Here is a 57,671-nt window from a genome sequence, read left to right on the forward strand (position 1 = left end):
GACGACGTGCCGAGTGTTGGCAGCAATGTCACGGTGCAACTCGACGATGACGCCCTAGCAAATGGCATTCCGAATGGCCCGAACGACGATGACAATGCGGTAAACACGAACGGCATTCTTGCTCATAACTTCGGTGCAGATGGCGCGGGGAATGTGCAATGGCTGACCACGGGCGCTCCAGCAGGTTTTACCTATGAAACGAATCCAGCAGGTGCCCTGCTAGTCAAACAGGGAGCGGTTACCGTGCTGACAGTAACCCTGAACTCGGCTACAGGAGAATATAGTGTTACGCAGAACGCCCCCATCCTGCATGCGAACGCAGATCTGGAGAACAACCAGACATTTACCTTGAACTATCAAGTGGTTGACGGAGATGGTGATACTGCAACGGGCACACTGGCAATCAATGTTGATGATGATACGCCGCTGGCGAAAAACGACACGGCCATTGTGGCCGAATCCAGCGGCAAAGATTTCAATGTCGCCTTTGTGCTCGACTCTAGCGGCAGTATCAGCAACAGTGAGTTCAACACCATGATGAACGCAGTGAAGGCTGCGGGGCAGGCATTGTTCAATGGTACCGACGGCGATGTGAAAATCACCATAGTGGCGTTTTCTTCGGACTCCCTGGCATATGTCCCGGTGACATCGCTTGCCGAGTTCAATGCTCTGGTCGATAGCATCATTGCAAATCGGCCGTTTAACGGCGATACCGATTTCACTGATGCCATCCAGCAAACCATGGTGTCTTATTCTCCGATTGAGGGATGGAGCAACCAGGTATTCTTCATCAGTGATGGCAACCCTAATGAACAAACGGGGACAGGTGGCAACTCGCTGAGCAACGCGACGGCAACGGCTTGGAACACCTTTGTCGATAGCAATGGGATCAACGTCACTGCTATTGGTGTGGGGGATGGTATTAACACCACCCGCTTGCAGGATGTCGATCTTGATGGTAGCGGAGCTCCTATCTTGGTCACCGACTTTAACGGCCTGATTACTACGCTGCTTGGTCAGATCTCGGGGAACTTTGTCAGTGGCAATGTTCTGCTCGGGAACAACAACGCAGTGGGAGGGGGAGATGACGACTCATACGGTGCTGACGGCCCAGGGCGGATCATGTCCATCAAGATCAATGGGACGACTTACTCATGGGATGGCGTCCTGGATGGCGATCAGCAACTGACCAACATCACGACGGCTTTGGGTGGCAAGCTTACCTTTAATTTTGCTACGGGTGAGTGGGGTTATACCTCTCCGCAAAGTGTTTCCGCGGATACCAGCGAAAGCTTCGACTATGTCATCATCGACAAGGATGGCGATCAGGCGAATGCATCTCTGACGATCAACATTGAGGATGCTGCACCGGTCATCGGAAAGGTGGACGAGGATGAGTTACCTGGTGGATTGACTGACAATGATGCCCAGACGACAGTCATTTCAGGAAGCCTGGTCGAGCTTTTAGTCGGCACGAACAGTGGACAATTCGGTCTGGATTCCACCCCCAATGTCATGCCGTCCCTGACCTCGGATGGGGTAGCTGTCACTTACGGCTTCTCTGGCAATACCCTGACAGCGATGGCCGGCGCAGTAACTGTTTTCACTCTCGTGGTGCAGAGCAATGGTTCCTACACCTTTACCCTGCTTGGGCCACTGGATCATCCTGATGTCAATGGTGACGACAACGAGATATTGACGCTGAACCTGACTGGCGCAATTCGAGCCTCTGATGGAGTCAATCCGCTGCCTTTGGCAGGTGACCTGCTGATCCAGGTTGAAGACGACATACCTTCCATCCTGGCCAGCTCCAATCTGGTGTACTCCAACAGCAACAATCCGGGAGGGGCTGCTGGTGTGTTCGACTACAGCACCGGTGCGGACACTCGCGGTACTGGCCCGTTCAGTGCAATCGATTCGGACTTCAAGACGATCAGCTTGAGCGGCACTGTCGGTGGCACGACCATCACGTCGCAATCGGTTACCTGGGTGTCGGAGAGCGCCAGTACGGCAACCTTCAATTTTGAGTTTAATTACGCGCCGAACCCGGCCAACCCCGGGACCACCCAGGAGGCAACTGGCACACTGATTTTTGACAAGGTCAACGGTACCTATACCGTATCACTTGATGATCCGGTCGAAGGCTTCAGTGTCCTCAAAACCAGTGCCTCGTTAAATATCACGGGCTACGCGTCAGGTGGCAGTGTACCGGATAGTACTCAACCGGACGTGTCAGTGGCCAAGCTCGACAACGATTTCTATGTCCAGTTCAGGGGGGCATCAGAACCGGGGGGGGGGACCGGGACCAACAATCTGCAGACTGGGGGAGCCAACACCAACATCTTCACCAATGGTGAGCTGTTTACCCAGGCATCGTCTTGGGTCAGTGTATCCAACTCGGCGAACGGCGTGGCTGGCGATACTATCGGCAAGGGGGAAGTGCTGGATCTGACGTTCCACACCACCAATCCGACCGGCACCGTAGTCGCCAATCCTGATGGTCGTGCGGAGGGAATATTCCTCAAATTCGACGGTATCAATAGTGAAGATCTGGTTGTGGTATTGAAACTGGTAGGTGCGGGTGGCATAACCACCACCCGGGCCTTGGTGATCAGTAACAGTGACATTGCCAAATCAAGCAGTAGTCCAGCGACCCTGGCTGCCCTGCTGGCTTACGGTATCACCTTGGACAACAACGATGGGGCCATTGTGATCGAGCACAATGACTACAACGGAGCGGGGGAAAACTGGCAGATCTACGGCGCCCAGATCCTGACCAGTGTAGAGGACATCACTACCTCTGCTGCCTTGAACTTCAATGCGGCCTTCGGTGATACGGGAGGATCCAGTCAGGCCACTACATTCAGTGGTCAGACCGACAGCGATGTGGTGAAAGTCTCCGATATTGGCTTGATCACTTCGGAGAACACGACTCTGGATGCCGAACTGGATTTCCAGGTTGGAGTAAAAGATGCCGATAACGATGCTACGGCCAATACCAATCTACACGTAACCATCGAAGCGGGCACCACCTTCACCGGATCCGCATCGGCAGATGTGATTCAGGGGAGTGCCGGCAACGATGTGCTATCCGGTCTGGCCGGTGATGATTCGCTGATTGGCGGATTGGGTAATGATGTACTGATAGGTGGGCTGGGCAGTGACATCCTGATGGGAGGAGATGGCAAGGACACCTTCAAGTGGCAGTCGGGTGAGGCTGGCGGTACCGACATCATCAAGGACTTCACCACTGGGGCCAACGGGGATGTACTGGATCTGAGCGAGTTGCTCAGTGGCGAGCATGCCAACGCAACCTCTCTGGATCAGTATCTGACTTTTGCCCCTGGTCCGGGAGTGAATAAATCGACCCTGACGATCGATCTGGATGGTTCGGCTGGGGGCACAACGACCCATACCATCTTCTTTGACAATGTGGATCTGACGGCCAATTCGACACGGACCGACCAGCAGATCATTCAGGACTTGTTGGATCAAGGCAATCTCAAGGTCGATCCTTAATCAAACCATGGGGGCCGGGTCTGCCCGGCCCCTGTTATTTGATGAAGTGGACGGCTAAGATAGCGGCAGTATCAGGAGAGGGTCACCATGCAGTCATTCAACTGGGTCGACATCGATGGCATTCGCTATAGCTGGGACGGGCAGGACAGCATCGTCTGCTCCGGCCGCTTTGGCTATCAGGCCGCGATGACGGGTGACAAGCTCAATGGCCTGGAGCTGGAGAGTGAAGATGGCGATGTGGCGGGGTTGCTCAATGTGGACTTTGCCGCCTCCAGCATCAGCTTCACGCCGGCAGAGGATGCGCCCTTGCCTCACATGATGGTGCTGGTTGGCCATGAGTGGGGGCAGCAGGAGTATTCGTTGCAGAGCCTGAGCGACAGCTCCTTGCAGGGGCTGCTCAGCCATGGTGAAGAGCTTGACTGGAGTAGTCTGGTGGTGGTGACGGCTTCCGAGCCGAGCATGCCATCCCAGGGTCACGTTCTGTCGTGGGATTCATTCCATTTCGAGGATGAGTCTCTGCTCGGAGCCGAGGTTCCGTCGTCCGTGATCGCGAGCCATGGCAATCCGCTTGGAGGAGAGATCAGCATCAACATCGACATGACCAATCAGGTGCTGGAGCAGATCCCCCCATTGCACGATATATGAATCCCAATCGACGACGTGCATAATGGCCTCCATCTAATCGATGGAGGTTTTTTCTATGTGGCGTCCCCTTCTTACCCTGTCTGCGCTCGTTGTCAGTGCTCCGCTGCTTGCCATCGAGGTGCCCCAGGCTCCCCATCTGGTGGTCAGCGGCTACGCGGAGCAGAAGGCCGAGCCCGACATGCTGACGCTCAACATCGCCGTGACCGCCCTGGAGAAACAGGGTCTCAAGGCCAAGCAGCAGGTGGATACCAAGGTTGCCGCCTTCTTTGGTCAACTGGAGAGCCTCGGCATCAAGCGCAGCGATGTGGAGGCCGGCAATCTGGTGATCTCCCCCGAGTACCAGTATCCGCAGAACAAGCAGCCCGAGATGGTGGGTTACCGTGCCCAGCGCCAGCTGGCGGTCAAACTCTACCAGCTCGACAAGCTGAGCCAGCTGATGGATACCGCCCTCAAGGCGGGTCTGGAGTCCGTCTCCCAGATTGAGTACGGCCTCAAGTCACCACAGATCATCAAGGATCAGGCCCGTCTTGGCGCTGTGGCAGATGCCACCAGCAAGGCGGAATCCCTGGCCAAGGCCTTTGGCATGAAGCTTGGCAAGGTGTACAGCGTCGAGTATCGCAACAGCTCCCCCATTCCTGTGTATAGCCGTGCCATGAAGGCGGCCGCCGCGCCTGCCGCCGACATGGTGGAGAACAGCTACCAACAGCAGCAGATCAGCATCACGGACAACGTGGAAGCCGTCTTCCTGCTGGAATGATGGACCGTTCAACCAGCCTTGATCTCTCCAAACCCGAGGCTTTTGCCTCGGGTTTGTCGTTACAGGGTCTGTGCATGGGCGCTGAGTGAAGGTGCACAAGGGGCGCCTCTTATCCGGGCAGGCCAGGGGAGTGATGGATGGCTTCGCCCATGCCAGGGGAGCTGGCGCATAAAAAAAATGCCGGTCACTGACCGGCATTTTCGTAAGAGGAGCGGGGAGGCTTAGCCCAGATTGGTGGCCACTCGACCCTGGCGCTTCTGCTTGAACAGATAGCCCAGACCCAGCACCAGTACCCAGGCCGGGATCAGCTCGACCGAGATGCGGGTGCCGTCGTTCATGTACATGATCACCAGGATGGCGGCCATGAAGGCGAGGCAGAGGTAGTTGCCAAAGGGGCTCCAGAGCGCCTTGAACTTGGTTTCAACCCCCTCGGCTGCCTTGACCTTGCGGAACTTCAGGTGCGCCAGGCTGATCATGGCCCAGTTGATGACCAGGGCGGAGACCACCAAGGACATCAAGAGGCCGAAGGCCTTGCCCGGGATCAGGTAGTTGATCAGCACGCACAGCAGGGTGGCGGCCGCCGAGATGGAGATGGCCATCAGGGGCACACCGCTCTTGTTGGTCTTGAGCAGGGCCTTGGGGCCGTTGCCCTGTTTGGCCAGGCCGAACAGCATGCGGCTGTTGCAGTAGACGCAGCTGTTATAGACAGAGAGGGCCGCAGTCAGCACCACCAGGTTGAGCACGTTGGCCACCAGGTTGCTGTCGAGAGCATGGAAGATCATCACGAACGGACTGCCGCCTTCCACCACCTTGCCCCAGGGATAGAGGGAGAGCAGCACGGCCAGGGCGCCGATATAGAAGATGAGGATGCGGTAGATCACCTGGTTGGTGGCCTTGGGAATGCTCTTCTCGGGGTTGTCGGCTTCCGCCGCCGTGATGCCGACCAGCTCCAGACCGCCGAAGGAGAACATGATGAAGGCCATGGCCATCACCAGGCCGCCCACCCCGTTGGGGAAGAAGCCGCCCTGGGCCCAGAGGTTGCTGACGGAGGCATCGGGGCCGCCGGTGCCGGAGAACAGCAGGTAACCGCCGAAGCCAATCATGCCGAGGATGGCCACGACCTTGATGATGGCGAACCAGAACTCCATCTCGCCGAACGCCTTGACGTTGGAGAGGTTGATGGCGTTGATCAGCACGAAGAAGAAGGCTGCTGACATCCAGGTCGGGATCTCGGGCCACCAGTACTGCACGTAGATGCCGACAGCCGTCAGCTCCGCCATGCTCACCAGCACATAGAGTACCCAGTAGTTCCAGCCGGAGGCGAAACCGGCAAAGTCACCCCAGTACTTGTAGGCAAAGTGACTGAACGAGCCGGCTACCGGCTCTTCCACCACCATCTCGCCGAGCTGGCGCATGATGAGGAAGGCGATGAAGCCGCCGATGGCGTAGCCAAGCAGCACCGAGGGGCCTGCCATCTTGATGGTGTCGGCAATGCCGAGGAACAGGCCGGTACCTATGGCACCGCCCAGTGCGATGAGCTGGATGTGGCGGTTTTTCAGGCCGCGCTTGAGCTCTTCGCCGTCTTGTTGAAGATCCATTCTTCCTTCCTTACGTCGCTGAATTCACTCGTCTCGCGCCTCGTCTGCCATGGCACCTCCTGTGCCAGGCGCGGCATCTTGTGCCGAAAACGTGACGAAATCCGTATTAATATCGTTACGGTTTGCCGCGCACTGTTTTTTATGGCGGCTACCAACCTGAGCAGAATAGTGATAATCGACCGCTTGTGCACCTGTTTTCCTCATCAATGGTTTGCTTTGTGGCCAATGTTCAGGTTTTTCATGATCTGGAAAGGGTTTTTGGAAGTGATTGATGGTTTTGTGTGCGGTTGGTTTCGGTGCTATTGACCTGGCGGCGGTTTGGTGTGCTAGTAGCCTTTTTTCAAGAAAGGACTCATATGATCGAAAGTATTGTCGGTGGCTTGCTGCTCGCCGCGCTCTGGCTGGGAGTCTGGCTCTCCCCCATGTTGCTGACCATGGCAGCGGCCTGCTTGATGGTCTGGGGATGGCAGGGGGCAGATTATCTGGTGAACAACATCGCCATGGTGCTGACGCTCGCCGCCGGACTTGGCCTGCTCCCCGCCTGCTGGTTGAGCGAGCGGGTGCGCAAACGCCACGGCTTGCTGCGTTTTCATGGCATCTTGATGAACAATAGGGAGCTCAACAAGCCGGGTTCCCGCCCTCGCCCCTGAACCTCATGACGCCGGCGGATCCGCCGGCGTCATTTCTCCCACTCTTGCTGTCTCATTATCTTGCCACTCGCCAATCTGATAGTGCTTGATATGGCTATTTTCATGCCGGCTAGCAGAGTTGGCGGCGCAGGCCGGTTGCCTCCAGGATCTTGGCGCTGATCTCCTCCACCGAGTGGGAGCTGGTGTCGAGGAAGCGGATCGCCTCCTGGCGGAACAGCCGCTCCACGCTCGCCAGCTCCTGTTCGCACTGCTCGAGAGAGGAGTAGCGACTGTTGGCGCGGCGCTGGTTGCGGATCTCGTGCAGCCGTTGGGGGGCTATGGTGAGACCGAACAGCTTGTGGCGGTTGGCCTTGAGCGGGGAGGGCAGCTCCAGCGAGCCCATGTCCTGCTCGATGAAGGGGTAGTTGGCGGCACGGATGCCAAATTGCAGCGCCAGATAGAGGCTGGTCGGCGTCTTGCCGCAGCGGGAGACCCCGATGAGGATGATGTCCGCCTCGTCATACTCCTTGGTGGTGATGCCGTCGTCATTGCTGAGGGCGAAGTTGACCGCCTCGATGCGATCGTCGTACAGCTTGCGGTTCTCCATGCCGTGGGTGCGGTGGAGCCTGGGCTCGGCCTTGATCCCGAGCTCCTGCTCGAGGGGGCTCACGAAGGTGTTGAGAAAATCGTGGCTGCTGGCCTGGGCCTTGAGCACCTCTTCCCGTACCAGGGGGTCGACTATGGTGTGAAACAGTATGGGGCGCACCCCGGTCTGGCGAAACTGCTCATCGATGCGGGCCCGCACCTGGCGCGCCTTTTCCTGGGTCTCCACAAAGGGGATGGTGACCTGTTCGAAGATCAGCGGAAACTGGCTCAGCACGGCGTGACCGAACACCTCGGCGGTGATGGCAGTGCCGTCGGATACATAGAATACGGTGTGCACAGCGGACTCCTGTGGTGTGCTCCTGGGGGGTTGCGAGCATTCAGTATCTCTCGAAACCATATCTCTTTTGTCAACAGGTCTGCCATTCCCAAGTTGTGAACTCGCTTGCAAACCTGAGTCGTTACCTTTTTGTGTCGCCATTGTAGAATGTCTGTGTCAGACGGCCATCCCCAAATCTTGCTCGGGGATTTTTTTGATAATCAGTAGAAAACGTTTTCATGGTCGTTGGCAACACACACATACAAAAACACATGATTTGGCACAGCAGGTGCTCGGCACCCTGGCCCACCAACCTGGAGACATGCAAATGCAACAGTACGTACTCTGGTACGAACAGCTCGGAATGCAGGACGTTGAGCGCGTTGGCGGCAAGAATGCATCCCTTGGCGAGATGATCAGCAACCTCTCAGGTGCCGGCGTGTCCGTGCCGGGCGGCTTTGCGACCACCGCCTTTGCGTTTAACGAGTTTCTGGAGTTAAGCGGCCTCAATGGCAAGATCCACGACCTGCTCGACAGCCTGGATGTGGACGACATTGCCGCCCTCAACCGGGCCGGTCAGCAGATCCGTGACTGGGTGGTGGATGCCCCCTTCCAGCCTGCGCTGGAGCAGGCGGTGCGTGCCGCCTACGACAAGCTGAGCGCCGGGCTCGAGGCCTCCTTCGCGGTGCGATCCTCCGCCACCGCCGAAGACATGCCGGACGCCTCCTTCGCGGGTCAGCAGGAGACCTTCCTCAACGTGCGCGGCATAGACTCTGTCATGACCGCCATCAAGCATGTGTTTGCCTCCCTCTTCAACGATCGTGCCATCTCCTACCGGGTGCATCAGGGGTACGATCACAAGGGCGTGGCCCTCTCCGCCGGGGTGCAGCGCATGGTGCGCTCGGATCTCGCCGCCTCCGGCGTCATGTTCACCCTGGATACCGAATCCGGCTTCAACGACGTGGTCTTCATCACCGGCGCCCAGGGCTTGGGGGAGATGGTGGTGCAGGGGGCCGTCAACCCGGACGAGTTCTATGTGCACAAGCCGACCCTGAAATCCGGTCGCCCCGCCGTGGTGCGCAAGACGCTCGGTTCGAAACTTATCAAGATGACCTACTCCGAGGACGCCGGTCACGGTCGCCAGGTGAAGATCGTCGACACTGTGGATGCCGAGCGCAACCGCTTCTGCATCACGGACGAGGAAGTGATGGCGCTGGCCAAGCAAGCCCTCATCATCGAGCAACACTACGGCCGCCCGATGGACATCGAGTGGGCCAAGGATGGTCAGGATGGCAAGCTCTACATAGTCCAGGCGCGACCGGAAACCGTGCGCAGCCGCCAGGAGGCGAACACCCTGGAGCGCTTTGCCCTCAAGCAATCCGGCAAGGTGCTGATCGAGGGGCGCGCCATCGGCCACAAGATAGGGGCGGGCCCGGCGCGGGTCATCAGCTCCATCAGCCAGATGGACGAGGTGCAGCCAGGCGACGTGCTGGTCACCGACATGACGGATCCGGACTGGGAGCCCATCATGAAGCGGGCCTCCGCCATCGTCACCAACCGGGGTGGCCGTACCTGCCACGCCGCCATCATAGCCCGTGAGCTCGGCATCCCGGCCGTGGTCGGCTGTGGCGATGCCACCGACCGCATCGAGGCGGGTCAGCTCATCACCGTCTCCTGCGCGGAAGGAGACACCGGCTTCATCTACGACGGCGAGCTCGACTTCGACGTGGCGGTGACCGAGGTGGGCAACATGCCGCGCCTGCCCATCAAGGTGATGATGAACGTCGGCAACCCGGACCGCGCCTTCGACTTCGCCCAGTTGCCGAACGCCGGCGTGGGCCTGGCGCGCCTCGAGTTCATCATCAACCGCATGATAGGGGTCCACCCCAAGGCGCTGCTGGAGTTCGACAAGCAGACGCCCGAGCTGCAAGCCACCATCAACAAGATGATCGCGGGCTACGAGAGCCCCCGCGAGTTCTACGTGGCCAAGCTGACGGAAGGCATCGCCACCCTGGCCGCCGCCTTCTGGCCGGAGCGGGTCATAGTGCGGATGTCGGACTTCAAGTCCAACGAATACGCCAACCTGGTGGGGGGCCGTGGTTACGAGCCCCACGAAGAGAACCCCATGATCGGCTTCCGTGGCGCCTCCCGCTACATCGCCGACAGCTTCCGCCCCTGCTTCGCGCTGGAGTGCGAGGCGATGAAGCGGGTGCGCGACGTCATGGGCTTGACCAACGTCGAGGTGATGATCCCCTTCGTGCGTACCGTGGGCGAGGCGGAGCAGGTGGTGGAGATCCTGGCGGAGAACGGCCTGCGCCGTGGCGAGCGGGGGCTGAAAGTCATCATGATGTGCGAGCTCCCCTCCAACGCCCTGCTGGCGGACAAGTTCCTCGAGCACTTCGACGGCTTCTCCATCGGCTCCAATGACATGACCCAGTTGACCCTGGGGCTGGATCGGGACTCGGGCCTCATCGCCCACCTGTTCGATGAGCGCAACGAGGCGGTCAAGGCGCTGCTGGCCATGGCCATCGCGGCCGCGCGCAAGGCGGGCAAGTACGTCGGCATCTGCGGCCAGGGGCCGTCGGATCACCCGGATTTCGCCGCCTGGCTGGTCGAGCAGGGGATCGATTCCGTGTCGCTCAACCCGGATACCGTGGTCGACACCTGGCTCTATCTGGCCGAGCAGAATAAGGCAAGCTGAGCCAGCACAGGCAGCTCACTACCATAATCCATGACGGCACCTTCTCGGTGCCGTTTTTTATTACCAACAGGGCGCTGTGTCTATGATTCGTATGTGCAAGGTGAATTGGATCTCGTCTCTCGCACTCTCTATGGGGGGGTCATCGCCGGGTGGGCATTGGAGGATGAGGTTGCTGCGGCGTCGTGGCTAAAGACGAGGGGGCCCATGGCCCCCTCGATGAGATGACAGCTTCAGAGCGAGGCGCGCGTCACCTGGGCTGCTGTTCGGCGCCGGCCAGTTCGATCTGCACCTTCACACCTTCCTGCTGGAGTCGGGCGCTGATGGCGTTCAGATCGGTGCCGGGTTTGGCCTCCAGCAGGGCGATGCCGCCACTGCTCTGCTTGAAGCTCAGACCGTGGCGCGTGGCCAGTGCCCTGGCTTGAGGCTCATCGGCCTCGATCAGCAGGGTACCGCTGACGGTGAGCTCGGGGCTGGCGACCCCCTGCAGCAAGACGTCACCGCTGCGCAGGCCAGGTTGTGCCGTCTTGCCATCCAGGCTGCGGGCGACGCGCTTCTTGCTGCCGTTGTCCGGGGTGAGGTAGGTCTGACCGTTCACCTCTATGGTGCTGTACTGCTTGCCCTCGATGACCACCGACTCTTCGGCCGTGGCCTGAGCGGAAACCGAGGCCAGCAGGCTTGCCAGGGCAAGGCTGAGTAAGCTGTGTTTCATGTTGTGACTCCTGTGGGATTAGAGGGAGGTTGCTTCATGGCCGATCACCCGCAGGGACCAGTTGAGCAGTTGACCCGGCTGGCTGTTGTTGCGCTCGGTCAGGGTCGTACGGACATTGGTGCTGCGATTGAGCAGCGAGACCTGACGGGTGCCGCTGGCGACGTCGGTCACCGCCAGTTGCCACTCGCCCTCGGCGGATTCCCCGTAGAACTTGTGGGAGAGCATGCGCATGTCGCGCAGCCCCTTGGTTCGCACATAACCCAGCTGCTGCTGATCGAGGGATTGACCCACCAGGCTGTTGTTGGGGTTGAGCAGCACGCTGCGGGTGCCGGAGGGGGAGACCAGCTCGATCAGCAGATCGGGCAGCCGCTGGTGATCCAGACTGATCTGCACCTGCACCGCTTCCACCGTCAGCGGCTGACTGACCCGGGTGCTGGAGGTGGTCGGGCTGCTGCCCAGATCCGGGATGGCGCCCTGGGCGCCTTGCACAGTGACCTTCTGCCAGGGCAGCTGTACCAGCGGCGGCAAGGGATTGTGGGTGGCGGCGTTCGCCAGGGCCTTGTTCACATCGATGAGGCCAAAGCCGTAGGTCGGGTTGAACCAGACCCCGGCGGCGTTGCGCTCCCAGCCTTCCAGCCCGGTCACCCGGCGTTGCTGACCATTGGCGGCTGTGTAGCTCAGTGTGACCGCTGCCTGGTTGGCATCGATGCGGGTGGCATTGCGCGCCAGCAGATCCCGCAGATCCCGTACCGACAAGTCCGGATAGGCCGACATCAGCAGTGCCATGGCGCCAGCTGTGTTCGGGGTGGCCGAAGAGGTGCCATTCATGGTGCCGTTGTAGTCGCAGTTTGCATCCAGCGCCGGGTTGCCGTGCAGCCGGTTGGTGCTCTGACGATCGGTGCGGTTGTAGCCCAGGTCGCAGCCGGGCAGATCCGTGGTCACCATGGCCGGTGAGGCGGTGCCGTACTCGCCGCCCGGGGCCGTCAGGAAGACGTTGCTGCCGACGCTGGAGTAGGAGGAGCGCACGCCGTCCGCGTTGCTGGCACTGACCACCAGGTTCCAGAAGTTGCTGTTGGAAGGATCTATGTTGCTGTTTTCAAACGGCAGTCTGAGTTCGCCGCCGGTGCGGTTGAGCACATAGTTGCCGGCGGCAATGCGGCTGAAGCCGTTGCCCGCGGCCTTGATGTAAGCAGCCCCTTGCGCCTTCAGGGTCATCTGCTCGAACAGGCGATCCAGTTGCACCTGGTTGAGCCCGCCGGCCCCCTGGGGATCGACTAGGCTCATGCCGTAGCTCTGGTTGAAGACGCGGTTGTCGCGGCTGGCCTGGCTGTTGCCGAGGGCATAGAGCCAGTCTTGCTGCAACTGCTGGCTATTGTCGTCGAGCAGGTTGAAGCCTTGCAGCTGGGCACGGGGGGCCACGCCCCGGGTGCCGATGGCGTTGTCGACCGCCGCTATGATGCCGGAGACAGAGGTGCCGTGGGCACTGTCCGGATCGGTCGGCGTCGGGTCGTCGCTGCCGGTCACCACGTTCTTCGAACCGGGGCGGACGTTGTCGGCGAGATCCGGGTGGGCGATGGCCAGGCCGTCGTCCACGACGGCCACATTGATCCCCTGGCCGAGTACCTCTGTGCGGTGGGCCCACCAGAGGTTGAGGTCATTGCCCGCCACGCCGCCACGGGCACTGAAGGCATGTTGGCCACTGTTGAGCAGGTGCCACTGCTGGTCCTGCAAGGGGTTGATGCCGGGCAGACAGCGCTGTGCGCTGGTGCGGCCGGTATCCATGTCGACTTCTCTGCCGGTGAGGGGGGCACAACTCTCTGCAGCCTGCGCCGAGACCACAGGCAGGGCCGAGAGCAGGGCCGTGATTGCCAATGCTAACGATGTTTTTCTCATTGATAAACTCCATCTTAAGGGCGCACCGTCCGAGGTGCGACGGGCATCTATACATGAGAAAAGACGATTCAAAAGACTCTCATTTCGTAGTTGAGAGGGGGCTCAAAAAAATCTCATTTGAGCCCATATGGGGGTATCAATGGGGCAGATTACGTGTTTTATTGAGAGTTATTCGCATTCAACGCTAATGATCTTTTTGTTGATAGAAGGGCCTGTTGTGAAGCGCCCCTCACCCCTGTCATGGCTGCCGCTGGTCGCTATCCCTGTTAAGGTAAGGGCAAAACAGCACTCAGGACGGATCCATGACTCTTTTGCAGTGGCAATCAGCCAGGCTGGCTCTTCACGGCGACCAGACCCTCTTCATCCCCGACCTCAAGCTGGCGCCTCAGGCGTGCTGGGCCTTCGTCGGCAGCAACGGCAGCGGCAAGACGGCGCTGGCCTCTGCCCTGTGCGGCGAGCTGGCCGTCCGTGCAGGGGAGGTGACTGGCCGGGTGAGGGCCGAGCGCCTCTCCTTCGAGTCGCAGCAGCGGCTGGGGGAGCTGGACTGGCAGCGGCGCAACACCGACATGCTGGGGGAAGAGGAGGAGGCCGGCTATCGGGTGTCGACCCTGATGCTGGAGGAGGGGGGCGAGGAGGCCCAGGCCCGCTCGCTGCTGGCGCGCTTCGGCATCGAGTCCCTGTGGGATCGTCCCTACCGCCATCTCTCGAGCGGGGAGGGGCGCAAGCTGCTGCTGGCCCGCGCCCTGCTGGGGCGGCCCGAACTGTTGGTGCTGGACGAGCCCTTCGATGGGCTGGATCAGGGCTCTCGCCAGGAACTGATGGCGCTGCTAGCAGAGCTGGTCGGGGAGGGACAGCGGTTGGTGGTGATCGTCAACCGCTTCGACGAGATACCCCCCTTTGCCACCCACCTCGGCCTGCTCGGGGAGCTCAGCCTGCTGCTGGCGGGGGAGCGTGACGCCGTGCTCGGCAGCCGGGAGGTGGCCCAGCTGGCACGGGCCGAAATCGCCTCACCCCGCTTACCGCCTCCGCTGACGGCTCCCGCGCCCTTGCCCCCCGGCCCCCGGGTACAGATGCGCGCCTTGCGCGTTGCCTACGGGGAGCAGGTCATCATCGACGGGCTCGACTGGAACATAGAGGAGGGAGAGCACTGGCAACTGGTGGGGCCCAACGGTGCCGGCAAGTCGACCCTGCTCGCCCTCATCACAGGGGATCATCCGCAGGGGTACAGCAATGATCTGCGCCTGTTCGGAGTGCGCCGGGGCAGTGGCGAGAGCATCTGGGAGATCAAGCGCCACATCGGCCTGGTGAGCCCGGCCCTGCACCTGGACTATCGCGTCAATTGTTCGGTGCTTGCGGTGGTCCTCTCCGGCTTTTATGACTCCATCGGCCTCTATACCCACCCGGGGGATCGCCAGCTGGCGCTCGCCAACCAGTGGCTGCTCCTGCTGGGGCTAAAGGAGCAGGGGGCGCAGCCCTTTCACTCCCTCTCCTTCGGCCAGCAGCGCCTGGTGCTCATCGCCCGGGCTCTGGTCAAGCATCCGCCGCTGCTCATTCTGGACGAGCCCCTGCAGGGGCTGGATCCCTTGAACCGCCACCTTGTGCGGGAGATGGTGGTGCGCCTCATAGGGGAAGGTACCCAGTTGCTGTTCGTCTCCCATCACCCCGAGGATGCGCCCCCCGGCCTCACCCACCGGCTGAGCTTCGTGCCAAACGGCGTGGGGGGTTATCGCTATCTGCAGGAGCGGCTGGGGGACTGAGCTCTCGGGTGGTCATGATCAGAGAGGGGGCGGCTCGGCAAGGAGCGGGGGCATGCCCAGCAGCGCCCACCACAGCCCTAAGAAGAGCATGCTCCCCAGCCAGAGCCAGGCCAGATAGTGGCGGGTAGCCGCCATGCCTGTCATCGTCACCGTGAGCGCCACCCCGAAGGCGATGAGGGCAAACATCAGGGGGGCCATGTTGTCCATCATGGCGGTCATTTCACCAGAGAGAGGACCTCTCGAAACGCCGAATGGCGGCAATCTCCCATCAGCTCGTAGAGGCACATCTCCACCGAGGTGAGGGTAGCCCCCCGGGCCGCCAGCTGACCGATGGCGAGCTCCCGGTTGGCGGCGGTGCGGGACGACACCGCATCCACCACCAGAGAGACCCGGGCGCCGCTCGCCAGAAGCCCCTGCACGCTCTGGTAGACGCAGATATGGGCCTCGATGCCGCACACCAGCCAGTGGCCGACCCCGGTCCCGGCCAGGGCATCGGCGACCGTCGGCTCCCCCAGGGCGCCGAAGCTGTACTTGGGCAGCACAAGGGTGCCCGCCTGCAGCGGCTGCAACTCGGGCACCGTGGCGCCGAGCTTGTCCGGGTTCTGCTCCAGCCAGACAACCGGCAGCCCCAGCGCCTTGGCTCCCTGCACCAGTCGGGCCGTGTTGGCGATGAGCGAGTCGCTCCCCTCCACCAGGCGGGCCAGCTTGCCCTGGATATCGACCACCAGCAGGCCGGTGTTGCGGCTTTCAAGCATGATTTTCTCCTTTGTTTGTGGCGAGCTTCCTGGCCCTGAGCTCAACGACGCTGGGCTCTTGCTGACAAGCTGCACGGCGCCCCTTCACGCGCTCGCCGTGCCAGGGGGGTCAAGGTAGGCCAGGGCCTCTATGTTGTTGCCGTCCGGATCGAGCAGGAAGGCGGCGTAATAATTGGGGGCATAGTGGGGACGCAGCCCCGGCTGCCCGTTGCAGGCAAAGCCGGCCCTGACGCCAGCCTGGTGAAACTCATCCACCTGGGCCGCGCTGCTTGCCGCGAAGGCGAGATGGCAGGGGGCACCCTGTTGGCCCCGCTCTATCAGGAAGCCCACCTTGTCGTGACCAACCCGGCCGAAACCTGCGGCGTCTTTGTCTGCCCATTTGAGTGTTATCAAGAGAGGGGCCAGCACGGTTTCATAAAAGCGTCGGCAGTCGTCGACGCGCACCACCTTGATTTCAACATGATCGAACACTGTGACTCCTTGTGCTGTCTGGGGGCTGAACAGGCTCTCGGCACCCTTATGGGATCCCGTGAAGATGGGTATCGAATGACCACAATAAGCCGGTTTTGCGTCAAGCGGGGAGAGGGCAAGCCGCATAACTGCGTGCTCCGTCAAAGATTTCTCATCCAGGGGGCGGATGGGCTTTGCCTCTCTTTGGCCCAGCTTGCCCGGTTTTGTTGCTTGGCGAAGGGGAAAAGCTCTGTTATGGTGTCCTTAATTAGCCGTTTGGATGGCTAGATGGTTGTGGTGTCGACCTTCATGATGACACCCGCAGCCCCACCATTTTGATGATCATTTCGACAGGGAGTTTCTATGCAGCGTCGTTCCTTCTTCACCCTCTCCGCCCTCGCGCTGCTCGCCAGCAGCCTGCCGCTGTCAGCCTTTGCCATCGATGAGGCGAAGAAAGAGATAGTGATAGGCACTACTGTCGGGGACTTCGCCGACATGGTGACCGACTCCATCAAGCCGCAGCTCGAAGCCAAGGGCTACAAGGTCAAACTGGTGGAGTTCACCGACTACGTGACCCCCAACATCGCCCTGGCGGACGGGTCGCTGGACGTCAACTGCTTCCAGCACAAGCCCTATCTGGAGAGCTTCTCCAAAGACCGGGGCCTCTCCCTGGCCCCCATCACCCAGGTGCCGACCGGCCCCATGGGGCTCTACGCCGGCAAGCTGGGGGATCTCAAGGCCCTGAAAGAGGGCAGCACTGTCGCCATTCCCAACGACCCCACCAACCAGGCGCGGGCCCTGCTGATGCTGCAGGACCTGGGCTGGCTGACCCTCAAGGAGGGGATCAACCCCCTCAAGGCGAGCGAATTCGATGTGGTGAAGAACCCCCACGACATCAAGCTGGTGTTGCTGGAGGCGGCGCAACTGCCCCGCTCCCGTGAAGACGTGGACTTCTCCGTCATCAACGGCAACTTCGCCGCCTCGAGCGGGATCCCCTTCAGCACGGGTCTCTTCCTCGAGCGCAGCTATGACTTCATCAACTGGGTGGTGGTCAAAGGGGCCGATGCGGACAAGCCGTTCGCCAAGGATGTGGCGGCGGCCTACAACTCCCCCGAGTTCAAGGCCTATGCCGCCAAGCGTTTCGTCGGCTACAAGTACCCTCAGGGTTGGCAGAGCCAGGGCTGAGAGCAGCACCTGCAACGAAAAAACGGGCACCAGGGTGCCCGTTTTTTCGTCTGGGAGATCAGTAGCGGTGCAGCCACCAGCGGGCGGCGACGAGGGCGGTGAGGCTGCCAAGCAGGGCGCTCGCCAGCACGTCCAGGGGCCAGTGCATGCCGATCAGGGTGCGCGACAGGCCGATGCCGATGGCCCAGAGCGGCAGCAGCCAGACCCCGGCGGGGGCCCGGGCCAGCCAGATCAGGCCGAAGAACTGGGCCAGGCTCATGGCGGCGATGCTGTGGCCGGAGGGGAAGGCGTAGTTCACCTCCGTCTGCCAGTGGTGGCCGAGCCAGGCGGGCAGCGCAAGCAACTGGGTCGCGGCGTGGACCTGTTCGCTGCGAAGCGCACTGCTGCCGGCATAGAACTGGCGGATGGCGGGGATAAGCTCCTGGCTCTCCAGCCAGAGCAGATAGGGCCTTGGCTCCTCGGTCAGCTGCTTGATGAGGCTCTTGATGATCCAGTCGCTCGCGAGCGCGGCAAAGAGGGCGCCCGCGAGGGCCAGCAGGGCGGTGTGGCCGAGCGTCAGCTTGTGTCGGGTCAGCAGCAGCAAGGCGGCGATGGTGATGGCAAGGCCGGGCAGGTCCACCATGCGGGTGAGGGCATAGGGCCACCAGAGCCAGTCCGATTGCAGGGCACCCGTCATGAAGGGCTGCCAGGGCAGGCAGACGAGCAGCAGCAGCGGCAGCAGCAGTATGGCGTTGAAACCAAGCACCCGGCGGCGTGGCAACGAAGAGGCATGAGTCGGCATGAGAGGGCTCGTAACAGGTGCACATGACAGGGCGGATGATAAAGAGGCGCCATTGTGCCAGCCCGTCCTCCCTGGTCAAGCCAGGGGGCGCGAGGGCAACATGTTGTTACATATGAGTGCGACGCTCCATCTGTGGATGCCCGGGAACCCGCTTCGACGCCCCCGCTCCCTGTTGACTTAAGAGAGCGGCGCACTCTTTGCCCACGACAGCCCGAGAACAAGTCTCTGAAAATTCGGCCCGCTTGGGCTAGAATGGCGCGCCTGTGGCCGGTTGTGGATGAGAAGAGAGCCGATGAAGATCGTCGTTGATGAAAATATGCCCCATGCCTGCGAGCTGTTTGCCGAGTTTGGCGAGGTCGTCCCCCTGCCCGGACGGCAGATAGGGGCGGCGGATCTGCAGGATGCCGACGTGCTGCTGGTACGCTCGGTGACCCGGGTCGATGCCGGGCTGCTCGCCAGCTGCCCGCGGCTGGCTTTCGTCGGCACCGCCACCATAGGCACGGATCACATCGACACCGCTCTCCTGGCCGAGCGGGGCATCCCCTTCTTCAGCGCCCCCGGCTGCAACAAGTATTCGGTGGGCGACTATGTGCTCTCGGCCCTGCTGGTGCTGGCGGAGCGCCATGAGCTCAGCCTCGATCGGATGAGCCTCGCCGTCATCGGCGCCGGCAACACGGGGGAGTGCGTGGCGGGCAAGGCAGAGGCGCTCGGCATGAAGGTGCTGCGCTGCGATCCGCCGCGGGCACGCACTGAGGGTGGTGCGGGTTTTGTCGATTATCAGACGGCCCTTGGGGCCGATATCGTCAGCTTCCATGTGCCCCTGACCCGCAAGGGGCCGGAGCCGACCTTCCACCTGCTGGGGGAACGCGAGATAGCCGCGCTGCCCGGGGGCCAGTTCCTTATCAATGCCTCCCGGGGGGAGGTGTGGGACAACCAGGCCTTGCTGGCGCGCCAGCAGAGCCAGGCGCCGCTCAAGCTGGTGATGGACGTGTGGGAAGGGGAGCCTGAGCCTCTAGAGGCCCTGGTGCCTTACACCGAGATAGCCACTCCGCACATCGCCGGCTACAGCCTGGAGGGCAAGGCCCGCGGCACCTGGATGCTCTATCAGGCGCTCTGCCAGCAGCTGGGGCGCACGGCGCGCCAGGATCTGCAATCCCTGCTGCCCGCCCCCGAGGTGCGCGAGCTGACGCCGGGTCAGCCCGCCGATCAGGGGTTGATCAAGCTGCTGGTCCACCTCATCTATGACGTGCGCCGGGACGATGCCCGCTTTCGCAACCGGATCGGGTTGCCCGGCAGCTTCGATGGGCAGCGCAAGGACTACCCGGAGCGGCGCGAGCTCTCCTCCTTGCAGGTCAGCGGCCCCTTCGCCTGCGACAAGCTGGCCCGGCTGGGCTTTGCCATCTCGCCAAAATAAACCGGAATTCATGCGGGGCTCCGATCACCGGATCGGGGCCCTCCGTCTCGGCCCGCACCCTGCCGGCCGACCATCAGACAGATCACGCCTGCCGCCCCTGATGCCGACCCGGTCGGCCTCATCGGCGGGCAATATCACAGGAGAGAACATCAGTGAGTCAACAATTCAACGTAGCGGTACTGGGCGCGAGCGGCGCCGTGGGTCAGGCCATGATCGAGATCCTGGAGGAGCGCGCCTTCCCGGTCGCCACCCTCTATCCCCTGGCCTCCAGCCGCAGCGCCGGCGACACCGTGCGCTTTGGCGGCAAGAACATCGAGATCAAGGATGTCGAGGAGTTTGACTGGAGCCAGGTGCAGATCGCCCTCTTCTCCGCCGGTGCCGAAGTCTCTGCCAAGTGGGCGCCCATCGCGGCCGAGCAGGGCTGCATCGTCATCGACAACACCTCCTGCTTCCGTTACGACGAAGACATCCCCCTGGTGATCCCGGAAGTGAACCCGGATGCCCTGGCGGATTTTCGCAACCGCAACATCATAGCCAACCCCAACTGCTCCACCATACAGATGCTGGTTGCCCTCAAGCCCCTGCAGGACGAGGTGGGCATCGCCCGCATCAACGTGGCGACCTACCAGTCCGTCTCCGGCTCCGGCAAGGAAGGGGTGAGCGAGCTGGCGGGCCAGACCGCCCATCTGCTCAACGGCCGTCCGGTGGAGCCGACCATCTATCCGCAGCAGATCGCCTTCAACCTGATCCCGCAGATCGACAGCTTCACCGACAACGGTTACACCCGTGAAGAGATGAAGATGGTGTGGGAGACCCAGAAGATCCTGGGGGATGCCAGCATAGCCGTGAACCCCACCTGCGTACGGGTGCCGGTGTTCTACGGTCACGCCGAGGCGGTCCACGTCGAGCTGCACCAGCCGCTGGACGCCGAGCAGGTCAAGGAGCTGCTGCGCAATGCCCCCGGCGTCACCCTGTTTGACGACGATGCCGACTACCCGACCCCGGTGCGCGACGCCACCGGCAAGGACGAGGTGCTGGTTGGCCGGGTGCGCCAGGATATTTCTCACCCGAGCGGTATCAATATGTGGATCGTGGCCGATAACGTTCGTAAGGGCGCGGCGACCAACAGCGTGCAGATTGCCGAGCTGCTGGTGCGCGACTACCTCTGAGGCCGTTTTGCGGTCTGCGGCGGGGAGGGAGCCCCGCCCGAGGAGATGAGCCAGGGTCCCGGGATGTGACCGGGGGCGCACTCTCCGGTTTTAAGAATGTCGCGTGATATCAGTGAGCTAGGTTTTTTTCTACACTCGGGTTCGCGTCTGGGGCCGCTCTCTGGCGGCATGGGGACGCGAAATATGTCGGATCGCTGGCTTGAGACCGGCGGCTGATTTATATTGAGCCGATTGTTTTGGGGTAACTATCCAGATTTTTCAATGTGATAGGGCCATCATACGAAGGAACGAATATGGGACATTCCCGCATAACGCTGGCAACGCTACTCGCATTGGGTCTTCTGGGCACGGCTCAGGCCGATGAGGCGGGGCGAGAGCCTTTCTTTGTCGAGCTCAAGGGCCCGGATGGTGCCGCACCTCCTGTCGTTCAGCCTCTGGCCCAGCCCGTGGCACCGGCCCAGCCGGCTCCCAGGGCCCAGCCCATAGTGCGTCAGGCGCCCAGCGCCGCCGCGGGCAGCTATGGCCCTGTCCGTTCCACCGATACCCTCTGGAGCCTGGCGAGCAAGCATCGCCCCTCCAGCCGGGTGACCGTCTACCAGACCATGGTGGCGATCTATGACAAGAATCCCAAGAGTTTTGCCGACGGCAACATCAACCACATCCTGGTGGGATCCCGCATTCTGCTGCCAAGCGCCGCCGAGGCGGGCCGCATCACGGACGCCGAGGCCCGTCGCCGCTTCAACAGCGACAACGCCAGCTGGAAGGGGCTGAGCCCCAAATACCTGGCCGAGAAGCAGACCCATCCGGTGGCGACCAAGCCGGCGACCAGCGCGCCGGTCAAGGCCGTGGCCAAGGCTGCCCCCCTCCCGACCGCCCCCAAGGTGAGCGCGCCTCAGGCGGCGACCGAGGTGACGGCGATCCCCAAGGCGGCCGCCCCAGCGGTGAGTGCCGCCGCGCCAACCGCAGCCCCGGCCCCCTTGCCGGTCAGTGCCGCCGCCGTGGTGGGCAAGCCCTCCACCGAGATGGCGCTGGCGCTGGAAGATGCCAACGCCCAGCTCGGTCAGGTCACCGAGATGAACCACAGGCTCAAGCTGCGCCTGCAGTCCCTGACCGAAGAGGTGGAGACCCTCAAGGCCCAGCTGCAGGATCAGACCGCGCTGCAAAAAGAGGTGGCGGAGCTCAAGGCCAAGCCGGTGCCGCCCGTGGTTGCCCCCGCACCCAAGCAGAACTGGGTGATGGAGCTGCTCGCCTCGCCGCTGAATCTCGCCATGATCATCCTGCTGCCCGTGCTGCTGGTGCTGGCCCTGGTGACGCTCTGGCTGCGGGCCCGCGCTCGGCGCGAGCTGGAAGAGCAGGAGAAGAGCCTGTCGGAGTCCACCTCCATGGTGATGGGGGAGGAGAGCAGCGAATTTGACCAGCTGATGACGGTCGGCATCGCCGATGACGAGCCCATGCACGCCATGCCGGATCTTGGGCCGGGTGACAATGGCAGTCAGGAGGGAGCCAAGGCCCCGACTGACGTCGTCTTCAGCGATGATGAGATGGCCCTGTCCGCCTTCGATGTGGAGCCTGCGGTGACGACGGCCAACCGGGATCCGGATCTGGTGCCCGAGCTCGATCTGGCTCTCGACGGAGACTTCGATCTGCCCTCGGCCCCTGAGCTGGATCTCTCCGGCGAGTCCGATGCCAGGGCCCGGGCCAGCGACGAGATCATGAGCGAGGAGGAGCTGCAAGCGGCCCTGTTTGCCGAGCTGGACGCCGATCTCGAGGCCGATCTGAGCCAGGCGCAGGCGCAGAGCAGAAGCCAGCGGGATACGGAACTCGCCAACTTTGATCTCAGCGATCTCGAGACCGGCTTCCAGGAGCCTGCCACCGACACCGCTGCCCGAGGCGACGACGCCTATGGCAAGGATGATATCGATGACATGCTGGCCGAGCTCGGGCTGGAGCCCACCAAGCCGGCGGCGCCGGCCTGGGATCCCAACGAGCTGGCCCTGGCGGACTTCGAGGATGCCTTCACCGAGGTGGAGCCCCATCAGGGCGATCTGAAGCCCCGTGAGCAGGTGCAGGCGAACGACTACGTGGAGATAGACAAGCTCCTGGCCGAGGCCAACGCCAGCAGCACTGAGCAGGAGCCCTACCAGGGCTTCTCCCTGGACGTGGGGCTGGATGGCTTCCCCGAGGTGTTGCCGGAGTCCACCGGGTTCGATGTGGATGCCGATGACGGTGGCGTGGGGGCCAAGCTGGATCTGGCCCGGGCCTACCTCGAGATCGACGACAAGGAGAGCGCCCGCGAGCTGCTGCAAGAGGCGGCGGCCCAGGGCAGCGAGCACCAGCGCAGCGAAGCCGAGAAGCTGCTCAGGCGCCTGGGGTGATCCCCTTTGCCGGTGATGAACACAGAGGGCAGCCCGCGGGCTGCCCTCTTTCATGCCGGTCGTCGGCACGGGATGCCGGCCCGGTCTGGGACTTTTGGGCCCAAGGGCGTATAATCCGGCCCGTTTCTTTCATCCTTTCCCCACAAGACAAGATTCATCCATGCGAATTGCCCTAGGTATTGAATACGACGGCAGCCGGTATTTCGGCTGGCAGCGTCAGCGCGAAGTGATCAGCGTGCAGGCCGAACTGGAAAAAGCCCTCAGCCGCATCGCCAACCACCCCGTCTCCATCCAGTGCGCCGGTCGTACCGATGCCGGGGTGCACGCCACCGGCCAGGTGATCCACTTCGATACCGAGGCGAACCGCGCCGAGGGGGCCTGGACCCTGGGGCTCAACTCCAACCTGCCGCCGGACATCGCCGTGCGCTGGGTCAAGGAGGTGGACGAGAACTTCCACGCCCGCTTCAGCGCCACCGCCCGTCGCTACCGTTATGTCATCTACAACCATAACTTCCGCCCGGCCATCCTCGGCAGCGGCGTCAGCCACTACCACGAGACCATAGATGCCGACCTGATGCACCAGGCGGGCCAGAGCCTGCTCGGGGAGCACGACTTCAGCACCTTCCGCGCCATCGCCTGCCAGTCCAACACCCCCTGGCGCAATGTGACCCACCTGTGCGTCAGTCGCTCCGGCCCCTACATAGTGCTCGACATCAAGGCCAACGCCTTCCTGCATCACATGGTGCGCAACATCACCGGCTCCCTGCTGCTGGTGGGGCAGGGGCTGAAACCCGTGGAGTGGATAGCCGAGGTGCTGGCGGCCAGGGATCGCAACCTGGCGGGGCCGACCGCCAAGGCGGGGGGGCTTTATCTGGTGGACGTGGACTACCCGGCAGAGTTTGCCCTGCCCCGGTTGCCCCTCGGCCCGCTCTGGCTGCCGGACTCGGCACCGGGTACGACCAGTTTTTAGTAACTGGGCCCGAAAATTTGTGGTTTAATGATCCGTCATTTATTGCCATCGAGCCGTAAGTCATTGAACAATCAAGGCCCGATGCGTTTTGTCAGGCACAAAAGCATTAAGGAATTCCATGAGCTGGCTTGAGAAGATCCTTCCCAAGAGCAAGATCACTACACCGCGTCGTCACAACATTCCGGAAGGGGTGTGGACCAAGTGTACTGCTTGCGAACAGGTGCTCTACCGGGCAGAGCTGGAGCGCAATCTCGAAGTGTGCCCCAAGTGTGACCATCATATGCGCATCAGCGCACGTGCCCGTCTCGAGAGCTTCCTCGACGCCGAGGGACGCAGTGAAGTCGCGGCCGAGCTGGAGCCGCAAGACATCCTGAAATTCAAGGATTCCAAGCGCTACAAGGATCGTTTGTCTGCCGCTCAGAAAGAGACGGGAGAAAAAGATGCGCTGGTGGTGATGAAGGGGACCCTCAAGGGGGTGCCGGTCGTCGCCTGTTCATTCGAGTTCTCCTTCATCGGTGGCTCCATGTCCTCCGTGGTCGGTGCCCGCTTCGTGCGCGCCGTCGAGGAGAGCATCAAGGAAGGCCGCGGCCTGGTCTGCTTCTCCACCTCGGGTGGGGCGCGGATGCAGGAGGCGCTGTTCTCCCTGATGCAGATGGCCAAGACCAGTGCGGCGCTCGATCGCCTCACCAAGGCGGGCCTGCCGTTCATTTCAGTGCTGACCGACCCCACCATGGGGGGCGTCTCCGCCAGTCTGGCCATGCTGGGTGACATCAACGTGGGCGAGCCCAAGGCGCTGATCGGCTTCGCCGGTCCCCGCGTCATCGAGCAGACTGTGCGCGAGAAGCTGCCGGAAGGCTTCCAGCGCTCCGAGTTCCTGCTGGAGAAGGGCGCCATCGATCTCATCATCGACCGCCGCGAAATGCGCAGCCGTCTGGCCGGCCTGCTGGCCAAGCTGATGAACACTCAGGTCATCGAAGACTGAACATGAGTTCGCACATGCAACAATCTCAAAGCCGGTCGCTGGTCGACTGGCTTTCTTATTTGGAACGGATCCATCCGGTCAACATCGACATGGGTCTGGAGCGGGTCGGCGCCGTTGCCCGGCGCATGGGCCTCACCCAGTTGCCGTTCAAGGTGATCACGGTGGCGGGCACCAACGGCAAGGGCTCCTCCTGCGCCATGGCCGCCAGCATACTGATGGCCGCCGGTTACAAGGTGGGGGTCTACTCCTCGCCGCACCTGCTGCGCTTTACCGAGCGGGTGCGTATCGACGGGGCCGAGCTCTCTGACAGCGAGCACTGCGCCGCCTTTGCCGAGGTGGAAGCCGCCCGCGGCGAGATTGCCCTCACCTTCTTCGAGTTTGCCACCCTGGCGGGCCTGTGGCTCTTCTGCCGCGCCGCCCCCGACGTGCTGCTGCTGGAAGTGGGGCTGGGCGGCCGGCTCGACGCCACCAATGTGGTGGAGTCCGACGTGGCCCTGATCACCTCCATTGCGCTGGATCACTGCGACTGGCTCGGGGATACCCGCGAAGCGGTGGCGGTGGAGAAGGCGGGAGTGTATCGGGCGGGCAAACCCGCCATCAGCGGCGAGCCCAACCCGCCAGCGACCATCGCCAGCGAAGCGGCGCGTCTCGGCGCCCGCCTGCGCCAGGTCGGCCGCGACTTCCACGGCGATGAGCACGATGCAGACTGGGATTACCATGGCCTGAATCACTGGCTGGGGCTGCCCAAACCCGCCCTGCCGCTGATGAACGCGGTCACCGTGCTGGCGGCGCTGGAATCCCTCGGCTTGTCGCTCTCGGAGTCCGCGATCCGTGATGGGCTGGCCAATGCCCGGCTGGCGGGACGGATGCAGCGGCTGCAAAACGAGCCCCTGGTCATCGTCGATGTGGCCCACAATCCCCATTCGGCGGCTTATCTCGCGAGCCAGCTGCGCCAGATCCCCTGCAAGGGCAAGCGCCGCGCCGTGGTGGGCATGCTGAAAGACAAGGACATGGCAGGGTCGCTGGCCGAGCTCGATGGCCTCATCGACCAGTGGTTCCTGGCGAGCCTCACAGGCCCGCGCGCCGCCACCGCAGAGCAGCTTGCCGCCGCCCTCGGGGACGGGCAGGGACCGGCGGCGACCTTTGACGGCGTGAGCGCGGCTTATCGTGCTGCCCTGGCCGCATCGAGTCCTGATGATATGGTCATCGTCTTTGGTTCGTTTTACACTGTCGCCGACGTGCTGGCGGCGAGCGCTTGAGCGGCCCGACCAGCTCTTCGCATCGTGGATGTCCGCAAGATTGCAGGCCGTTGAGTCTAAGTAACTTGGCTGGAAATTAACTGGGCTGCGAGGTTGCAAAACAGCATGGCTGTCGGGGACCGTTCATCGTGGATGTCCGCAAGATTGCAGTTGAGTTTAAGTAACATGGGTGGAAATTAACTTGGCTTCGAAGTTTCAAAATAGATTGGTGGGGACCGTCATCCTGGTCGCCCTGGTTGTCATCTTTCTGCCGGATCTGATGGACGGCAACAAGCTGGAGCAGAAGGAAGAGGCGTTTGCCAAGATCCCGCTGCGCCCCGAGCTCGAGCCAGCCAAACCCGCCTTGCAGGTCTCTGCCGCCAGTACCCTGCCGGCCGATCACCTGGCGAGCCAGCAGCAGGCCTCTGCCGCCACCCAGTGGCAGGTAGAAGAGATCGGGGATACGGTGACCCTGGCCGCCAATCAGGCCTCTGCCGCTGCCCAGGCACAGCCAGCGACCCAGGCTGCGGCCAAGCCTGAGCCCAAACCCGTGCCCAAGCCCGAGGTGGTGGCGAAGAAACCGGTGGAGCAGCCCAAGCCCAAACCGGTGCCTCCCAAGCCGGTGGAGGTGAAGAAGCCGGTGGAGAGCAAGCCGCAGGCGGGCCAGATCAAGTCCATGGACGATCTCATTGCGAGCAAGATGACGACCCAGGCGGCCACCCCGGCACCCGCGGCGGCAGCCCCGGCCCAGGGCAGCTGGATCCTGCAGCTCGGCGCCTTCAAGAATGCCGACAGCGTCAATGCCCTGGTGGGCAAGCTGAGGGCGGCCGGCTACTCGGCCCAGACCTCGCCGAGGACCCCGGTGCAGGGGCAGATCAACCGGGTCTTTATCGGGCCGGATGTCTCCAAGGCCAAGCTGCAGGGCATGCAGAGCAGGATAAGCCAGATGACTGGGCTGAGCGGCTCCGTGGTGGCCTACAACCCCTGATGGGGGGTTGACGAACGCCGAACAAAAAATACCGCGCCTCATTTGATAGATGGGCGCGGTATTTTTTTTGGTATCTGTTGATGGTCTCTCAGGGGTAGGCCGGGCTGGTTTTTAGATGCACTTCACCGGCTTGGGCAGGCCGGCGATCTTGGTGGCCTGCTTGGCGGGCCCCTCGGGGAACAGCTTGTAGAGGTAGCGGCTGTTGCCCTTCTCCGGGCCGTACTGCTTCTCCATCGCCTTGACCAGGGCACGGATGGCGGGGGAGGTGTTGAACTCCAGATAAAACGCCCGCACGAAGCGCACCACTTCCCAATGCGGCTCCTCCAGCACTATGCCCTCCTGCTCGGCCAATACCAGCGCCAGTGCCTCGCTCCACTCTTCGCTGTGGCGCAGATAGCCCTTGGCATCGGTCTCGATGAGTTGGCCGTTGAAATGCAGCTGATGGTGTTCGGACGGGTGCTCGGACATGGAGGCTCCTCGGGCTGTCGGGATTGGGCGGGCATGGTAGCGCCTTGATCTTCGGCGAGCAACCGGCGCAGACGCGCCAGGGGGCACCATTCACCGGGCAGGGTCGTCGCCGCGCCCGGTGAGCACTCGCTGGATTGGTGCCTTTCTTCGCTCGTCAGGCGTTGCCTTGTCGGGTGAGCAGCTGGCCGTCGTTGGCCAGCATCAGCAGTTCATCCGCCAGCTGGCTGATGAGGGTGAGCTGCTGGGTCAGCATCAGCTGCTCCTCGCTGCTGTCCGGGGTGATGGCCGGGCATGAACCCTCGAGCCGGGCCGGCATCTCCCCCGCCAGGTGGCCGGCGGCCCGCTCCAGGGTATGGCTGATGTGGCGGCTGATCTCGTCAAGGCCCTCGATGGGCTCCAGCCTGTCCCGATGGGCCCCGAGGGCCGAGATGTAGGAGAGCAGGGCGTGGTTGCGCCAGGTGAGGGTGAAGCAGAGATCGAGGAAGCGGCGGCGCTTGCTCGGCTCCACCAGCATGCTCTGCCAGGCCATGGCCAGCTCGCTGTCGGCGAGGTGGGCACACTTGCGGGCCACCCGGTAGTCGAGGGACTCGTCGCGCTGGCGGTGCAGGCTGGCGAGCACCGCCGACAGATAGCGGGCGTTGGCGGAGAGGGAGTTGGCAATCAGGGTCGGCAGCCGCTTGTATTGCCAGTCCGGCCAGAGCCAGGCCACCAGGGCGTAGGAGAGCAGGCAGCCGAGCAGGGTATCGAGCAGGCGCGGCCCCAGGATGGCGAAGCCGATGCCGTCCAGCAGGTTGAACGCCATCAGCACGTAGAGGGTGATGAAGCAGACGGCGGCGCTGTAGTTGCTGCGCACCTGGGTGAAGAACAGGAAGGCGGCCAGCCCCATGATCCCCAGTTGCAGGTGCAGCTCGGGGAAAAGCCAGAGCACGGGCACGCCTATCAGGATGCCGGCGAAGGTGCCGAGCATCCGCTGCACCAGACGGCGCCGGGTGGCGCTGTAGCTCGGCTGGCAGACGAACAGCACCGTCAGCAGTATCCAGTAGCCCTTGTCCAGACTGAACGCCTGCAGTATGCCGTAACCCACCACCAGCCCCAGCGACAGTCGCAGGGCGTGGCGAAACACCATGGAGTTCGGGGTCAGGTGCTGCTTGAGCAGGGCCAGCAGCGGCAAGGGGGCAGGCCTCGCCAGGGGCGGCAGGCTGGCGGGAGGGGCGGCGGGGTTTTGCAGCTCCTCGGCGCTGGCCAGCAGCTCGTTGATGCTGGAGAGGTTGCGGCGCAGGAACTTCATCGGCGTCAGCAGGGTCTTGGGATAGTGCTGCTTGAGATGGGTGAACTCCAGCTGGTCGCCGAGGGCCTCCAGGGTCCAGTGGATGCGCTTGTGATGGGCATAGGGCTTGTGTACCAGGATGGCGTAACCGAGTCGCTGGCACGCCTCCGAGAGCTGCAGGAACACCTCCTGGAAGCCGTCGAGGACTATGCCTTGCTTGAGCTCCGCTTCCAGTTTGCTGTAGGGGTAGTGGCTGGAGGTGGCCCGCTCCTGGATCTCCAGTGCCAGCAGGTAGAGCCGCAGCAGGCTCGCGAGCTCGGGCGCCGCCTGATGGCGGGTGCTGAGGCGGGCGTTGAGCGCCGTCTTGGTCAGGTTCAGGGCATTGACCAGGTTGATGTTGAGCTGGGCCAGGTTGTGGCGAATGGCCTGGGCGCCGTGCTCGTCAGCCGGGAAGAAGCGGGATTTTTCCAGCAGGTAGCGGCCGAGGGCGAAATAGCTCTGGGCGAGCTGCTCGTGCAGTGTCTTGTAGGGCAGCAGCCAGAGCCAGACCAGCGACACCAGGCCGTACCAGAGGGCGCCGGCACCGAGGGCCAGCGGCTGGTAGAAGAGATCCGGCGCCTTGGCGGCCCCCAGCATGGTGTAGATGGCGATGAGCAGGGAGCCGAAGCTGATGGTGGCGTAACGCTGCCCGAGCGCCCCCACCATCACGAAGAGGAAGGTGGATCCCGCGAGCCCGATGGCAAACAGCCAGGGGGTGGGGAAGAGGTACTGCACGCACAGGGAGGCAAACAGGAAGCAGACCAGCGTCATGGCGAGGTTCTTGACCCGGCCCCAGAGGCTGTCATCGGTCTCGGCGATGGCCCCCGCCACCACTCCGAGGGAGAGCAGCACCGTGAGCTGGATGTCGCCTGTGGCCAGGGCGAAGGCGAGCAGCCCCAGGATGGCCAGCAGCACCTTGAGGGCGAAGTAGATATGGCTGTCGGTCAGCAGACGGCGCAATAAACCTGAGAAATCCATGGGCATGGGATAGACGCAACCCTTGAGCGAAACGAAAGCGACAGCATAACTCGTCGGCAACGAAGTGGCCCTGATTTGGATCAGGGCCACTTTGCTTCATATCCTTGATTTGCAACTTATCCTGACAGAAACAGGTGCCAATAAAAACCCCGCCGAAGCGGGGTTTTTCATCAGTTGCGGTTGCCGCCAAGCAGGCTCAGCAGACTCAGGAAGATGTTGTAGATGGAGACATACAAGGTCACGGTGGCGGAGATGTAGTTGGTCTCGCCGCCGCGCACTATCTGCTGGGTGGTCAGCAGGATGGCGCCGGAGGAGAACAGCATGAACATGGCGGACAGGGCCAGGCTCAGGGCGCTCATCTGCAGGAAGATGTTGGCGACCATAGCCACCAGCAGCACCCAGAAACCGACGAACAGCATGCCGCCGATGAAGGAGAGATCACGCTTGGTGGTCAGGGCATAGGCCGACAGACCGAAGAAGGTGAGGGCGGTGCCGCCAAGGGCCGTCATCACTATCTCGCCGCCGCCATTGTTCATGTACATGTTGATGATGGGGCCCAGGCTGTAGCCCATCAGGCCGGTCAGGGCGAAGGTGAACACCAGCCCCATGCCGTTATCACGGTTCTTCTCGGTCAGGAACATCAGACCGTAGACACCGACCAGGAAGATGGCCCAGTGCAGGGGCGGCATGTTCATGACGGTGGCAACCCCGGCAACCACGGCAGAGAAGCCAAGAGTAAGGGAGAGCAGCATATAGGTATTGCGCAGCACCTTGTTGGTGTCGCGCACGGCACCCTGGGTGCCAGTGTAGATAGAACGGGTATCCATCTTGATGTCCTCTTGATTTCCGGGGTGAGGCGACCAATTGCGCCTCGTTAACGCATTGTATGCACTGAATGTGTGGATGACGAGCGCTGATTTCAAGCGCCCCCCACTGTGTCGGCCTCTACTATTCCAGAGCAAAGATGTATTGCGCATGAACAAGAGGATGAAGCAGCGCGAGCGACAGGGCGGGCATCTGCATGTGCAGGCTGGCCGTCGCGCCTACTGAGTGTGCGCCTGCACGTGCCGGTTGGTCTGTCTGGGCGAATAGCCAAACAGCTTGCGAAACGCCGTGATGAAGTTCGCGACATGGCTGTAACCCGCGTGCTCGGCGGCTTCCTGCAGGGAGAGGCTGCGCTCTTCGAGCTTCGCCTTCGCCTGCTGCAAGGTTCGCTCGCGCAGATAGCGCTGCAGGCTCATGCCCAGCTCTTTCCTGGCCGTGCGCTGCAAGGTGGAGAGGCTCATGCCCAGGGTATCGGCGATGTCGGCCAGGGTCATGTGGTCCACCTTTTCATCCCGAAGCAACATCTTCAGGCGAGTCGGTTGCTCGCTGTGCCGCTGGCCACACACCTGGGAGATCTGCTGGAGGTTGCTCATCAGGCTCTCCCACAGGGTGAGGGCGAAGGCCTCCCGCATCAGCATCTCGGGGGCATTCTGGCTGCTGGTGAGGTTCAGCGCCTCCGCAATCTGCCCCAGATGCGGGGGCAGCGACCAGTCGACGCGGCTCAGGTGATGGCTGAATACCCGCTCGAACCGCTCGCGATGGGGGCCCGTCATCTTGCGCTCAAGCCAGGCGGGACTGAGCGACAGGACTATGCTGCGACTGCGCACCTGGGCCTTGGCGGCGCCCTGCACCATGTCGGGTCTGGCATAGAAGATGGCGGTGGCGACGATGGGATCGGACGTGTGAAAACGGCAGCCCCGCAGCTGATGGGTGGCCCCATAGGTCATCAGCGCCTTGCTCTCGAGGGGGATGGCGATGATGAGCTGCGGCGGCAGCTCCCGCTCGGTGGCAAAGTCGGCCTTGTGGACTATGTCCTTGTTGTGAAAGAGGATGCCGTCCTGAATCATCAGGTTCTCTACCCTTCCTGTGAACAAACCCCGTTTGCGAACGCGGGTATCTCTTACCACAGTGTCAGTCATGCTCACTTTGACCATTTCGAAGTATTAAATGACCAACCCGCAAAACTACTGCGGATACTCGAATGCTATATTAGCCCCCGCAAAATCAAATGAAAATGATTATCATCTCTGTTTGGGGGTCACTCTTTCTATGGTTGTCTTCAAGGATAAAGCGCCGAGCCCGCTGGCTCTGGCCGTCTCTGCCGCCCTGGCTGTCACTGTCGTTTCCCCGGTCCGGGCACAAACGGCGAACATCGAGCCGGATGAAACCCTGGTTGTCTATGGCAACCCGCTCTACGGGATGGCGCCGTCGGAGGAGACGGGGGGCTACGGCGTCGACTCGGCCACCGTCGGGACCAAGACCCCGGCGGCCCTGAAAGACATTCCCCAGTCGATCACTGTGCTGACCAACGACTACATAGAGGAGCGCAACTTCGTCGCGGTGGACGACTTGGCCAAGTACACGCCGGGTCTGCGCACCATGGTCAACGACAGCGGCCGCTCCTCCATCTTCTCCCGCGGCTACGAATACGATGAGGTGAACCTCAACGGCCTGCCATCGCCGATGCAGAGCAAGTTCGGCACCCTGCCGTCTCTGGCTGCCGTGGACAGGGTAGAGATCATGCGCGGCCCCTCCGGCCTGTTCAACAGCACCAGCGAGCTGGGGGGCGTCATCAACATGGTGCTCAAGCGCCCGACCGATGAGTTCAAGGGCTCGGTCACGGCGCGCTATGGCAGCTGGGACAGGCACTATCTGGAGGCGGATCTGGGCGGGGCACTCAACGAGGAGGGCTCGGTGCTCGGTCGCCTGGTGGTGGCCAACGCCGACATCAAGAACCAGGTCGACTACAACAACAACGACAACGGCACCTATTACGGCACCCTGGAGTTCGACCTGTCGGATCGTACCCTGCTGTCTGTCTATGCCCTGCACCAGACCAAGGACATACTGCCCACCAATGGCCTGCCGGCCTACCGCGATGGCACCATGCTCGACATCGGCCGCAGCACCTATCTGGGCTCGGATGAAGATTTCTTCGATGCAAGCACCACGGATGTGGGGGCCGCCCTCCAGCATGCCTTCGCCAACGGAGGCGTGGCGCAGTTCTCGGCCCGCTACATGGACCACGACATGCGCCTGGAGCAGACCTACACCAATGGCCCAGTGGATGCCGCAGGGAACACGGGGCTGATGTTCAATGCCCAGGCGAACCAGCAGAAAAACATGGCGTTCGATGCCAACTACAGCCAGCTGTTCGGCCTGCTTGGGCACAAGAGCGAGTTCGTGCTGGGCTCTGACTACAAGCGCTACGAGTCCGACATCCAGACCTACACCAACCGCAACATCGGCAAGATCAACGTGTTCGACTTCGATCCGACCGGGGTCGCCAAGCCGAACTACCAGTACACCAAGAACGACCACGAAGAGCAGTCCGAGCTGGGCCTCTATGGCAAGGTGACCTGGCGGCTGCTGGAGCCGCTGGCGGTGATCACCGGGGCCCGGGTCTCCTGGTATGACACCGAGGTCGTCAACACCACCCTGAGCTCGGGGGCGCAGAGCAGCCAGTCCGGTGACTTCAAGGGGAAATTCACCCCCTATGCCGGGGCCGTCTATGACCTGACCGGGGAGCATGCGCTCTATGCCAGCTACTCCAAGGTGTTCAAGCCGCAGACCAGTCAGGATGAAAAAGGGGAGATGCTCACGCCGCGGGAGGGCAGCCAGTGGGAAACCGGCATCAAGTCCTCCCTGCTGGACGGCCTGCTCAATACCCGGGCGACCGCCTTCCTGATGAAGGACGCCAACATCGCGGCACAGGCCTATGACGATCAGGGCATCGCCATCACCAACACCTACTGGGCCACCGGCAAGGTGGAGACCCAGGGGGTGGAGCTGGAGGCGACCGGCTACCTGAGCCAGCACTGGATGGTCATGACCGGCTATACCTTCACCGACATCGAGGAGAAATCCGGCGATCACAATCCGAAATTCGATGCTATTCCGCGCCACACCCTCTCCCTCTGGACCGACTACCACCTGGCGGACTGGGTACAGGGGCTGCATCTGGGGGGCGGGATGACGGCGGTCAGCGACTACTCCTTCAACCAGAAGGGGATCTCGACCCATCAGGGGGGCTATGCCCTGTTTGATGCGGCCGTGCGCTACGAGATCAACGACAGGATGCAGGCGACCCTGAACCTCTACAACATCCTGGATCGCGAGTACTTCTATCGCGTCGGCTCCACCACCACCTTCAACATGTATGGCGAACCGGCCAACCTGATGGCGGGCTTCAGCTACAAGCTGTAACCCAGGTGACAACAGGGCCCGGTGGCCCTGTTGTCCTCTATCCGAACCCACTCGTCCGATTCACCCTATGACAAGACTCATCGCGATACTGCTCACCATGATCACTCTCTCGTCTGCCCAGGCCGACATGCGCCATTACGCCGAGCGCTTCACCCACCACTCGACCCTGCTGGGAGAGGCGCGGCAATACAGCGTCTATCTGCCAGAGGGCTATGAACAACAGCCGCAGCAGGCTTTTCCCGTGCTCTATCTGCTCGATGGGGAGAAATTCTTGCTGGAGGTCGCGGGCATCACCCAGGCCCTGCGGGCCGGACTCAATCCGGCGATCTCGCCTCTCATCATCGTCGCGGTGCACAACACCGACCGGATGCGCGACTACACCCCGAGCCACACCCTGGTGCTGCCCAATGGGGCGCCGGCCGGCGCCGGTTATGCCAAGACCGGCGGCGGTCCGGCGTTCATGGAATACCTGACCCGGGAGCTGCGCCCCCTCATCGAGCACCGCTATCGCACCGCCTCGCCGGCCCTGCTGGTGGGCCACTCCCTCGGGGGCCTGCTGACCCTGGATGCGGTGGCCAGAGACAGCGGCCAGTTCCAGGGCTACATCGCCATCGATGCCAGCCTGTGGTTCGATTATCCGGCCAACTACCAGCGCATCGAGCGGGCCTTGCTTGGTCCGCTCAAGCATCCCGCCTCGCTGTTTGTCGCCGTGGCCAACAACCCCTTCACACCGGGGTTTGGCCGCTCCGAGTTTCATCGGGATCAGTTGCGGCAGTTTGCACGCAGCCTGGTGGCGCACCCCGGCCACAACCTGCACGTCACCAGCCGCTACTTCGAGGAGGAAGATCACCACTCCGTCTATCACCTGGCGGTCTATCAGGGGTTGCAGCAGCTGTTTCGGGGTTACCGGCTGGATCTGACCCCGGGCCTCTTCAGCCGGCAGGCTGTCATCGCCCGCTACCAGGCCCTGAACCGGCGGCTTGGCAGCCAGCTTCGCCCCCAAAGGGAGAGCCTGCAGGCTATCAGGGAGAAGGGCGAGCGCTGGCCCCAGATGCAGATCTCCGTGCCCGAGGTCGATGCGCTGCTGGAACGCTATTACGGGCAATGAGCAAGGGATAAGCAATCAATAGGAGTGATGAAGGCGGGCAGTGACGCCCCCTGGGGCAAGGGCCCGGCCACTCCCGGGTGGCCGTCGGTACCCAACCGGGCGCGGATACTCACGTCTGGAATCGTCACAGCACCGCCTAGGGTGGCTGTCGGCCCTGGGGGATGGCTGGCACACTGCCAGTGTGCACGGAAACTGCGTGCCCGTGTGCATAAGCAGATCACGACAGGGAGTGACCTATGGCTGTCAGATGGAAGAGCGTGCTGTTGTCAGGGGGATTGCTGAGCCTGGTGTCGGGGTGCGCCCATTTCGCGCCTACCCCCATCACCTATCTGAGCCAGGATCCCGCGCCGGGCAAGCTCCCTTATGGGAAGGTTGCCTATGTGGATGACGGCCAATGCCCGGCTGATCAGGTGAAGCGGCTGATCGGTGGCGATGGGAAGAAGAACATACCGCGTCTTGTGGAGTGCGTAGCGCGCCCGCAACAACAGGCGGATCAGTGGTGGAGCAGCCCCGCCAGCGACCAGGGGGAGAGCACTCCTTGAGGTGAACATCATCACAAAGAGGCCCAGGCAATCGCTTGGGCCTCTTTCATGCCGGTGACGAAGGGGCTAGAAGGCATCCCCCGGCACCCGCACCCAGCCTTCCATCAGGATGCGGGCTGAGCGGGACATCACCGCCTTGGTCACCGTCCACTCGCCATCCACCTGTCGCGCCTCTGCCCCCACCCGCAGGGTGCCGGAGGGGTGGCCGAAGCGCACCGCCTCGCGCTCGCCGCCACCAGCGGCAATGTTGACGAGCGTGCCAGGAATGGCCGCCGCCGTGCCGATGGCCACGGCGCAGGTGCCCATCATGGCGTGGTGCAGCTTGCCCATGGAGAGGGCCCGCACCAGCAGATCGACCTCATCGGCCTTCACCCGTTTGCCGCTGGCGGTGCTGTACTCCTTCGCCGGCGCGACGAAGGCGACTTTCGGGGTGTGCTGGCGGGTCGCCGCCTCGGCGGGCGTCTTGATGAGCCCCATGCGCAGGGCCCCGGCAACCCGGATCGCCTCGAAGCGGGCCAGGGCCTCGGGGTCGCCGTTGATCTGCTCGCGTAGCTCAGTGCCTTCATAGCCAATCTCTTCGGCGTTGACGAACACCGTCGGGATACCGGCGCTGATCAGGGTGGCTTTCAAGGTGCCGATGCCCGGCACCTCCAGCTCGTCCACCCGGTTGCCGGTGGGGAAGAGGGCGCCGCCCTCCTCGCCATCCTCGGAGGGGTCGAGAAATTCCAGCACGATCTCGGCGGCGGGGAAGCTGACCCCGTCCAGCTCGAACGCGCCGGTCTCCTGCACCTGGCCATTGTGCACCGGTACATGGGCCATGATGGTCTTGCGGATATTGGCCTGCCAGATCCGCACCACGCAGGTGCCGTTGTCCGGGATGCGGGACGGGTCCACCAGTCCGGCGTGGATGGCGAAGGCGCCGGCGGCGGTGGAGAGGTTGCCGCAGTTGCCGCTCCAGTCCACGAAGGCCTTGTCGATGGCGACCTGGCCGTAGAGGTAGTCCACATCGTGATCGGGCTGCTGGCTCTTGGCGAGGATCACGCACTTGGCGGTGGAGGAGGTGGCGCCCCCCATGCCGTCCATGTGGGCCGAGTAGGGGTCGGGGCTGCCGATGACGCGCAGGAAGAGTGCATCCCGGGCAGGGCCGGGTTGTTGGCAGCGTTCGGGCAGATCAGATAAGCGAAAGAAGACCCCCTTGCTGGTGCCGCCGCGCATATAGGTGGCCGGGATTTTCACTTGAGGTTCGTAGGCCATAGAAATCGTCCTGATTTGGATTGATGGCTTGCGGGAGTGGGCGCGAGACCCCCTCCCGGCCTCCCCCTTGAAAAAGGGGGAGGAGTAACAACCCCTCCCTTGTCAAAGGGGAGGGGTTGGGACTTAGCTTGCCGCCTGTTGCGCCGTCGACGCCAGGAAGTCCTGGGCGAAGCGTTGCAGCACACCGCCCGCCTCAAAGACCGAGACCTCCTCGGCGGTGTCGAGACGGCAGGTCATGGGCACCTCGACCACCTCGCCGCTCTGGCGACGCACAACGAGGGTGAGATCGGCGCGCGGCTGGCGCTCCCCTACCACATCGTAGGTTTCGGTGCCGTCCAGCCCCAGGGTGAGGCGGCTGGTGCCCGGCTTGAACTCCAGCGGCAGCACCCCCATGCCGATGAGGTTGGTGCGGTGAATGCGCTCGAAGCCTTCCGCCGCTATCACCTCCACCCCGGCGAGCCGCACCCCCTTGGCCGCCCAGTCACGGGACGAGCCCTGACCGTAGTCGGCACCCGCCACTATGATGAGGGGCTGCTTGCGCGCCATATAGGTCTCGATGGCTTCCCACATCCGCATCACCCGGCCTTCCGGCTCGACCCGGGCGAGGGATCCCTTCTTCACCGCGCCGTTCACCACCGCCATCTCGTTGACCAGCTGGGGGTTGGCGAAGGTGGCGCGCTGGGCGGTCAGGTGATCGCCGCGATGGGTGGCGTAGGAGTTGAAGTCCTCCTCCGGCAGGCCCATCTTCGCCAGGTATTCCCCGGCCGCGCTGCTGCGCAGTATGGCGTTGGAGGGGGAGAGGTGGTCTGTGGTGATGTTGTCCGGCAACAGCGCCAGCGGCCGCATCCCCTTGAAGGTGCGCTCGCCCGCCAGGGCCCCCTCCCAGTAAGGGGGACGACGGATATAGGTGCTCTGCGGACGCCAGTCGTACAGAGGCGCCACCTTGGGGCCATGATCCTCTTCAATGGTGAACATGGGAATGTAGACCTGACGGAACTGGGCCGGTTTCACCGAGGCCTTGACCACGGCATCGATCTCCTCGTCGCTCGGCCAGATATCCTTGAGGCGAATGTCGCGGCCGTTTACCACCCCCAGCACGTCTTTCTCGATGTCGAAGCGGATGGTGCCGGCGATGGCGTAGGCCACCACCAGGGGCGGGGAGGCGAGGAAGGCCTGCTTGGCATAGGGGTGGATGCGGCCGTCGAAGTTGCGGTTGCCGGAGAGCACCGCAGTGGCGTAGAGATCCCGGTCGATGATCTCCTGCTGGATGGCGGGATCCAGCGCGCCGGACATGCCGTTGCAGGTGGTGCAGGCAAAGGCCACCACGCCGAATCCGAGCCGCTCCAGCTCGCTGTCCAGCCCCGCCTCTTTCAGGTACAGGGCGACTGTCTTGGAGCCGGGGGCGAGGGACGACTTGACCCAGGGCTTGCGGACAAGCCCGAGCCGATTGGCGTTGCGGGCCAGCAGGCCCGCCGCAATCACGTTGCGCGGGTTGCTGGTGTTGGTGCAGCTGGTGATGGCGGCGATGATCACGGCGCCATCCGGCAGCAGGCCGTCCGCCTCCTGGGTGCGGGCCTTGTCCAGGTCCACGGCTATGCCCCGCGTGGCGAGCTCGGCCACCGGCAGGCGGCGATGGGGGTTGGAGGGGCCCGCCAGGGTGCGCACCACGGTCGACAAGTCGAAGTGCAGCACCCGCTCGTATTGGGCGCCTGCCAGGGCGTCGGCCCAGAGACCCGCCTCCTTGGCATAGGTCTCCACCAGCCTGACCTGGTCGTCATCACGGCCGGTGAGTTTCAGGTAGTCGAGGGTCTGCTGGTCGATGAAGAACATGGCCGCGGTGGCGCCATACTCCGGCGCCATGTTGGAGATGGTGGCCCGATCGCCGAGGGTGAGGGCGGCGGCGCCCTCGCCACGAAACTCCAGGTAGGCGCCGACCACCTTCTGCTGGCGCAGGAACTCGGTGAGCGACAGCACCAGATCGGTGGCCGTGATGCCGGGCTGGGGCTTGCCGGAGAGCTCGACGCCGACGATCGAAGGCAGCCGCATCCAGGAGGCGCGCCCCAGCATCACGTTCTCGGCCTCTAACCCACCGACCCCGACGGCGATGACGCCGAGGGCATCCACGTGGGGGGTGTGGCTGTCGGTGCCCACGCAGGTATCCGGGTAGGCCAGGCCGCGATCGGCGTGGATGACGGGGGACATCTTCTCCAGGTTGATCTGGTGCATGATGCCGTTGCCCGGCGGGATCACCTCTATGTTCTTGAACGCCTGCCTGGTCCAGTTGATGAAGTGGAAGCGATCCTCGTTGCGGCGATCCTCGATGGCGCGGTTCTTGGCAAAGGCGTCCGGGTCGAAGCCGCCGCACTCCACGGCCAGGGAGTGGTCGACGATAAGCTGCACCGGCACCACGGGGTTCACCTGGGCGGGATCCCCCCCCTGATCGGCGATGGCATCGCGCAGGCCGGCGAGATCCACCAGGGCGGTCTGACCCAGGATGTCGTGGCACACCACCCGGGCCGGGAACCAGGGGAAGTCGCGATCGCGCTTGTTGTGGACGATCTGGCCGAGGCACTCGCCGAGGATGGCCGGATCGCACCGGCGCACCAGGTTCTCGGCATGCACGCGGGCGGTGTAGGAGAGCCTGTCCCAGGCGCCGGGGGCGATGGCGTTCACCGCCTCCCGGGCGTCGAAGTAGTCAAGCTGTGTGCCTGGCAGGGGCTTGCGATATTGAGTGTTGACCATCACTTGCGCTCCTTGAGCGGCACGAAGGTCAGATCCTCCGGGCCGACGTAGTTGGCGCTCGGGCGGATGATCTTACCGTCGATGCGCTGCTCGATGACATGGGCCGACCAGCCGGAGGTGCGGGCGATGACGAACAGCGGGGTGAACATGGCGGTGGGCACCCCCATCATGTGGTAGCTGACGGCGCTGAACCAGTCGAGGTTCGGGAACATCTTCTTGGCCTCCCACATGGTGGACTCCAGCCGCTCGGCGATGTCGAACATCTTGGTGTTGTGCTGCTCCTCGCTCAGTGAGCGTGCCACCTCTTTAATCACCTTGTTGCGGGGGTCCGAGACGGTGTAGACAGGGTGACCGAAGCCGATGACCACCTCTTTCTTCTCGATGCGGGCACGGATGTCGGCCTCCGCCTCGTCCGGATTGTCGTAACGCTTCTGGATCTCGAAGGCCACCTCGTTGGCACCGCCGTGCTTGGGCCCGCGCAGGGCACCGATGGCGCCTGTGATGCAGGAGAACATGTCGGAGCCGGTGCCGGCGATGACGCGGCCGGTGAAGGTGGAGGCGTTGAACTCGTGCTCGGCATAGAGGATGAGGGAGGTGTGCATGGCGCGCACCCAGGAGTCGCGGGGCTTCTCCCCGTGCAGCAGGTGCAGGAAGTGGCCGCCGATGGAGTCGTCATCGGTCTCCACATGGATGCGCTTGCCGTTGTGGCTGAAGTGGTACCAGTAGAGCAGCACTGAGCCTAAGCAGGCCATCAGCTTGTCGGCGATGTCCCGGGCACCCGGGTGGTTGTGATCGTCCTTCTCAGGCGACAGGCACCCCAGCACAGAGACGGCGGTGCGCATCACGTCCATGGGGTGGGCGGAGGGGGGCAGCTGCTCCAGGGCTGTCCTGACCCCGGTGGGCAGGCCGCGCAGGGCCTTGAGCTTGGCCTTGTAGGCGGTGAGCTCGGCCACATTGGGCAGATGGCCGTGCACCAGCAGGTGGGCAATCTCTTCAAACTCGCAGCTGGTGGCCACGTCCAGGATGTCGTAGCCACGGTAGTGCAGATCGTTGCCGGAGAGGCCCACGGTGCACAGGGCGGTGTTGCCGGCGGCGGTGCCGGAGAGGGCGACGGATTTCTTCGGCTTGAAGCCGGTGGTTTCGGGCAGGGCGCTCATCACATGTTTCCTCATTCAGTCCGTTGAAGCGCCGGCCGCCAGCATGAGACGGCCGGTCGGCGTGTTATTCCTTGGTAGACAGGTCCTTGGTGAACAGCCTGTCCAGGGTCTGCTCGTAGTGGTGGTAGCCGAGGAAGTCGTAGAGGGACTCCCGGGTCTGCATGGTGTCGACCACGGCGCGCTGGTGGCCGTCGCGGCGAAGCTGCTGATAGACGTTGAGGGCGGCCTGGTTGGCGGCGCGGGCGGCGCTCAGGGGGTAGAGCACCATGTCGACGCCGTGGGCAGCGAGGGCCTCCTTGTCAAACAGCTCGGTCTTGCCGAATTCGGTCATGTTGGCGAGGATCGGCACCCCGGCCGCCTGCTTGAAGCGATCGTACTGCTCCAGCTCGGTGACCGCCTCGGCGAAGATCATGTCGGCGCCAGCCTCCACATAGGCGGCGGCGCGCTCCAGGGCCGAGCCCAGCCCCTCCACCGCCAGGGCGTCGGTGCGGGCCATGATGACGAAGCTCTCGTCCTGGCGGGCATCCACCGCCGCCTTGATCCTGTCCACCATCTCGGCGATGGAGACCACGGCCTTGTTCGGCCTGTGGCCACAGCGTTTCTGGGCCACTTGATCTTCCATATGGACGGCAGCCACCCCGCCTCGCTCGAAGGCGCGAATGGTGCGGGCGATGTTGAAGGCGCCGCCCCAGCCGGTGTCGATGTCCACCAGGAGCGGCACCTGGGTCGCGGCGGTGATGCGCTCTGCGTCGATCAGCACGTCATTCATGGAGGTCATGCCGAGATCCGGCAGGCCGAAGGAGGCGTTCGCCACCCCGGCGCCGGAGAGGTAGAGGGCCTTGAAGCCGCTGCGTTCGGCCATCAGCGCCATGTAGGCGTTGATGGTGCCGACGATCTGCAGGGGCTTCTCGTTGGCCAGGGCAGTGCGAAAACGCGTCCCGGCCGAGGATAGGTTGGACATAGTGACTCCTTTCATGGGGTGCTTGTCTGCTGTGGATGCTGGCTGTGAATACCCTCATCTCACACTACGTTTACGTCAACGTCAATTATGCTAAGGTCCAAGGCCCGTCAATGGGCGGGCACCAGCGGCTTCTCTTCTGATAACCACTGTTTATTCAATCAGATAGCGCTTCCTTCCCCAGGTGCGCCTGGCCAGTGCCATGGCGCCGCCGTGGTGGGTCAGGGCCGATTCTGTCGTCTTCCACGAGGGGGGGCAACGGATTCGAAGGGGGTGTCATGAGATGAAAAGTGGCTGTCGCCCGATGCAAAGCGGGCGTTCATGTAAATCCCTAGATTCACTCTGGACGATGTTTTCACCCATGAATGAATCTGGAGAACAGCCATGGCCAATGCCATTCGCTTTTATGAAACCGGGGGCCCCGAGGTCCTGCGCTACGAACAAGTGGCGGTGGGCGAGCCCGGGCCTGGCCAGGTGCGCCTGCGCCATGAGGCGGTCGGCCTCAACTATGCCGACACCTATTTTCGCAACGGTACCTACCCCATCCCCATGCCCAATGGCCTGGGTGTCGAGGCGGCCGGGGTGGTGGAGGCGGTGGGCGAGGGGGTGACCAATGTCGACGTCGGCGATCGCGTCACCTACACCGGCTTTATCAACACCCTCGGTGCTTACTCGACGATGCGGCTGATCCCGGCCGCCCCCCTCATCAGGCTGCCGGACAGCATCAGCTGCGAGACCGCCGCCGCCATGACAATGCGGGGCCTCACCTCCGCCTACCTGATGCGCCGCATCCACGACTTCAAGCCAGGTGGCAGCATCTTGCTGCACGCGGCCGCGGGGGGCGTCGGCCTCATCGTCGCCCAGTGGGCCAAGCTGCTGGGGCTGACGGTGATAGGCACCGTCTCCAGCGGGGCCAAGGCCGAGCTGGCCCGTGCCCACGGCTGCGACTTCACTATCGACTACAGCCGTGAGGACGTGGCCACCCGGGTGCGCGCCCTGACCGGGGGCGCCGGGGTCGACGTGGTGTTTGACAGCGTCGGCAAGAGCACCTTCATGGGCTCGCTCGATTCTCTTAAACGCCGCGGCCTCATGGTCTGCGTCGGCACCGCCTCCGGCCCCATCGACGGCTTCAACCCGCAGCTGCTGGCCATGAAGGGCTCCCTCTATCTGACCCGGCCGGCGCTCGCCGACTACATCGCCGATCCCGCCGAGAAGGAGGCCCTGGCCGGGGAGCTGTTCGATCACGTGGCCAGCGGCCGGATCAAGATAGAGATCAACCAGCGTTACGAACTGCAGGATGCGGCGGCGGCCCACCGGGATCTGGAGGCGCGCCAGACCACGGGCTCCTCCGTCTTCATCATCTAGGCCAAGGATCCCAGGCCAGCCCGCACTCAAGGGCGGTGCCTGCAGCACTGACTTGTCATTCAGGGAGAGAGACATGCGTGTAGAACAACTGACCTGCCACATCGGCGCCGAACTGAGCGGCGTCAACCTGGCGGACGCCGTTCACGATGAGGGGCTGTTCGCCGAGATCCGAGCCCTCCTGCTCAGGCACAGGGTGCTGTTCTTGCGCCGGCAGGAGATAAGCCGCGCCGATCACGTGGCCTTCGCCCGCCGCTTCGGCGAGCTGGAGGATCACCCGGTGGCGGGCAGCGATCCGGACAACCCCGGTCTGGTGCGCATCTACAAGTCCCCGGAGCTACCCAACGATCGCTACGAGAACGCCTGGCACACCGACGCCACCTGGCGCGCCCAACCGCCCATGGGGTGCGTGCTGCGCTGCGTGGAGTGTCCGCCCGTGGGGGGGGACACCCTCTGGGCCAACATGGTGGTGGCCTACGAGCAGCTGCCGGAGGAGATCAAGGGGAAGATCGCCGGCCTGCGCGCCCGTCACAGCATAGAGGCGAGCTTCGGGGCGGCCATGCCCATAGAGAAGCGGCTCGCCCTCAAGGCCCAGTTCCCGGACGCCGAGCACCCCGTGGTGCGCACCCACCCGGAGACGGACGAGAAGATCCTGTTCGTCAACGCCTTTGCGACCCACTTCACCAACTACCACACCCCGGCCCATGTGCGCGTCGGCCAGGACTACAGCATGGGGGGCAGCGATCTGCTGCGCTACCTCATCAGCCAGGCCTATATCCCCGAGTATCAGGTGCGCTGGCGCTGGCAGCCGGGCAGCATCGCCATCTGGGACAACCGCAGCACCCAGCACTATGCCGCCATGGACTACCCCCCCAGCCATCGCAAGATGGAGCGGGCCGGGATCATGGGGGATACCCCCTTCTGATCAAGCCCCGGGCCCCGGGCCCGGAGGATGTCACCACCCCAGGCGCTTCATGGAAGGCCAGCCAATTTAAGGAATGAACAGATGCAATTTTTTGACGATTCCCTGCACCCGGAAAACATGGAAAAGGTGGTCATCACCGTGGCCCCCTATGGCCCTGAGTGGGCCCCTGGCGACTTCCCGGAAGACATCCCGGTGACCATGGAGGAGCAAGTCCAGAAGGCGGTCGACTGCTACGAGGCGGGCGCCACCGTGCTGCACCTGCACGTGCGCGAGCTGGACGGCACCGGCTCCAAGCGGCTGTCCAAGTTCAACGAGTTGATCGCCGGGGTGCGCAAGGCGGTGCCCGACATGATCATCCAGGTGGGGGGCTCCATCTCCTTCGCGCCGGAAGGGGAGGGCGAGGCGGCCAAGTGGCTCTCCGACGACACCCGCCACATGCTGGCGGAGCTGACCCCGAAACCGGATCAGGTCACGGTCGCCATCAACACCACCCAGATGAACATCATGGAGCTGCTCTATCCGGAGTACCTGGCGGGCACCTCGCTGGCGAACCCCGCCTACCAGGCGGCCTACAGCGAGATGACGGTGCCGGCCGGCCCGGCCTGGGTGGCCGAGCACTTGAAGCGCCTGATGGCGAGCGGTATCCAGCCGCACTTCCAGCTGACCGGCATGCACGCCCTGGAGACCCTGGAGCGACTGGTGCGCAAGGGCATCTACATGGGCCCCCTCAACCTCACCTGGATCGGCATCGGCGGCGGTTTTGATGGTCCCAACCCGTTCAACTTCATGAACTTCGTCCACCGTGCGCCGGACGGTGCCTGCGTCACCGCCGAGTCGCTGCTCAAAAACGTGCTGCCCTTCAACATGATGGCCATGGCCATGGGGCTGCATCCCCGCTGCGGCATCGAGGACACCATCATAGGCCAGCACGGCCAGCGGATGAGCTCGGTGGAGCAGATCCGCCAGTGCGTGCGGGTCGCCCACGAGCTGGGCCGCGAGGTGGCGAGCGGCAAGGAGGCGCGCGCCATCTACCGCATCGGCGTGCAGTACGACAGCGTGGAGGAGACGCTGCTGGCCAACGGCATGGCGCCGAACCGGATCCAGGGCCAGAAAGGGGTGCCACAGCGGTCCTGAGCCAGATGGGTCGGCGGGGCGGCGACCCCCCGACTCTGTTTGCCAAACGGCCTTGCGCCTTGCACTATGCAGCACGCAGGGTAACTGAGTGATGAGTCAATATTCTCTGGCCGGGGGCCTCTGCCGCCGGTCCGTTGACCGAAAAACCGAACCCAATTTGCAGTAGCGCGAGGGATTGTATGGCTACGTATCATATCGATGACGACCCAGAGGCCGGCAAGGTTGCCGTGCCCCGTCGTTATGCCTGGATAGTGTTTGCGCTGACCTTCGGTCTGCTCATCTCCGATTACATGTCGCGTCAGGTGCTCAACGCCGTCTTCCCCATGCTCAAGGGGGAGTGGGCGCTCTCCGACACCCAGCTGGGCCTGCTCAGCGGCATAGTGGCGCTGATGGTCGGCCTGCTGACCTTTCCCCTCTCCCTGCTCGCCGACCGTTTCGGCCGGGTCAAGAGCCTGGCCATGATGGCCGCGCTCTGGAGCCTGGCGACCCTGGGCTGCGCCCTGGCCCAGAACTACGAGCAGATGTTCATCGCCCGCTTCCTGGTGGGGGTGGGGGAGGCCGCCTACGGCAGCGTCGGCATTGCCGTGGTGGTCTCGGTGTTCCCGCGGGAGATGCGGGCCACCCTCTCCGGCGCCTTCATCTCCGGCGGCATGTTCGGCTCAGTGCTCGGCATGGCCACCGGGGGCGTGCTGGCGCACTTCCTCGGCTGGCGCTGGGCCTTCGCCGGCATGGCCCTGTTCGGCCTGGTGCTGGCGGCCATCTATCCCCTCATCGTCAAGGAGGCGCGGATCTCCCAGACCGGCCGGGCGGCACGGGGGAGCACAGAGACGGGTCGCAATCCCCTGCGCAGCCTCTACTCCAGCCGCTCGGTGATCTCGGCCTATGTGGGCAGCGGCCTGCAGCTGTTCGTCGGCGGCACCGTCATCGTCTGGATGCCGAGCTATTTCAACCGCTACTACGGACTGGACACGGACAAGGCGGGGCTCATGGCCGCCATCATAGTGTTGTGCAGCGGGGCCGGCATGATCCTCTGCGGCATGCTGAGCGATCGGCTGTGCCGCAACCGGCCGGATCGCAAGATCAGCCTCGCCATCGCCTACTGCCTCGGGAGTTGTCTGCTGCTCTCCCTGGCGTTTGCCCTGCCGGCCGGGTTGCCCCAGCTGCTGCTGATCGGGCTGGGTATGTTCATCGCCACCGGCACCTCGGGCCCCGCCGGCGCCATGGTGGCCAACCTCACCCACGCCAGCGTGCACGGCACGGCGTTCGCAACCCTGACCCTTGCCAACAACCTGCTCGGGCTGGCCCCGGGCCCCTTCATCACCGGCAAGGTCTCCGACCACATCGGCCTGGACAACGCCTTCCAGCTGGTGCCCCTCATCAGCATCGCGGCGGCCGCCGTCTTCTTCTACGGCAAGCGCCACTACCACAAGGACGTGGCCCGGCTCGAAGGGGATGCCGGTCGCCGGGTCATCACGGGCCCCCAGGGCACGGAGGTGAGGGCATGAGGCTCAGCATCGAGGTCTATATGGATTTCATCTGCCCCTGGTGCCTCATCGGCAAACGCCAGCTGGCGCAGGCCCTGACCCAGCTGGGGGCAGAGCGGCCCGAGGTGCGGGTCGATGTGCACTGGCGCGGGGTGCAACTGCTGCCCGCGCTGCCGGTGCTGGGGGAGGATTTTCACGACTTCTACCTGCGGCGCCTTGGCAGCGAACAGGCCATTGGCCTGCGGCAGGCCCAGGTGCGACAGGCGGCGGCCAGCGTCGGCGTTGCGCTGGACTTTGGCAAGATCCCCCGCATGCCGAACACGGCCGATGCCCACCGCCTGTGGCAACGGGCCTGCCAGCTGGGATCGCCGGCGCAGCTGGACGAGCTGCTGGAGTGGCTGTTCGCCTGCCACTTCCTGCACGGCGGGGATCTGGGGGATGGCGCTACCTTGCTGGGGCTGGCAGAGGCGGCGGGCTTTGGGCCCGCCGATCTGGTGAGCTGCCTGCAGGGGGACGGGACCCCCTTCCACTGCGATCCGCCCGGGGCGGCCCACCAGGGGGTGCCCAGCTTCGTGTTGGGGGAGGGGCTGACTCTCAGCGGGGCCCAGCCGGTGGCGCAGCTGCTGGCCAGCCTGCGCCAGGCCCTGGATGCGGCAAGCGGGGCGCCAGCGGACCGGATCTTGGTGCCGGCCGAGCGGGTGCCTGAACCGGGCAAGCGGATCCTCATCGAAGCCCAGGGCAAGAGTCTGGTGCTGTTCAACGTCGATGGCCGCTTCCACGCCATCGACGACGGCTGCCCCCACCAGGGGGCCTCATTGTGCGGCGGCCGGCTGGAGGGGGAGGTGATCCAGTGCCTGGCCCACGGCCTGCGCTTCAACCTGAACACCGGTTATCTGCTCAACTCGACCCAGCTCAAGGTCGGCCGCTACCCGGTCGAGCAGGCGGGTGATCAGCTCCATATCGTCATCCCACAAGAGGAAGCCGTCCCATGCACGCGCTGAACCCCACCAAGACCGCCAGCGCCCGCTTCTCACGGGTGCGCGAACTGGCCCCCGGCATGGCGGTCAGCATCACGGTGGCGGCCGCCGCCACCTTCCTCTCCGAGCACTACGGCGCCCCCGTGCTGCTGTTCGCCCTGCTGCTCGGCATGGGGCTGAACTTCCTCAGCGCCGAGGGGAGCTGCAAGGCGGGCATCGAATACACCGCGCGCAGCGTGCTGCGCATCGGCGTGGCCCTGCTCGGCATGCGCATCACCTTGGGCCAGATCGCCGAGCTGGGCTGGATGCCGGTGCTGCTGGTGGTCACCCTGGTGGTGGTCACCATCAGCCTCTCCGTGGTGGCGGCCAGGGCGATGGGGTTCCAGCGCCTGTTCGGCATGTTGACCGGCGGGGCGACCGCCATCTGCGGCGCCTCTGCCGCCCTGGCCCTGGCCGCCTCCCTGCCCAATCACCCCCAGAAGGAGCGGGCCACCCTGTTCACCGTGATCGGGGTCTCGGTGCTCTCCACCCTGGCGATGATCCTCTACCCCATGATCGCCCGCTTCTTCGAGCTGACGCCGGTGGAGGCGGGGGTCTTCCTCGGCGCCACCATTCACGATGTCGCCCAGGTGGTGGGGGCCGGTTACAGCATGTCCACCGAGACCGGGGACGTGGCCACCGTGGTCAAGCTGATGCGGGTCGCCATGCTGCTGCCGGTGATCGTCGTGGCCGCCATGATCACCCGCAGACAGGGGGCGGATGGCCCCTTGGGCAAGCGTCCGCCCCTGCTGCCCCTGTTTGCCGTCGGCTTCCTGGTGCTGGCCTGCATCAACAGCACAGGCTGGGTGCCCGTGCCGTTGCAGGAGGGGGTCAACGGCCTGTCACGCTGGTGCCTGGTCATCGCCATCGCCGCCATCGGCATGAAGACCCAGCTCAAAGAGCTGGCGGCGGTCGGCATCAAGCCCATCCTGCTGATGGTGGGGGAGACTGCCTTCCTGGTCGCCCTGGTGCTGACCCTGATGCATTGGGGCATCAAGCCTTAGGGAGGCCAGCCATGCCGAGTCAACAAACAGCCATACAACGAACGCGCCCCCGTGGCCAACGGACTAGCCAGAGAGCAGAGAGGTCTTTATGAACAAGGTTTATCCCAGCGCCCAGGCCGCCCTGAGCGGCCTGGTGCAGGACGACATCACCATCGCCTCGGGGGGCTTCGGCCTGTGCGGCATCCCCGAGCAGCTGATCGAGGCGCTGAAGGGGAGCGGCAAGGGCGGCTTCACCATCATCAGCAACAACTGCGGGGTGGATGAGTTCGGCCTGGGGCCGCTGCTCCACAGTCGCCAGATAAAGAAGATGATCTCCTCCTACGTGGGGGGCAACAAGGAGTTCGAGCGCCAGTACCTCGCGGGGGAACTTGAGCTTGAGTTCACCCCCCAGGGGACGCTCGCGGAGAAGCTCAGAGCCGGCGGCGCCGGCATCCCGGCCTTCTTCACCCGCACCGGCTACGGGACGCTCATCGCCGAGGGCAAGGAGACTCGCCAGTTCGACGGCGAGTGGTATGTGATGGAGCACGCCCTGACGGCGGACCTGGCCCTCATCAAGGGGGCCAGGGCCGACAAGGCGGGCAACCTGATGTTCAACAAGACGGCGCGCAACTTCAACCCGCTCTGTGCCAAGGCGGGGCGGGTCTGCGTGGCCGAGGTGGAGGAGATAGTCGAGGTGGGGGATCTGGCCCCCGACGACATTCACCTGCCCGGCATCTATGTGCAGCGGCTGGTACTGAACCCCCATCCTGAGAAACGTATCGAAGTGCGCACCGTCATGGAGAAGAAATAAGATGGTTTTGATCCGTGAAGAGAGGGCGCCGAGCATCACCCAGGAGCTGCAAATGATTTCCTGCTTTCAACATTGCACACAGAGGAGTTGCTAACGATGGCCTGGACCCGTGAAGAGATGGCGCAGCGCGCCGCAAGGGAGCTGCAGGACGGCTTCTACGTCAACCTGGGGATAGGCCTGCCGACCCTGGTGGCCAACTACATCCCGGACGGCATGGAGGTGTGGCTGCAGAGCGAGAACGGCCTGCTCGGCATAGGCCCCTTCCCGAGTGAAGAGGAGCTCGATCCCGATCTCATCAACGCCGGCAAGCAGACCATCACCACATTGCCCGGCAGCAGCTTCTTCGACAGCGCCGAGAGTTTTGCCATGATCCGCGGCGGCCACATCAACCTGGCCCTGCTCGGGGCAATGCAGGTGTCCGAACGCGGGGATCTCGCGAACTGGATGATCCCGGGCAAGATGGTCAAGGGCATGGGGGGCGCCATGGATCTGGTGGCCGGGGTCAAGCGGGTGGTGGTGCTGATGGAGCACTGCGCCAAGAACGGGGAGCACAAGATACTGGAGTGGTGCTCCCTGCCGCTGACCGGGGTCGGGGTGGTGGATCGCATCATCAGCGATCTCGCCGTGCTGGACGTGACCCCCACCGGCCTTCGCCTGGTGGAGCTGGCCCCCGGCATCGAGTTCGAGGCGCTGCAGGCCGCCACCGGCTGCGCCATCGCGCGCTGATCGTCTGACTGTCGGCGGGGAGGGGGCCTGGGCCTCTCCCCGCCGTTTTTGTTTCTGACACCCCGCTTCCCCTTAGCCGAAACGCGTCCCCCACGCATGCAGCCCATCCCGCCAGACAGGTGAACAGGCCCGGAACCGGGGCTGTCTGACACCGCTTTTCGCGCCCTTTGCCATCCGCCACCTGCGCTGTCATCAAATGAAAAGTGGCTGACGTTCAATGGCAAGCGTGGCCCGGGAGGGAGGCCTTACAGTCGGCACACAAGAGAGAAAGAGCGGGCTCATCAGCGTGAGCGACACCCCGGGGCCGATGCAAAAACAGAGCTGCATCCTTGAGCGCCAAACAAGGCGGTGCGCCATCAGCCAGGTCATCTCCCTTGCATCAAAGCCAACGGAAACGGCGACTGAACAGATAACAACAACGACATCAGATGACGACACTCGGAGAGACTGTAATGGATTACATGCACACGAGTCATGGTGGCGGGGCCCTGCGCCTGCGCCTGCTGGCGGCGGCCATCGCGGCCGCCCTCATGCCCACCGTTCAGGCGGTCGAGGTCGATACCGGGAGTGAAGAGTGGTCCGTTCGCTTCGACAACACCGGCAAGTTCAACTACGGCGTGCGCACCGAGAGTGCCGACGAGCGGATGCTCGCCACCCCGAACAACAACGACGGGGATTACAACTTCAAGGATGCCGGGGATACCGTCACCACTCGCCTGGATCTGCTGACCGAGCTGGACGTGGTGAACAAGGGCAACACCGGCTTTCGCCTCAGCGCCGCCAGCTGGTATGACTACGCCTACCGCGACGTCGGCGCCGACGAGAACCCCTTCATCAACGGCAACAGCGCCAGCTCCGGCATCGTCGGGCTGCCCCCGGTGGCGGGCAACCGTCACCTGAGCGACTATGCGGATCGCTACTACCATGGCCCCTCCGGCGAGCTGCTCGACGCCTTCGTGTTCCACAACATGGAGCTGGGCGACGAGTCCCTGCTCGGGGTCAAGATAGGGCAGCACAACATCTTCTGGGGAGAAACCCTGCTGAGCCCGGTGCACGCCCTCAGCTATGGCCAGTCGGGCCTGGATCTCGCCAAGCTCGCGGCCTCCCCGGGGACGGAAGCGAAAGAGCTGTTCGTGCCCCGCAACCAGATATCCGCCTCCTTCACCCTGAACCCGGAGTGGACCTTCGCCGCCCAGTACTTCCTGGACTGGAACGCCGCCCGCCTGCCGGAAGCCGGCACCTATTACGGCAGCTCGGATCTGGTGGGCTTCGGTGCCCAGTCCTTCCTGCTGGGCCACACCGGCGGGCCGGGCCTGGCCGGACCGAGCGGCACCCTCAGCAACATTCGCCGTGGCGCAGACATCGAGCCGGGCAAGCACGGCGACTGGGGCATCATGGCCAAGTGGTCCCCCGAGGCGCTGGATGCGACCCTGGGGGCCTTCTACCGCCGCACCGCCGACATCCTGCCCCAGGCGGTGCTCGATGCCCGTGGCATGACCATTCGCGGGGCGGCGCCCCTGCCGGCCGGGGCCGTGCCGAACCTGCGCCAGTCCATCGCCAACACCAGCTACGCCCTGGCCTATGGCGACGAGATCGACATCTTTGGCCTCAGCCTCTCCAAGGATGTGGCCGGGGTGAGCGTCGGCAGCGATCTCAACTATCGCCAGCACATGCCCCTCTCCAGCATCCCGGCCCTGCTCAGTGCCACCGGGCCCGGGGGACTGGCCAACGGCTTCGGGATCCCGGCCCCCGTGCTCGGCCCCCGTCATCCGGACACCGGGGTGATCACCGATGGCTCCGATGGCTACAGCGCCACCGGCGATACCCTGCACTGGACCCTCAACGGCCTGATGACCTTCGCGGACACGGCGCTGTTCGACGGCGCCGCCCTGCTCGGGGAGCTCTACTACAGCAACCTGCTGAGCCTGGATGACCACAACAAGGCGCTCTACAAGGGGGAGGAGAGCTATCAGGGCATCGACAAGCCCACCCGGGACAACTGGGGGCTGGCGGTCAACTTCACCCCGACCTGGTATCAGGTCCTGCCGGGGGTCGACATGACCATGCCGCTCTCGGTGAACTGGGGGCTGGCGGGCATCTCTCCGGTCCAGGCGGGCGGGGCGAAAGACACCGGCAGCTACGCGGTGGGGCTCGGCGCCACCCTCTACAACCAGTACTTCGTCGATCTGAAATACGTGGACTCCTTTGGCAAGTCTGCCGAGTGCAATGACGGTGCCGAGGACGGTGCCACCCCCAATGCCCTCGATGGGGCCCAGCGCAACACCTGTTATGCCGGTGGCTACGCCTCCTTCTCCGGTGGCGGCGCCACCACGGAAGACAGAGGCGCCATCTACCTGACCCTGAAGACCACTTACTGAGTCAATCGACCGAGTCGGAGAACGAGATATGACATTCAACAAGACCATGCTGGCCGCCTCCCTCACCCTGGCCCTCGCGGGCCAGGCGCTGGCCGCCGTCTCCAGCAGCGAAGCCGCACAGCTCGGCACCAGCCTGACCCAGGTGGGCGCCGAGGCGGCCGCCAACGCCGATGGCAGCATCCCCGCCTACAGCGGGGGCCTGACCACCCCGCCGGCCGGCTTCAAGGCCGGTGACAGCATGCGCCCGGATCCCTATGCGGGCGAGCAGCCGCTCCTGGTCATCACCGGCAAGAACGCGGCCCAATACCAGGGGGCGCTGACCGCCACCACGGCGGAGCTGCTCAAGCGCTTCCCGGACTTCAGGGTGGACCTCTACCCGACCCACCGCAGCGTGGCGCTGCCCAAGGCGGTGCTGGACAACACCAGGCAGAACGCGCTGAACGCCATCACCCTGGCGGGGGGCATGGCGGTGGACAAGGTGCTGCCGGGCATTCCCTTCCCTATCCCCAAGAGCGGGGCCGAGGCGATGTGGAACTTCCTGCTGCGCTACCAGGGGGTGAACATCGCCACCAAGTACGACTCCTGGAACGTCGACGCCGCCGGGGTGGCGGCCCTCTCCACCACGGGGCAGGCCTTCATCAACTACGCCATCTACGAGGACATGAACAAGCCGGTCTCGGCCAGGGACACCTACTACCAGATGAAGCTCCATTACACCGGCCCGGCCCGCCGTGCCGGCGAGGCCATCATGCTGCGCGACGCCGCCAACCCCCTGGAGCAGCCGCGCAAGGCCTGGCAGTACCTGCCTGGTCAGCGCCGGGTCAAGCTGGCGCCGAACCTGGCCTACGACACCCCGAACCCGGGCACCTCGGGGGCGGGCACCTATGACGACGTCTTCGTCTTCAACGGGGCGCTGGACCGCTTCGACTGGAAGCTGGTGGGCAAGCAGGAAATGATAGTCCCCTACAACACCTATCGGCTGACCTATCAGCCCGATGCCAGGGCGCTGACCACCCCCAACTTCCTGTCACCGGATCACGTGCGCTGGGAGAAGCACAGGGTCTGGGTGGTGGAGGGCAACCTCAAGGCCGGTGAGCGCCACATCTACGCCAAGCGCCGCTTCTACCTGGACGAAGACAGCTGGGTGGCGCTGGCCTCCGATCAGTACGACGCCCGTGGTCAGCTCTATCGCGGCTCCTTCGCCTTCCTGAGCCAGAGCTACGACAAGGAGACCCCGGACGCCACCCCCTTCATGATCTATGACCTGGTGGCGGGCAGCTACAACATCAACGGCGTGGTGGGTCCCCATGGCGGCATCAAGTACGGCGATTCGCTGTCCAAGGCGAAGTGGTCGCCCGAGTCCCTGGCCGGGGCGGGGATCCGCTGATCCTGACGGGAGCCAGGTTCGCCGCAGGCGAGCCCGGCTCCCGCTTTTCGCGCCGGGGTGCCCGGCGCATCTGGAGACAAGGACGTATGGGTTCATTCAACAAGTTGGCGCCCTGGCTGTGCTGCGCCCTGTTGCTGCCGGGACTCGCGCAGGGGGTGGAGGCGCAGGCTGCGCAGGGGCCCGAATACAGGGACGTGCTGGATCTGCCGGCCAGGGCGAGCGCCCTGGCCCGATACAGCCCCCTGCTGGATCTGGCCCGAGCCGGGTCGCGGCTGGTGGCGGTGGGGCAGCGGGGGCACATCCTCTACTCGGACGACGAGGGGCGGCGCTGGCAGCAGGCCAGGGTGCCGGTGAGCTCGGATCTGAATGCCGTCACCTTCCCCACTCCCGAGCAGGGCTGGGCCGTGGGGGGGGACGGGGTGGTGCTGCACAGCCAGGACGGTGGTGCCAGCTGGCAGAAACAGCTGGATGGTCGCCAGATAGGGGAGCTGGTCCTGCGCCATTACTCGGCCCTGGCCCGTGCCGAGCCAGGCAACGAGTCCTGGCCGCAATGGGTGGCGGAGGGGCAGCGGCTGGTGGAGGAGGGGGCCGACAAACCCCTGCTCGACGTCTGGTTTGAGGACGACAAAGTCGGCTACGTGGTCGGGGTCTTCAACCTGATACTGCGCACCCAGGATGGCGGCCTGCACTGGACGCCCATGCAGGATCGCACCGACAACCCGGACGGGCTCCATCTCAATGCCATCGCTCCCGCCGGTGACGTTCTCTATCTGGTGGGCGAGCAGGGGCTGCTGCGCAAATGGGAAGCGCAGAGACAGCGCTTCGTCTCACTGCCCAGCCCCTATGACGGCAGCTTCTTCGGCCTGATCGGCCGCTCGGATGAGGTGATCGTCTATGGCCTGCGGGGCCATGCCTATCGCAGCACGGATGGGGGCGAAAACTGGACCCGGCTCGTGAGCCCGCTGCCCATCAGCATCAGCGCCGCGATGCAGGGGGCCGATGGCCAGTTCCGCCTGTTCACCCAGGCCGGCCATATGCTGCGGCAACGGGGCAACGAGCCGTTGACCCTGGCCCCCCTGGCCGAGCCATCGCCGGTGGCGGGCGCCGCCCTGACCGTCGATGGCGCCCTGGTGCTGGTGGGCAGCCGCGGGGTGCGTACCCTGGCGGCGGTCAAATAAGCTGTCTCAACGCAGGCCGTCACCGGATGACGGCCCAATAACGATAACGAGGATCCAGACATGGGCCATGTGAAGCAAGATTCGATGCCGGTGATCCGCGAGCTGAGCGCGTTCGACAGGCACTCAGGCAACCTGCTGGAGCGGCTGGTGTTCAACCACAGAGCGCTCTTCATGCTGGTGATGACGCTGGCGACCCTGGTGTTTGGTTACATGGGTGCGACCCGCCTGGCGCTGGCGCCCAGCTTCGAGAAGATGATCCCCCAGAGCCAGCCCTACATCAAAAACTTCCTGGAGAACCGGGACTCCCTGCGCGGCCTCGGCAACTCGGTGCGGGTGGTGGTGGAGAATACCCGGGGGGACATCTTCGACCCCGACTATTTGAGCGTCCTCAAGCGGGTCAATGACCAGCTGTTCCTGACCGAAGGGGTGGACAGGGCCTGGATGAAGTCCCTCTGGAGCCCGGCGGTGCGCTGGACCGAGGTGACCGAGGAGGGCTTCCAGGGCGGGCCCGTGATGCCGGATGCCTATCAGGGCTCGGCCTCTGACATCGAGCAGCTGCGCCAGAACATCAACCGCGCCGGCATAGTCGGCAGCCTGGTGGCGAGCGACTTCAAGTCCAGCATGCTGATAGTGCCCCTGCTGGACAAGGCCTCTGTCACCGGCAAGCCCCTCGATTACCATGACTTCTCCCGGCGCCTCGAGCAGTTGCGCAGCCAGATTGAATTTGACGGCAAGCCCCACCAGGCGGGGGAGGAGGGGACGGGGCAGTACAGGATCCGGGTGATCGGCTTTGCCAAGCTGGTCGGCGATCTCATCGACGGCCTCATCCAGGTGATCCTCTTCTTCGCCCTGGCGGTGGCGACCTCCCTGGCCATCATCTTCCTCTACACCCGCTGCGTGCGCAGCACCCTGCTGGTGGTGGGCTGCTCCCTGATCGCCGTGGTGTGGCAGCTCGGCATCATCGCCTGGCTGGGGTACGCCATCGACCCCTACTCGGTGCTGGTGCCCTTCCTCATCTTCGCCATCGGTGTCTCCCACGCGGCCCAGAAGATGAACGGCATCATGCAGGACATCGCCCGCGGCACGCACCGCCAGATAGCGGCGCGCTATACCTTCCGCCGCCTCTTCCTCGCCGGGGTCACGGCGCTGCTGGCCGATGCGGTGGGCTTCGCCGTGCTGATGCTGATCGACATCCCCGTCATCCAGGATCTCGCCATCACCGCCAGCATAGGGGTGGCGGTGCTCATCTTTACCTCTTTGCTGCTGATGCCGGTGGCCCTCTCCTATGTGGGGGTGGGCCGCAAGGCGGCCGAGCGGGCGCTCAGGATAGACACCCACGCCGCCGCCAACCAGGGCTTCGGCAGACTCTGGACACTGCTGGATCGCTGCACCGAGCGCAAGTGGGCCACAGTGGTGGTGATCCTCGGCCTGGGGATGGGCATAGGCGGCTACCTGGTGAGCCTGCACCTCAAGATTGGCGATCTGGACAGCGGCGCCCCCGAGCTGCGCGCCGATTCGCGCTACAACAGGGACAACGCCTACATCACCGGCCACTACGCCCTCTCGAGCGATCTCTTTGCGGTGATGATCAAGACGGCGCCGGAGGGGTGCCTCGACTACCGGACCCTGATCCTGGCGGATCGCCTGGGGTGGGAGCTGCAACAGCATCCCGGCGTGCAGGCCACCAGCTCCCTGGTCAATGCGGTGCGCCAGATCACCGCCGGCACCTATGAGGGCAACCCCAAGCTCGCCAGCATCCAGCGCAACCAGAACGTGCTGAACTATGCCGCCCAGCAGGCCTCGGTCAACAGCCCGGAGCTGTTCAACACCGATTGCTCCCTGATGCCGGTGATCGCGTACTTGAAGGATCACAAGGCCGAGACCCTGAGCGGCGTGGTGGCCATCGCCGAGCGGTTTACCCGGGAGAACGGCACGGCGGATCGCCAGTTCCTGCTGGCGGCGGGCAGTGCCGGCATAGAGGCGGCCACCAACCTGGTGGTGCACGAGGCCAACCGCACCATGCTGCTCTACGTCTACCTGGCGGTGACCCTGTTCTGCCTCATCACCTTCCGCAGTTGGCGGGCGA

Annotated in this window: 45 protein-coding genes (1 of these 45 running past the window's edge); 29 read left to right on the forward strand and 16 right to left on the reverse strand. The window is 63.8% G+C overall.

Annotated elements, in window-relative coordinates:
• Window positions 1-33: 33 nt before the first annotated feature.
• The 3 genes from AAHB08_RS04485 to AAHB08_RS04495 all read left to right on the forward strand — a co-directional run bounded on the left by AAHB08_RS04485 (window position 34) and on the right by AAHB08_RS04495 (window position 4,921).
• Window positions 34-3,519, forward strand: coding sequence for a T1SS-143 repeat domain-containing protein (locus AAHB08_RS04485; protein WP_342058236.1), 3,486 nt, complete (start codon window positions 34-36; stop codon window positions 3,517-3,519).
• An 87-nt stretch (window positions 3,520-3,606) separates the two neighbouring features.
• Window positions 3,607-4,164, forward strand: coding sequence for a hypothetical protein (locus AAHB08_RS04490; protein WP_342058237.1), 558 nt, complete (start codon window positions 3,607-3,609; stop codon window positions 4,162-4,164).
• 55 nt (window positions 4,165-4,219) lie between these two features.
• Window positions 4,220-4,921, forward strand: coding sequence for an SIMPL domain-containing protein (locus AAHB08_RS04495; RefSeq protein WP_342058238.1), 702 nt, complete (start codon window positions 4,220-4,222; stop codon window positions 4,919-4,921).
• Window positions 4,922-5,142: 221 nt separating this feature from the next.
• Here the strand turns inward: AAHB08_RS04495 and AAHB08_RS04500 are convergent, their stop codons facing one another.
• The gene (locus AAHB08_RS04500) at window positions 5,143-6,519 is read right to left on the reverse strand and encodes an amino acid permease (RefSeq protein ID WP_139439490.1); all 1,377 of its coding nucleotides are present in this window, start codon (window positions 6,517-6,519) and stop codon (window positions 5,143-5,145) included.
• Between the two features lie 359 nt (window positions 6,520-6,878).
• Between AAHB08_RS04500 and AAHB08_RS04505 the strand changes: the two genes are divergently transcribed.
• On the forward strand, window positions 6,879-7,169 hold the full coding sequence (locus tag AAHB08_RS04505) for a hypothetical protein (RefSeq protein ID WP_406569422.1): 291 nt from the start codon (window positions 6,879-6,881) through the stop codon (window positions 7,167-7,169).
• Window positions 7,170-7,278: 109 nt separating this feature from the next.
• Here AAHB08_RS04505 and ppsR read toward each other — a convergent pair whose 3' ends face one another.
• Complete coding sequence (gene ppsR, locus AAHB08_RS04510; RefSeq protein WP_342058239.1) at window positions 7,279-8,091, reverse strand: posphoenolpyruvate synthetase regulatory kinase/phosphorylase PpsR; 813 nt, start codon at window positions 8,089-8,091, stop codon at window positions 7,279-7,281.
• 307 nt (window positions 8,092-8,398) lie between these two features.
• Here ppsR and ppsA point away from each other — a divergent pair, with 307 nt between their 5' ends.
• A complete protein-coding gene (gene ppsA / locus AAHB08_RS04515; protein ID WP_342058240.1) occupies window positions 8,399-10,771 on the forward strand; it encodes a phosphoenolpyruvate synthase in 2,373 nt (790 codons plus the stop codon).
• Between the two features lie 247 nt (window positions 10,772-11,018).
• Here ppsA and AAHB08_RS04520 read toward each other — a convergent pair whose 3' ends face one another.
• The gene (locus tag AAHB08_RS04520) at window positions 11,019-11,480 is read right to left on the reverse strand and encodes a serine protease chaperone (protein WP_342058241.1); all 462 of its coding nucleotides are present in this window, start codon (window positions 11,478-11,480) and stop codon (window positions 11,019-11,021) included.
• A gap of 18 nt (window positions 11,481-11,498) precedes the next feature.
• Window positions 11,499-13,373, reverse strand: coding sequence for a serine protease Asp (gene asp / locus AAHB08_RS04525; protein ID WP_342058242.1), 1,875 nt, complete (start codon window positions 13,371-13,373; stop codon window positions 11,499-11,501).
• 302 nt (window positions 13,374-13,675) lie between these two features.
• On the opposite strand from asp, the gene modF reads away from it, so the two are divergent.
• Window positions 13,676-15,130 (forward strand): molybdate ABC transporter ATP-binding protein ModF, encoded by a 1,455-nt coding sequence (gene modF / locus AAHB08_RS04530; protein ID WP_342058243.1) that lies wholly within the window; start codon window positions 13,676-13,678, stop codon window positions 15,128-15,130.
• Window positions 15,131-15,148: 18 nt separating this feature from the next.
• Here modF and AAHB08_RS04535 read toward each other — a convergent pair whose 3' ends face one another.
• From AAHB08_RS04535 to AAHB08_RS04545, 3 genes are all read right to left on the reverse strand, one after another.
• Window positions 15,149-15,340, reverse strand: coding sequence for a hypothetical protein (locus AAHB08_RS04535; RefSeq protein WP_342058244.1), 192 nt, complete (start codon window positions 15,338-15,340; stop codon window positions 15,149-15,151).
• Window positions 15,341-15,345: 5 nt separating this feature from the next.
• On the reverse strand, window positions 15,346-15,885 hold the full coding sequence (locus AAHB08_RS04540; protein ID WP_342058245.1) for an isochorismatase family protein: 540 nt from the start codon (window positions 15,883-15,885) through the stop codon (window positions 15,346-15,348).
• Between the two features lie 84 nt (window positions 15,886-15,969).
• Window positions 15,970-16,356: a VOC family protein gene (locus tag AAHB08_RS04545; protein ID WP_342058246.1), complete on the reverse strand. Its 387-nt coding sequence runs from the start codon at window positions 16,354-16,356 to the stop codon at window positions 15,970-15,972.
• 342 nt (window positions 16,357-16,698) lie between these two features.
• On the opposite strand from AAHB08_RS04545, the gene AAHB08_RS04550 reads away from it, so the two are divergent.
• Complete coding sequence (locus tag AAHB08_RS04550) at window positions 16,699-17,520, forward strand: MetQ/NlpA family ABC transporter substrate-binding protein (RefSeq protein ID WP_247626476.1); 822 nt, start codon at window positions 16,699-16,701, stop codon at window positions 17,518-17,520.
• A gap of 58 nt (window positions 17,521-17,578) precedes the next feature.
• Here the strand turns inward: AAHB08_RS04550 and AAHB08_RS04555 are convergent, their stop codons facing one another.
• Window positions 17,579-18,301, reverse strand: a complete 723-nt coding sequence (locus AAHB08_RS04555; RefSeq protein WP_139439501.1) for a phosphatase PAP2 family protein — start codon at window positions 18,299-18,301, stop codon at window positions 17,579-17,581.
• A 292-nt stretch (window positions 18,302-18,593) separates the two neighbouring features.
• Here AAHB08_RS04555 and AAHB08_RS04560 point away from each other — a divergent pair, with 292 nt between their 5' ends.
• From AAHB08_RS04560 to dedD, 7 genes are all read left to right on the forward strand, one after another.
• Window positions 18,594-19,715: a 4-phosphoerythronate dehydrogenase gene (locus AAHB08_RS04560; protein ID WP_342058247.1), complete on the forward strand. Its 1,122-nt coding sequence runs from the start codon at window positions 18,594-18,596 to the stop codon at window positions 19,713-19,715.
• Between the two features lie 152 nt (window positions 19,716-19,867).
• Window positions 19,868-20,884 (forward strand): aspartate-semialdehyde dehydrogenase, encoded by a 1,017-nt coding sequence (locus tag AAHB08_RS04565; RefSeq protein ID WP_139439503.1) that lies wholly within the window; start codon window positions 19,868-19,870, stop codon window positions 20,882-20,884.
• Window positions 20,885-21,177: 293 nt separating this feature from the next.
• Window positions 21,178-23,259, forward strand: a complete 2,082-nt coding sequence (locus tag AAHB08_RS04570; protein WP_342058248.1) for a FimV/HubP family polar landmark protein — start codon at window positions 21,178-21,180, stop codon at window positions 23,257-23,259.
• 160 nt (window positions 23,260-23,419) lie between these two features.
• Window positions 23,420-24,229 carry a tRNA pseudouridine(38-40) synthase TruA gene (gene truA / locus AAHB08_RS04575; RefSeq protein ID WP_265436108.1) on the forward strand — a complete coding sequence of 270 codons (810 nt, stop codon included), beginning with the start codon at window positions 23,420-23,422 and terminating at the stop codon, window positions 24,227-24,229.
• A 118-nt stretch (window positions 24,230-24,347) separates the two neighbouring features.
• Window positions 24,348-25,211 (forward strand): acetyl-CoA carboxylase, carboxyltransferase subunit beta, encoded by an 864-nt coding sequence (accD, locus tag AAHB08_RS04580; protein WP_342058249.1) that lies wholly within the window; start codon window positions 24,348-24,350, stop codon window positions 25,209-25,211.
• A gap of 2 nt (window positions 25,212-25,213) precedes the next feature.
• A complete protein-coding gene (folC, locus tag AAHB08_RS04585; RefSeq protein WP_342058250.1) occupies window positions 25,214-26,470 on the forward strand; it encodes a bifunctional tetrahydrofolate synthase/dihydrofolate synthase in 1,257 nt (418 codons plus the stop codon).
• 181 nt (window positions 26,471-26,651) lie between these two features.
• On the forward strand, window positions 26,652-27,437 hold the full coding sequence (gene dedD / locus AAHB08_RS04590; protein WP_342058251.1) for a cell division protein DedD: 786 nt from the start codon (window positions 26,652-26,654) through the stop codon (window positions 27,435-27,437).
• A gap of 111 nt (window positions 27,438-27,548) precedes the next feature.
• Here dedD and AAHB08_RS04595 read toward each other — a convergent pair whose 3' ends face one another.
• From AAHB08_RS04595 to AAHB08_RS04610, 4 genes are all read right to left on the reverse strand, one after another.
• Complete coding sequence (locus AAHB08_RS04595; protein ID WP_043132186.1) at window positions 27,549-27,905, reverse strand: TusE/DsrC/DsvC family sulfur relay protein; 357 nt, start codon at window positions 27,903-27,905, stop codon at window positions 27,549-27,551.
• A 154-nt stretch (window positions 27,906-28,059) separates the two neighbouring features.
• Window positions 28,060-30,195, reverse strand: a complete 2,136-nt coding sequence (yccS, locus tag AAHB08_RS04600) for a YccS family putative transporter (RefSeq protein ID WP_342058252.1) — start codon at window positions 30,193-30,195, stop codon at window positions 28,060-28,062.
• A 164-nt stretch (window positions 30,196-30,359) separates the two neighbouring features.
• On the reverse strand, window positions 30,360-31,016 hold the full coding sequence (locus AAHB08_RS04605; protein ID WP_111874565.1) for a Bax inhibitor-1/YccA family protein: 657 nt from the start codon (window positions 31,014-31,016) through the stop codon (window positions 30,360-30,362).
• Between the two features lie 216 nt (window positions 31,017-31,232).
• On the reverse strand, window positions 31,233-32,081 hold the full coding sequence (locus AAHB08_RS04610; protein ID WP_342058253.1) for a helix-turn-helix transcriptional regulator: 849 nt from the start codon (window positions 32,079-32,081) through the stop codon (window positions 31,233-31,235).
• Window positions 32,082-32,283: 202 nt separating this feature from the next.
• On the opposite strand from AAHB08_RS04610, the gene AAHB08_RS04615 reads away from it, so the two are divergent.
• The 3 genes from AAHB08_RS04615 to AAHB08_RS04625 all read left to right on the forward strand — a co-directional run bounded on the left by AAHB08_RS04615 (window position 32,284) and on the right by AAHB08_RS04625 (window position 36,090).
• Window positions 32,284-34,440: a TonB-dependent siderophore receptor gene (locus tag AAHB08_RS04615; protein WP_247626467.1), complete on the forward strand. Its 2,157-nt coding sequence runs from the start codon at window positions 32,284-32,286 to the stop codon at window positions 34,438-34,440.
• A 67-nt stretch (window positions 34,441-34,507) separates the two neighbouring features.
• Window positions 34,508-35,548 (forward strand): alpha/beta hydrolase, encoded by a 1,041-nt coding sequence (locus AAHB08_RS04620; RefSeq protein ID WP_342058254.1) that lies wholly within the window; start codon window positions 34,508-34,510, stop codon window positions 35,546-35,548.
• A gap of 236 nt (window positions 35,549-35,784) precedes the next feature.
• Window positions 35,785-36,090 (forward strand): DUF6719 family protein, encoded by a 306-nt coding sequence (locus AAHB08_RS04625; protein ID WP_342058255.1) that lies wholly within the window; start codon window positions 35,785-35,787, stop codon window positions 36,088-36,090.
• A 66-nt stretch (window positions 36,091-36,156) separates the two neighbouring features.
• Here the strand turns inward: AAHB08_RS04625 and prpF are convergent, their stop codons facing one another.
• From prpF to prpB, 4 genes are all read right to left on the reverse strand, one after another.
• On the reverse strand, window positions 36,157-37,344 hold the full coding sequence (gene prpF, locus AAHB08_RS04630; protein WP_342058256.1) for a 2-methylaconitate cis-trans isomerase PrpF: 1,188 nt from the start codon (window positions 37,342-37,344) through the stop codon (window positions 36,157-36,159).
• 123 nt (window positions 37,345-37,467) lie between these two features.
• Window positions 37,468-40,086 carry a Fe/S-dependent 2-methylisocitrate dehydratase AcnD gene (gene acnD, locus AAHB08_RS04635; protein WP_342058257.1) on the reverse strand — a complete coding sequence of 873 codons (2,619 nt, stop codon included), beginning with the start codon at window positions 40,084-40,086 and terminating at the stop codon, window positions 37,468-37,470.
• Entirely contained in the window at window positions 40,086-41,243 is a 1,158-nt protein-coding gene (gene prpC, locus AAHB08_RS04640) for a bifunctional 2-methylcitrate synthase/citrate synthase (RefSeq protein WP_265436791.1), read from the reverse strand. Before prpC ends, acnD begins: the two co-directional genes overlap by 1 nt.
• 64 nt (window positions 41,244-41,307) lie before the next feature.
• Complete coding sequence (prpB, locus tag AAHB08_RS04645) at window positions 41,308-42,204, reverse strand: methylisocitrate lyase (RefSeq protein ID WP_265436790.1); 897 nt, start codon at window positions 42,202-42,204, stop codon at window positions 41,308-41,310.
• Window positions 42,205-42,585: 381 nt separating this feature from the next.
• On the opposite strand from prpB, the gene AAHB08_RS04650 reads away from it, so the two are divergent.
• The 12 genes from AAHB08_RS04650 to AAHB08_RS04705 all read left to right on the forward strand — a co-directional run.
• Complete coding sequence (locus AAHB08_RS04650) at window positions 42,586-43,566, forward strand: quinone oxidoreductase family protein (RefSeq protein WP_342058258.1); 981 nt, start codon at window positions 42,586-42,588, stop codon at window positions 43,564-43,566.
• Window positions 43,567-43,639: 73 nt separating this feature from the next.
• Window positions 43,640-44,488 carry a TauD/TfdA dioxygenase family protein gene (locus AAHB08_RS04655; protein ID WP_139439519.1) on the forward strand — a complete coding sequence of 283 codons (849 nt, stop codon included), beginning with the start codon at window positions 43,640-43,642 and terminating at the stop codon, window positions 44,486-44,488.
• Window positions 44,489-44,569: 81 nt separating this feature from the next.
• Window positions 44,570-45,622, forward strand: coding sequence for a 3-keto-5-aminohexanoate cleavage protein (locus tag AAHB08_RS04660; RefSeq protein WP_342058259.1), 1,053 nt, complete (start codon window positions 44,570-44,572; stop codon window positions 45,620-45,622).
• A 179-nt stretch (window positions 45,623-45,801) separates the two neighbouring features.
• A complete protein-coding gene (locus AAHB08_RS04665; protein ID WP_139439521.1) occupies window positions 45,802-47,127 on the forward strand; it encodes an MFS transporter in 1,326 nt (441 codons plus the stop codon).
• Window positions 47,124-48,107: a DsbA family protein gene (locus AAHB08_RS04670; protein WP_342058260.1), complete on the forward strand. Its 984-nt coding sequence runs from the start codon at window positions 47,124-47,126 to the stop codon at window positions 48,105-48,107. Before AAHB08_RS04665 ends, AAHB08_RS04670 begins: the two co-directional genes overlap by 4 nt.
• Complete coding sequence (locus AAHB08_RS04675; protein ID WP_319916042.1) at window positions 48,095-49,126, forward strand: YeiH family protein; 1,032 nt, start codon at window positions 48,095-48,097, stop codon at window positions 49,124-49,126. The genes AAHB08_RS04670 and AAHB08_RS04675 overlap by 13 nt, the downstream gene beginning before the upstream one ends.
• 88 nt (window positions 49,127-49,214) lie before the next feature.
• On the forward strand, window positions 49,215-49,916 hold the full coding sequence (locus AAHB08_RS04680) for a CoA transferase subunit A (RefSeq protein ID WP_342058261.1): 702 nt from the start codon (window positions 49,215-49,217) through the stop codon (window positions 49,914-49,916).
• Window positions 49,917-50,012: 96 nt separating this feature from the next.
• Entirely contained in the window at window positions 50,013-50,642 is a 630-nt protein-coding gene (locus AAHB08_RS04685; protein WP_319916044.1) for a CoA transferase subunit B, read from the forward strand.
• Window positions 50,643-51,103: 461 nt separating this feature from the next.
• Window positions 51,104-53,020 (forward strand): DUF1302 domain-containing protein, encoded by a 1,917-nt coding sequence (locus AAHB08_RS04690; protein ID WP_342058262.1) that lies wholly within the window; start codon window positions 51,104-51,106, stop codon window positions 53,018-53,020.
• Between the two features lie 28 nt (window positions 53,021-53,048).
• The gene (locus tag AAHB08_RS04695; protein WP_319912488.1) at window positions 53,049-54,407 is read left to right on the forward strand and encodes a DUF1329 domain-containing protein; all 1,359 of its coding nucleotides are present in this window, start codon (window positions 53,049-53,051) and stop codon (window positions 54,405-54,407) included.
• 86 nt (window positions 54,408-54,493) lie between these two features.
• Window positions 54,494-55,585: a WD40/YVTN/BNR-like repeat-containing protein gene (locus AAHB08_RS04700; RefSeq protein ID WP_342058263.1), complete on the forward strand. Its 1,092-nt coding sequence runs from the start codon at window positions 54,494-54,496 to the stop codon at window positions 55,583-55,585.
• Between the two features lie 60 nt (window positions 55,586-55,645).
• A protein-coding gene (locus AAHB08_RS04705; protein WP_342058264.1) for an efflux RND transporter permease subunit crosses the window boundary here: on the forward strand, window positions 55,646-57,671 show its 5' portion. Its footprint extends 485 nt past the window's final position; only the first 2,026 of its 2,511 coding nucleotides appear in the window; it begins with the start codon at window positions 55,646-55,648; its stop codon lies off the right edge, out of view.

The sequence above is a fragment of the Aeromonas sp. OTU364 genome, assembly GCF_038440395.1.
In the GTDB taxonomy this organism is placed as follows: domain Bacteria; phylum Pseudomonadota; class Gammaproteobacteria; order Enterobacterales; family Aeromonadaceae; genus Aeromonas.

Bases quoted from the DNA above. Each gene is read 5' to 3' on its own strand.
- AAHB08_RS04695 (WP_319912488.1), top strand. From the start codon at position 53,049: ATGACATTCAACAAGACCATGCTGGCCGCCTCCCTCACCCTGGCCCTC.
- AAHB08_RS04500 (WP_139439490.1), bottom strand. From the start codon at position 6,519: ATGGATCTTCAACAAGACGGCGAAGAGCTCAAGCGCGGCCTGAAAAAC.
- AAHB08_RS04570 (WP_342058248.1), top strand. From the start codon at position 21,178: ATGGGACATTCCCGCATAACGCTGGCAACGCTACTCGCATTGGGTCTT.
- AAHB08_RS04670 (WP_342058260.1), top strand. From the start codon at position 47,124: ATGAGGCTCAGCATCGAGGTCTATATGGATTTCATCTGCCCCTGGTGC.
- folC (WP_342058250.1), top strand. From the start codon at position 25,214: ATGAGTTCGCACATGCAACAATCTCAAAGCCGGTCGCTGGTCGACTGG.
- AAHB08_RS04665 (WP_139439521.1), top strand. From the start codon at position 45,802: ATGGCTACGTATCATATCGATGACGACCCAGAGGCCGGCAAGGTTGCC.
- accD (WP_342058249.1), top strand. From the start codon at position 24,348: ATGAGCTGGCTTGAGAAGATCCTTCCCAAGAGCAAGATCACTACACCG.
- AAHB08_RS04650 (WP_342058258.1), top strand. From the start codon at position 42,586: ATGGCCAATGCCATTCGCTTTTATGAAACCGGGGGCCCCGAGGTCCTG.
- AAHB08_RS04560 (WP_342058247.1), top strand. From the start codon at position 18,594: ATGAAGATCGTCGTTGATGAAAATATGCCCCATGCCTGCGAGCTGTTT.
- AAHB08_RS04675 (WP_319916042.1), top strand. From the start codon at position 48,095: ATGCACGCGCTGAACCCCACCAAGACCGCCAGCGCCCGCTTCTCACGG.
- AAHB08_RS04520 (WP_342058241.1), bottom strand. From the start codon at position 11,480: ATGAAACACAGCTTACTCAGCCTTGCCCTGGCAAGCCTGCTGGCCTCG.
- ppsA (WP_342058240.1), top strand. From the start codon at position 8,399: ATGCAACAGTACGTACTCTGGTACGAACAGCTCGGAATGCAGGACGTT.
- AAHB08_RS04605 (WP_111874565.1), bottom strand. From the start codon at position 31,016: ATGGATACCCGTTCTATCTACACTGGCACCCAGGGTGCCGTGCGCGAC.
- AAHB08_RS04690 (WP_342058262.1), top strand. From the start codon at position 51,104: ATGCACACGAGTCATGGTGGCGGGGCCCTGCGCCTGCGCCTGCTGGCG.
- AAHB08_RS04615 (WP_247626467.1), top strand. From the start codon at position 32,284: ATGGTTGTCTTCAAGGATAAAGCGCCGAGCCCGCTGGCTCTGGCCGTC.
- AAHB08_RS04535 (WP_342058244.1), bottom strand. From the start codon at position 15,340: ATGATGGACAACATGGCCCCCCTGATGTTTGCCCTCATCGCCTTCGGG.
- AAHB08_RS04680 (WP_342058261.1), top strand. From the start codon at position 49,215: ATGAACAAGGTTTATCCCAGCGCCCAGGCCGCCCTGAGCGGCCTGGTG.
- prpF (WP_342058256.1), bottom strand. From the start codon at position 37,344: ATGGCCTACGAACCTCAAGTGAAAATCCCGGCCACCTATATGCGCGGC.
- prpC (WP_265436791.1), bottom strand. From the start codon at position 41,243: ATGAGCGCCCTGCCCGAAACCACCGGCTTCAAGCCGAAGAAATCCGTC.
- AAHB08_RS04550 (WP_247626476.1), top strand. From the start codon at position 16,699: ATGCAGCGTCGTTCCTTCTTCACCCTCTCCGCCCTCGCGCTGCTCGCC.
- modF (WP_342058243.1), top strand. From the start codon at position 13,676: ATGACTCTTTTGCAGTGGCAATCAGCCAGGCTGGCTCTTCACGGCGAC.
- AAHB08_RS04610 (WP_342058253.1), bottom strand. From the start codon at position 32,081: ATGATTCAGGACGGCATCCTCTTTCACAACAAGGACATAGTCCACAAG.
- yccS (WP_342058252.1), bottom strand. From the start codon at position 30,195: ATGCCCATGGATTTCTCAGGTTTATTGCGCCGTCTGCTGACCGACAGC.
- AAHB08_RS04655 (WP_139439519.1), top strand. From the start codon at position 43,640: ATGCGTGTAGAACAACTGACCTGCCACATCGGCGCCGAACTGAGCGGC.
- truA (WP_265436108.1), top strand. From the start codon at position 23,420: ATGCGAATTGCCCTAGGTATTGAATACGACGGCAGCCGGTATTTCGGC.
- acnD (WP_342058257.1), bottom strand. From the start codon at position 40,086: ATGGTCAACACTCAATATCGCAAGCCCCTGCCAGGCACACAGCTTGAC.
- AAHB08_RS04495 (WP_342058238.1), top strand. From the start codon at position 4,220: ATGTGGCGTCCCCTTCTTACCCTGTCTGCGCTCGTTGTCAGTGCTCCG.
- AAHB08_RS04555 (WP_139439501.1), bottom strand. From the start codon at position 18,301: ATGCCGACTCATGCCTCTTCGTTGCCACGCCGCCGGGTGCTTGGTTTC.
- prpB (WP_265436790.1), bottom strand. From the start codon at position 42,204: ATGTCCAACCTATCCTCGGCCGGGACGCGTTTTCGCACTGCCCTGGCC.
- AAHB08_RS04685 (WP_319916044.1), top strand. From the start codon at position 50,013: ATGGCCTGGACCCGTGAAGAGATGGCGCAGCGCGCCGCAAGGGAGCTG.
- AAHB08_RS04625 (WP_342058255.1), top strand. From the start codon at position 35,785: ATGGCTGTCAGATGGAAGAGCGTGCTGTTGTCAGGGGGATTGCTGAGC.
- AAHB08_RS04620 (WP_342058254.1), top strand. From the start codon at position 34,508: ATGACAAGACTCATCGCGATACTGCTCACCATGATCACTCTCTCGTCT.
- AAHB08_RS04595 (WP_043132186.1), bottom strand. From the start codon at position 27,905: ATGTCCGAGCACCCGTCCGAACACCATCAGCTGCATTTCAACGGCCAA.
- AAHB08_RS04660 (WP_342058259.1), top strand. From the start codon at position 44,570: ATGCAATTTTTTGACGATTCCCTGCACCCGGAAAACATGGAAAAGGTG.
- asp (WP_342058242.1), bottom strand. From the start codon at position 13,373: ATGAGAAAAACATCGTTAGCATTGGCAATCACGGCCCTGCTCTCGGCC.
- AAHB08_RS04700 (WP_342058263.1), top strand. From the start codon at position 54,494: ATGGGTTCATTCAACAAGTTGGCGCCCTGGCTGTGCTGCGCCCTGTTG.
- AAHB08_RS04540 (WP_342058245.1), bottom strand. From the start codon at position 15,885: ATGCTTGAAAGCCGCAACACCGGCCTGCTGGTGGTCGATATCCAGGGC.
- AAHB08_RS04490 (WP_342058237.1), top strand. From the start codon at position 3,607: ATGCAGTCATTCAACTGGGTCGACATCGATGGCATTCGCTATAGCTGG.